Annotated in this window: 60 protein-coding genes (1 of these 60 running past the window's edge); 21 read left to right on the top strand and 39 right to left on the bottom strand. The window is 31.3% G+C overall.

The genetic code is table 11. The features are described from left to right. The 6 genes from B2989_RS14040 to B2989_RS14015 form a co-directional block, all read right to left on the bottom strand. Positions 1–4,034: the 5' portion of a T9SS type B sorting domain-containing protein gene (locus tag B2989_RS14040; protein WP_292949677.1), read on the bottom strand. The gene continues 784 nt to the left of window position 1, outside the view; 4,034 of the gene's 4,818 nt are visible here — the first part of the coding sequence; the start codon lies at positions 4,032–4,034; its stop codon lies off the left edge, out of view. Positions 4,035–4,158: 124 nt separating this feature from the next. After that, the gene (locus B2989_RS14035; protein ID WP_292949674.1) at positions 4,159–5,997 is read right to left on the bottom strand and encodes a gliding motility-associated C-terminal domain-containing protein; all 1,839 of its coding nucleotides are present in this window, start codon (positions 5,995–5,997) and stop codon (positions 4,159–4,161) included. Between the two features lie 33 nt (positions 5,998–6,030). Next, positions 6,031–8,391 (bottom strand): T9SS type B sorting domain-containing protein, encoded by a 2,361-nt coding sequence (locus tag B2989_RS14030; protein ID WP_292949671.1) that lies wholly within the window; start codon positions 8,389–8,391, stop codon positions 6,031–6,033. A gap of 3 nt (positions 8,392–8,394) precedes the next feature. Then, on the bottom strand, positions 8,395–11,736 hold the full coding sequence (locus B2989_RS14025) for a T9SS type B sorting domain-containing protein (protein WP_292949668.1): 3,342 nt from the start codon (positions 11,734–11,736) through the stop codon (positions 8,395–8,397). A gap of 82 nt (positions 11,737–11,818) precedes the next feature. Then, positions 11,819–12,643 (bottom strand): ABC transporter permease, encoded by an 825-nt coding sequence (locus B2989_RS14020; RefSeq protein ID WP_292949665.1) that lies wholly within the window; start codon positions 12,641–12,643, stop codon positions 11,819–11,821. A 19-nt stretch (positions 12,644–12,662) separates the two neighbouring features. Then, the gene (locus B2989_RS14015) at positions 12,663–13,571 is read right to left on the bottom strand and encodes an ABC transporter ATP-binding protein (RefSeq protein ID WP_292949662.1); all 909 of its coding nucleotides are present in this window, start codon (positions 13,569–13,571) and stop codon (positions 12,663–12,665) included. 98 nt (positions 13,572–13,669) lie between these two features. Between B2989_RS14015 and B2989_RS14010 the strand changes: the two genes are divergently transcribed. Continuing rightward, on the top strand, positions 13,670–14,728 hold the full coding sequence (locus B2989_RS14010) for a hypothetical protein (RefSeq protein ID WP_292949659.1): 1,059 nt from the start codon (positions 13,670–13,672) through the stop codon (positions 14,726–14,728). Here B2989_RS14010 and B2989_RS14005 read toward each other — a convergent pair. From B2989_RS14005 to B2989_RS13985, 5 genes are read right to left on the bottom strand one after another with little or no spacing between them, the layout of a single operon-like run. After that, a complete protein-coding gene (locus tag B2989_RS14005) occupies positions 14,725–15,243 on the bottom strand; it encodes an IS1096 element passenger TnpR family protein (protein WP_145002413.1) in 519 nt (172 codons plus the stop codon). The genes B2989_RS14010 and B2989_RS14005 overlap by 4 nt on opposite strands. 39 nt (positions 15,244–15,282) lie before the next feature. Beyond that, on the bottom strand, positions 15,283–16,299 hold the full coding sequence (locus B2989_RS14000) for a COX15/CtaA family protein (RefSeq protein ID WP_292949653.1): 1,017 nt from the start codon (positions 16,297–16,299) through the stop codon (positions 15,283–15,285). Positions 16,300–16,322: 23 nt separating this feature from the next. Then, complete coding sequence (locus B2989_RS13995) at positions 16,323–16,775, bottom strand: GNAT family N-acetyltransferase (RefSeq protein WP_348661780.1); 453 nt, start codon at positions 16,773–16,775, stop codon at positions 16,323–16,325. A 5-nt stretch (positions 16,776–16,780) separates the two neighbouring features. Beyond that, on the bottom strand, positions 16,781–18,196 hold the full coding sequence (locus B2989_RS13990; protein WP_292949651.1) for a CCA tRNA nucleotidyltransferase: 1,416 nt from the start codon (positions 18,194–18,196) through the stop codon (positions 16,781–16,783). Positions 18,197–18,203: 7 nt separating this feature from the next. Continuing rightward, positions 18,204–18,776 (bottom strand): L-threonylcarbamoyladenylate synthase, encoded by a 573-nt coding sequence (locus B2989_RS13985; protein ID WP_292949648.1) that lies wholly within the window; start codon positions 18,774–18,776, stop codon positions 18,204–18,206. Positions 18,777–18,807: 31 nt separating this feature from the next. Here B2989_RS13985 and B2989_RS13980 point away from each other — a divergent pair, with 31 nt between their 5' ends. Next, entirely contained in the window at positions 18,808–19,689 is an 882-nt protein-coding gene (locus tag B2989_RS13980) for a polysaccharide pyruvyl transferase family protein (protein WP_292949645.1), read from the top strand. Positions 19,690–19,731: 42 nt separating this feature from the next. Next, complete coding sequence (locus tag B2989_RS13975) at positions 19,732–20,913, top strand: glycosyltransferase (protein WP_292949642.1); 1,182 nt, start codon at positions 19,732–19,734, stop codon at positions 20,911–20,913. Here B2989_RS13975 and B2989_RS13970 read toward each other — a convergent pair. After that, positions 20,903–21,841 (bottom strand): glycosyltransferase family 2 protein, encoded by a 939-nt coding sequence (locus B2989_RS13970; protein WP_292949639.1) that lies wholly within the window; start codon positions 21,839–21,841, stop codon positions 20,903–20,905. The two genes, B2989_RS13975 and B2989_RS13970, sit on opposite strands and share 11 nt — an antisense overlap. 44 nt (positions 21,842–21,885) lie before the next feature. Between B2989_RS13970 and B2989_RS13965 the strand changes: the two genes are divergently transcribed. Both B2989_RS13965 and B2989_RS13960 read left to right on the top strand, forming a co-directional pair. Beyond that, positions 21,886–22,785: a hypothetical protein gene (locus B2989_RS13965; protein ID WP_292949636.1), complete on the top strand. Its 900-nt coding sequence runs from the start codon at positions 21,886–21,888 to the stop codon at positions 22,783–22,785. A 1-nt stretch (position 22,786) separates the two neighbouring features. Continuing rightward, a complete protein-coding gene (locus B2989_RS13960) occupies positions 22,787–23,584 on the top strand; it encodes a glycosyltransferase family 2 protein (RefSeq protein WP_292949633.1) in 798 nt (265 codons plus the stop codon). Here B2989_RS13960 and B2989_RS13955 read toward each other — a convergent pair. Further along, positions 23,581–24,327, bottom strand: a complete 747-nt coding sequence (locus B2989_RS13955) for a glycosyltransferase family 2 protein (protein WP_292949629.1) — start codon at positions 24,325–24,327, stop codon at positions 23,581–23,583. The two genes, B2989_RS13960 and B2989_RS13955, sit on opposite strands and share 4 nt — an antisense overlap. A gap of 80 nt (positions 24,328–24,407) precedes the next feature. Here B2989_RS13955 and B2989_RS13950 point away from each other — a divergent pair, with 80 nt between their 5' ends. Continuing rightward, positions 24,408–25,127, top strand: coding sequence for a polysaccharide deacetylase family protein (locus B2989_RS13950; protein WP_292949626.1), 720 nt, complete (start codon positions 24,408–24,410; stop codon positions 25,125–25,127). Here the strand turns inward: B2989_RS13950 and B2989_RS13945 are convergent. Together B2989_RS13945 and B2989_RS13940 are read right to left on the bottom strand one after the other, a co-directional pair. Further along, complete coding sequence (locus tag B2989_RS13945) at positions 25,124–25,345, bottom strand: hypothetical protein (RefSeq protein WP_145002395.1); 222 nt, start codon at positions 25,343–25,345, stop codon at positions 25,124–25,126. The genes B2989_RS13950 and B2989_RS13945 overlap by 4 nt on opposite strands. Beyond that, positions 25,345–26,082, bottom strand: a complete 738-nt coding sequence (locus tag B2989_RS13940) for a glycosyltransferase family 2 protein (protein ID WP_292949621.1) — start codon at positions 26,080–26,082, stop codon at positions 25,345–25,347. Before B2989_RS13940 ends, B2989_RS13945 begins: the two co-directional genes overlap by 1 nt. A gap of 44 nt (positions 26,083–26,126) precedes the next feature. Between B2989_RS13940 and B2989_RS13935 the strand changes: the two genes are divergently transcribed. Further along, a complete protein-coding gene (locus tag B2989_RS13935; protein ID WP_292949618.1) occupies positions 26,127–26,948 on the top strand; it encodes a glycosyltransferase family 2 protein in 822 nt (273 codons plus the stop codon). Here the strand turns inward: B2989_RS13935 and B2989_RS13930 are convergent. Together B2989_RS13930 and B2989_RS13925 are read right to left on the bottom strand one after the other, a co-directional pair. Continuing rightward, complete coding sequence (locus tag B2989_RS13930) at positions 26,945–28,024, bottom strand: glycosyltransferase family 9 protein (protein WP_292949615.1); 1,080 nt, start codon at positions 28,022–28,024, stop codon at positions 26,945–26,947. The genes B2989_RS13935 and B2989_RS13930 overlap by 4 nt on opposite strands. A 115-nt stretch (positions 28,025–28,139) precedes the next feature. Further along, entirely contained in the window at positions 28,140–28,403 is a 264-nt protein-coding gene (locus B2989_RS13925; protein ID WP_292949612.1) for a hypothetical protein, read from the bottom strand. Between B2989_RS13925 and B2989_RS13920 the strand changes: the two genes are divergently transcribed. Further along, entirely contained in the window at positions 28,288–28,887 is a 600-nt protein-coding gene (locus tag B2989_RS13920; protein ID WP_349676218.1) for a lipopolysaccharide kinase InaA family protein, read from the top strand. The genes B2989_RS13925 and B2989_RS13920 overlap by 116 nt on opposite strands. Before the next feature lie 75 nt (positions 28,888–28,962). Here B2989_RS13920 and B2989_RS13915 read toward each other — a convergent pair whose 3' ends face one another. Then, positions 28,963–29,778: a 2,3,4,5-tetrahydropyridine-2,6-dicarboxylate N-succinyltransferase gene (locus B2989_RS13915; RefSeq protein ID WP_292949609.1), complete on the bottom strand. Its 816-nt coding sequence runs from the start codon at positions 29,776–29,778 to the stop codon at positions 28,963–28,965. A gap of 102 nt (positions 29,779–29,880) precedes the next feature. Here B2989_RS13915 and ruvX point away from each other — a divergent pair, with 102 nt between their 5' ends. From ruvX to mazG, 4 genes are all read left to right on the top strand, one after another. Further along, positions 29,881–30,291 (top strand): Holliday junction resolvase RuvX, encoded by a 411-nt coding sequence (gene ruvX, locus B2989_RS13910; protein ID WP_292949606.1) that lies wholly within the window; start codon positions 29,881–29,883, stop codon positions 30,289–30,291. A gap of 9 nt (positions 30,292–30,300) precedes the next feature. Next, entirely contained in the window at positions 30,301–30,894 is a 594-nt protein-coding gene (gene def, locus B2989_RS13905) for a peptide deformylase (RefSeq protein WP_292949603.1), read from the top strand. 105 nt (positions 30,895–30,999) lie between these two features. Further along, a complete protein-coding gene (locus tag B2989_RS13900) occupies positions 31,000–31,422 on the top strand; it encodes a DUF5606 domain-containing protein (RefSeq protein WP_292949600.1) in 423 nt (140 codons plus the stop codon). A 108-nt stretch (positions 31,423–31,530) separates the two neighbouring features. Then, entirely contained in the window at positions 31,531–32,304 is a 774-nt protein-coding gene (gene mazG / locus B2989_RS13895; protein ID WP_292949597.1) for a nucleoside triphosphate pyrophosphohydrolase, read from the top strand. Positions 32,305–33,012: 708 nt separating this feature from the next. Here the strand turns inward: mazG and B2989_RS13890 are convergent. The 3 genes from B2989_RS13890 to B2989_RS13880 are packed head-to-tail and all read right to left on the bottom strand — an operon-like array spanning position 33,013 to position 35,795. After that, positions 33,013–34,200, bottom strand: coding sequence for a peptidylprolyl isomerase (locus tag B2989_RS13890; RefSeq protein WP_292949594.1), 1,188 nt, complete (start codon positions 34,198–34,200; stop codon positions 33,013–33,015). Between the two features lie 40 nt (positions 34,201–34,240). Next, complete coding sequence (gene gldI / locus B2989_RS13885; protein WP_292949590.1) at positions 34,241–34,786, bottom strand: gliding motility-associated peptidyl-prolyl isomerase GldI; 546 nt, start codon at positions 34,784–34,786, stop codon at positions 34,241–34,243. After that, complete coding sequence (locus B2989_RS13880; RefSeq protein ID WP_292949587.1) at positions 34,776–35,795, bottom strand: DHH family phosphoesterase; 1,020 nt, start codon at positions 35,793–35,795, stop codon at positions 34,776–34,778. The genes gldI and B2989_RS13880 overlap by 11 nt, the downstream gene beginning before the upstream one ends. A gap of 142 nt (positions 35,796–35,937) precedes the next feature. Between B2989_RS13880 and B2989_RS13875 the strand changes: the two genes are divergently transcribed. Continuing rightward, positions 35,938–36,357 (top strand): nucleoside-diphosphate kinase, encoded by a 420-nt coding sequence (locus tag B2989_RS13875; RefSeq protein ID WP_028281614.1) that lies wholly within the window; start codon positions 35,938–35,940, stop codon positions 36,355–36,357. Positions 36,358–36,512: 155 nt separating this feature from the next. Here the strand turns inward: B2989_RS13875 and B2989_RS13870 are convergent, their stop codons facing one another. From B2989_RS13870 to recF, 5 genes are all read right to left on the bottom strand, one after another. Further along, positions 36,513–36,704 (bottom strand): cold-shock protein, encoded by a 192-nt coding sequence (locus B2989_RS13870; protein ID WP_028281615.1) that lies wholly within the window; start codon positions 36,702–36,704, stop codon positions 36,513–36,515. 168 nt (positions 36,705–36,872) lie between these two features. After that, positions 36,873–37,064, bottom strand: a complete 192-nt coding sequence (locus tag B2989_RS13865) for a cold-shock protein (RefSeq protein WP_028281616.1) — start codon at positions 37,062–37,064, stop codon at positions 36,873–36,875. A 110-nt stretch (positions 37,065–37,174) separates the two neighbouring features. Next, on the bottom strand, positions 37,175–37,471 hold the full coding sequence (locus B2989_RS13860; RefSeq protein WP_292949577.1) for a DUF721 domain-containing protein: 297 nt from the start codon (positions 37,469–37,471) through the stop codon (positions 37,175–37,177). Next, a complete protein-coding gene (locus B2989_RS13855; protein ID WP_292949574.1) occupies positions 37,471–37,905 on the bottom strand; it encodes a lipocalin family protein in 435 nt (144 codons plus the stop codon). The genes B2989_RS13860 and B2989_RS13855 overlap by 1 nt, the downstream gene beginning before the upstream one ends. Next, positions 37,886–38,965 (bottom strand): DNA replication/repair protein RecF, encoded by a 1,080-nt coding sequence (gene recF, locus B2989_RS13850; protein WP_292949571.1) that lies wholly within the window; start codon positions 38,963–38,965, stop codon positions 37,886–37,888. The genes B2989_RS13855 and recF overlap by 20 nt, the downstream gene beginning before the upstream one ends. Before the next feature lie 133 nt (positions 38,966–39,098). On the opposite strand from recF, the gene B2989_RS13845 reads away from it, so the two are divergent. The 8 genes from B2989_RS13845 to B2989_RS13810 all read left to right on the top strand — a co-directional run bounded on the left by B2989_RS13845 (position 39,099) and on the right by B2989_RS13810 (position 45,537). Beyond that, positions 39,099–39,869, top strand: coding sequence for a tetratricopeptide repeat protein (locus B2989_RS13845; protein ID WP_145006699.1), 771 nt, complete (start codon positions 39,099–39,101; stop codon positions 39,867–39,869). Between the two features lie 8 nt (positions 39,870–39,877). Next, positions 39,878–40,357 carry a 6,7-dimethyl-8-ribityllumazine synthase gene (gene ribH, locus B2989_RS13840; RefSeq protein WP_145002365.1) on the top strand — a complete coding sequence of 160 codons (480 nt, stop codon included), beginning with the start codon at positions 39,878–39,880 and terminating at the stop codon, positions 40,355–40,357. A 91-nt stretch (positions 40,358–40,448) separates the two neighbouring features. Further along, the gene (locus tag B2989_RS13835) at positions 40,449–40,667 is read left to right on the top strand and encodes a hypothetical protein (protein ID WP_028281622.1); all 219 of its coding nucleotides are present in this window, start codon (positions 40,449–40,451) and stop codon (positions 40,665–40,667) included. A 9-nt stretch (positions 40,668–40,676) separates the two neighbouring features. Continuing rightward, positions 40,677–40,958: a riboflavin synthase subunit beta gene (locus B2989_RS13830; protein WP_145002363.1), complete on the top strand. Its 282-nt coding sequence runs from the start codon at positions 40,677–40,679 to the stop codon at positions 40,956–40,958. 4 nt (positions 40,959–40,962) lie between these two features. Further along, positions 40,963–42,813: a DNA mismatch repair endonuclease MutL gene (gene mutL / locus B2989_RS13825; RefSeq protein WP_292949564.1), complete on the top strand. Its 1,851-nt coding sequence runs from the start codon at positions 40,963–40,965 to the stop codon at positions 42,811–42,813. A gap of 3 nt (positions 42,814–42,816) precedes the next feature. After that, on the top strand, positions 42,817–43,644 hold the full coding sequence (locus B2989_RS13820) for a rhomboid family intramembrane serine protease (protein ID WP_292949561.1): 828 nt from the start codon (positions 42,817–42,819) through the stop codon (positions 43,642–43,644). A gap of 2 nt (positions 43,645–43,646) precedes the next feature. After that, complete coding sequence (locus B2989_RS13815; protein ID WP_292949558.1) at positions 43,647–44,504, top strand: rhomboid family intramembrane serine protease; 858 nt, start codon at positions 43,647–43,649, stop codon at positions 44,502–44,504. Positions 44,505–44,520: 16 nt separating this feature from the next. After that, positions 44,521–45,537 (top strand): endonuclease/exonuclease/phosphatase family protein, encoded by a 1,017-nt coding sequence (locus tag B2989_RS13810; protein WP_292949555.1) that lies wholly within the window; start codon positions 44,521–44,523, stop codon positions 45,535–45,537. Between the two features lie 38 nt (positions 45,538–45,575). Here B2989_RS13810 and B2989_RS13805 read toward each other — a convergent pair whose 3' ends face one another. The 13 genes from B2989_RS13805 to udk form a co-directional block, all read right to left on the bottom strand. Beyond that, the gene (locus B2989_RS13805) at positions 45,576–45,887 is read right to left on the bottom strand and encodes a DUF6122 family protein (protein WP_292949552.1); all 312 of its coding nucleotides are present in this window, start codon (positions 45,885–45,887) and stop codon (positions 45,576–45,578) included. Beyond that, the gene (locus B2989_RS13800; protein ID WP_292949549.1) at positions 45,888–46,505 is read right to left on the bottom strand and encodes a WbqC family protein; all 618 of its coding nucleotides are present in this window, start codon (positions 46,503–46,505) and stop codon (positions 45,888–45,890) included. It lies immediately after the preceding gene. Positions 46,506–46,531: 26 nt separating this feature from the next. After that, positions 46,532–48,223, bottom strand: coding sequence for a signal peptidase I (lepB, locus tag B2989_RS13795; RefSeq protein WP_292949546.1), 1,692 nt, complete (start codon positions 48,221–48,223; stop codon positions 46,532–46,534). A 75-nt stretch (positions 48,224–48,298) separates the two neighbouring features. Beyond that, entirely contained in the window at positions 48,299–49,003 is a 705-nt protein-coding gene (dapB, locus tag B2989_RS13790) for a 4-hydroxy-tetrahydrodipicolinate reductase (protein ID WP_292949543.1), read from the bottom strand. A gap of 14 nt (positions 49,004–49,017) precedes the next feature. Then, positions 49,018–49,659: a DUF5683 domain-containing protein gene (locus B2989_RS13785; RefSeq protein WP_292949540.1), complete on the bottom strand. Its 642-nt coding sequence runs from the start codon at positions 49,657–49,659 to the stop codon at positions 49,018–49,020. Then, positions 49,649–50,557 carry a ParB/RepB/Spo0J family partition protein gene (locus B2989_RS13780; RefSeq protein WP_145002343.1) on the bottom strand — a complete coding sequence of 303 codons (909 nt, stop codon included), beginning with the start codon at positions 50,555–50,557 and terminating at the stop codon, positions 49,649–49,651. Before B2989_RS13780 ends, B2989_RS13785 begins: the two co-directional genes overlap by 11 nt. Before the next feature lie 3 nt (positions 50,558–50,560). After that, positions 50,561–51,325, bottom strand: a complete 765-nt coding sequence (locus B2989_RS13775; protein ID WP_145002341.1) for a ParA family protein — start codon at positions 51,323–51,325, stop codon at positions 50,561–50,563. Between the two features lie 292 nt (positions 51,326–51,617). Beyond that, positions 51,618–52,208, bottom strand: coding sequence for a hypothetical protein (locus B2989_RS13770; RefSeq protein WP_292949533.1), 591 nt, complete (start codon positions 52,206–52,208; stop codon positions 51,618–51,620). 6 nt (positions 52,209–52,214) lie between these two features. Further along, on the bottom strand, positions 52,215–54,338 hold the full coding sequence (gene scpA / locus B2989_RS13765; protein ID WP_292949530.1) for a methylmalonyl-CoA mutase: 2,124 nt from the start codon (positions 54,336–54,338) through the stop codon (positions 52,215–52,217). Positions 54,339–54,397: 59 nt separating this feature from the next. Beyond that, entirely contained in the window at positions 54,398–55,081 is a 684-nt protein-coding gene (locus tag B2989_RS13760) for a hypothetical protein (RefSeq protein WP_292949527.1), read from the bottom strand. Positions 55,082–55,095: 14 nt separating this feature from the next. Beyond that, positions 55,096–56,418, bottom strand: a complete 1,323-nt coding sequence (locus B2989_RS13755; protein ID WP_292949524.1) for a methylmalonyl-CoA mutase subunit beta — start codon at positions 56,416–56,418, stop codon at positions 55,096–55,098. Then, on the bottom strand, positions 56,411–56,710 hold the full coding sequence (locus tag B2989_RS13750) for an FtsB family cell division protein (RefSeq protein WP_292949522.1): 300 nt from the start codon (positions 56,708–56,710) through the stop codon (positions 56,411–56,413). The genes B2989_RS13755 and B2989_RS13750 overlap by 8 nt, the downstream gene beginning before the upstream one ends. Before the next feature lie 8 nt (positions 56,711–56,718). Next, complete coding sequence (gene udk, locus B2989_RS13745) at positions 56,719–57,327, bottom strand: uridine kinase (RefSeq protein WP_145002328.1); 609 nt, start codon at positions 57,325–57,327, stop codon at positions 56,719–56,721. Between the last annotated feature and the right edge of the window lie 344 nt (positions 57,328–57,671).

Raw genomic sequence — 57,671 nt, 5'->3', positions numbered from 1 at the left:
TCTACAAGTAAATCTGTTAATGCATTTGTATTATTAATAGCATCGTTTTGTGTTGTAAAATAAGATACACTAAAGTCACTAGGACTTTGTCCAGCTAATGCAAAAGGTGTTTGTTGACTTAAATCAAAGATGGAGAATGTGTCAAAATCATCATCGCAATTTTGTAAATCTAACAATGTACCTAAATTAGGTGTTGGGTTTACTGCCAAAACAAAAGGTTGAATAGTAAAACAAGTACTGCCTGTGTAATTAGCACGAGCAAATAAAGTATTATTTGCCACACTATAAACGTAATTTGTGTTTAATGGATTTTGTTCTGCTTGAGCATCTGCTTGAGTAGCGTAAAAAGTAATTTGAATGTCTAATGATGTGTCAATCAATGCATTTAGTGCATTGTTTAAATTATATGTAAAAGTAGCATCTTCGCAAATATCTAAAACTACGTTTGGAGTAATAGTAGGAGGCACGTCTACAATTAAATCTAAAGGTATTTGTGCATAACAATTAGATACAGTATTAGATATTTTAATAAACACAGTCTGTGGATTAGATGTGTTGGTAAAATTAGAAGGATCACTAATTTGATTTGTTCCAAGCTCTAGATCTGAAACAGATGTAAAATATTCAATTACAATATTGTCTTGTCTAATAGATAAAACCTCTACTTCTGATTGTGTTAAATCAAAACTAGTAAAGCCATCTAAATCATCATCACATTGTTGTAACGCACTAGCTACATTAGTTTGTGGTACAGCAATAACGTTAAATTCAAAACTAGTAATACCTTTACAGTAAGTACCATTATCTACAGTAACAAAAATTTGCTGTGGATTAACGGTTGTTGTAAAGTTATTAGGTAAAGGATTAGATTGTGTTTCGGCATCAGCCATATTAAGGTGATAAGTGATGCTTAAAGTTTCAGGAGAACCTGCACTGATTTGTGTTGAAATTTCTGAAAGATTAAAGGTTTCAAAACCATCATTACTAACATCGTCACAAACAAATACATCTGTAGGATTGTTGTAGATTGGGTTAGAACCCACTTCTATTTGAAAAGATGAGGTACCATAACAATCTGTATTGGTATAATTTTGAACACGAACATATATGGTTTGAGGGTTTGATGTGTTTTCAAAAACGGTTGTTTTGTCTATAGCATTGCTGTTGCTATCTGCATCAGCTTGCGATAAAAAATAAAGAACTTCCTTACCAATTTGTCCATTTAATATTTCTGTGTCTTTATCAATAAAAATAAATTCTCCAATTTGATTACCATCAGTCTCACAATTAATTAATGTTGTTATTGGATTAAAAACAGGTAATGTATTTACATAAATAGTGATAACCTCAATAGAAAAACAACCAGTAATACTATTTTCTATTCTTGCAAAAACCATTTGCGTATTAGCGTTATAGTTTTGGTAATCTGCTATGGCATCTGTATTACTTTGTGCATTGACTTGAGAGTTATGAAATGTGATTGTTCTGTCTGATGTGTCAGTTACCATTTGATTAATAGTAGTTGATAAATCAATTATTGAAAAACCATCTTGATCGTCATCACAAACCAATATGTTATCAGGAGTTGTTGTGGTTGGAGCAGGTAATACATTAATTGTTAGGCTTGATGTAGCACTGCAACTATTCTCGTTTTGTACACGTACATAAACCGTTAATGGATTAACTGTATTGTAATAAAACGCAGGTAAAGGATTGGAGTTAGACTGACTGTCTGCTTGAGTTTCAAAGTAAGAAACCGTTCCACCTGCAATATCTGTTGCAACGTAATCATCAAACGTATGTAAATCTATACTAGTAAAACCATCGTCATCTGTGTCACAATAATCTTGAGAGGTTAGTGTTTGAATATCAAAACCATCGTTGATTATTAATTGTATAGTTGCGTTGTGTGTACATGTTAAGTTATTTAATACAATGTATAATGTTTTTGGCGACGCATTTACGACATATTGTACATTTTGATTAATTGGGTTTATGTTAGCCAATTGATCTGCTTCAGTTTCGTAAAAGTCAATAGTAACATCTTCTAATCCATTAATTATGGCTTCAGCTACTTGTAATAAATCAAAATCTACAATACCATCGTTTGAAGCATCATCGCATTCAAAATAATCTGTTATTTCTGTACCTGTTTCTAATAAAAAAGTGTGAATCTCTAATGGTACTACAGATGCGCAACCAGTTGTGTTATCTTCTACTCTGATAAAAACAGTTTGCTGAAAATCTGTAGTATTAGGGAAGTTGGTCGGATTAGCAATAGGATTTGTACCACTATTAGCGTCATCCAATGTTTCGTGATATGTTACAGTTACATTAGTTAAGCCTTGTAGGACATCATCAATATTTTGAGTTAAATCAAAGGTGTCAAAGCCATCTCCATCAGAATCACAAGCGTCTAACATTTGCGTGTCTGGATTTATTGCAGGATTAACATTGACTTGTATGTCTAAAGTTGTGGTTGTATTGCATCCCGTAGTTATATCTATGATACTAACATATAATGTTTCAGTATTAGTAGCAGGAGTATAAGGCGAAGCTATTGGGTTTAATCCGCTTTCGGCATCAGCCAAATTATAGTGGTAATTAACATTATAATTACTGTTACCATTTGATATTTCGTCATCTTTATCTGTAAGTGGCACAGAAGCACCTCCTGCAGAACATACAGTTAAAGGTGTTGGGTTGGTTATAGTTAAGTAAGGATTAATTATAAGATTAAACGTACCAATATACACACATCCTGAAGCATCATCTTGAACGCGGTAAAATACAGATTGTGTTGATGTTGTACTTAAATAATTTACTATTGCATTTGTGTTATTTTCTGCTTCGGTTTGATTAAGATGAAACGTTGTAGTATACGATGTACTTGGTAAAGCAGCTTCAGCTTCAGATATTTTAATAGATAAATCGAAGTTTTCTTCTCCATCGTTAGATACATCGTCGCATACAATTATGTCTGCTAATATATCTGCAAGTTGTATGCTATTAAGTGTAACGTTTACTGAATCTTCAAACGTGCAAAAATCAGCATTTAAAGGTACAGTAATTTCTACTGTATAATTACCGTCAGTATTTACTAATAATGTACTTCCGGTTTCTCCTGTGATAACAGTGTCATTAAATAACCAAGTGTAAGTTGCTAAAGGATTGTCTGTATTGGCATCCAATGTTACTGTAGCATCACATGTTGTTATATCATCTCCAAGATTTACACTATCTGTAAAACTATTTCCTTCTATAAAAACAGCTGTATCAAAGTTTCGGTCTGTTTGATCTGCTATAATTAATTTTATATTGTATTGTACATTAGGTAATATGCTTGCAGAAGCAGTTAAAACAGTTGTACGACCATTAAAATTTGTATCTCCAATGTTATAACCTTCAAAATAGGCATTGTTTTCTGCAGGACAAAAACCTACGATTTCGTCATGAATTGTATTTGTATTTACAGCAGTAGACGTTCCAGGAACTACTGCAATGTTTTGATAAGGATTACCACTTCCTGCCTCGCGAATTAAAAAAGCAAAACCATCCGAGTATAAACAAGGATATTCAGCAAAATACTCTTCTGAAGCTAAAATGTAATTAAACTGAACATTGCTTGATGTAGAAATAAAATCGAATTGTATAGACGTTGCGTTTAAGGTATTGTCTATGCCTAAAGCAGCTTCTAAATCAGGATCTGTACCCCAAGCAACAGTCCCTTCATTTAAAGGGTTAGTATTTTGTGTGTTTCCTGCTGAAGTAGCGCTACCTGTGGATAGCATTATTCCGTTTTCAAAAGGAAAACCTGAACTTGCATTTTCAAAATAACCAAAACTGGAAAATCCATTAACATTTCCGTTAATGGTAGATGTAATATTTGTTACTTCAACACAACCTTGTACTAAATTATTTTCTACAAGTTGCTGGGCTGTAAATGAGTCGTCTACTGTAATTTGTTGTGCATGAGTAGACAAGCAAAACAAGATAAATGTAGCAATGATTGGGGTTTGTAGGTTAAGTTTCATTGACAATAAGGGAATTTAAATCACGACGAATAACATATTTCATCGTTATACTGTGCAATGATACATTAATTATCGATTAAACGCAATAATTATCGATTAAAAGTTTAAATTAATTGTTTGTTCCTTAATAGTTTACGTAAACCCAACCTGTTTTTGTTTTATATTTTGGATCATTTAAATGAAGTACATAAAAGTAGGTACCTACAGGTACTATTTTACCTTGGTTATTTAGACCTTGGTTTATTTGACCATGCCACTTTAAATTATCATCACCTTTAAATATTAAAGTGCCATAACGATTGTAGATTAATAATTCGTGATTTTCAAAAATGGTATATAAACCTTGTATATTAAAATGGTCGTTATTAGTATCTTGGTTTGGAGAAAAGCCTTGAGGAATATATGGAGGACAATGTTCTGTAAATAAATCAAATTTAAATATGTCAAAACAAATATCTGTCATAGCTGTAATATATATGGTTTGAGGTGTGTGGTTTGAAAAATAATTACTGGGATTTATGATATTGGTATTACTAGAAATAGCTTCTAAGGTTTCAAAAAATGAAAAATCTTGATAAATGGTTGTGTCTATTTGGTTTAATGTCTTAGTTAAATCATAATGCGACTTATTATAACCTTCATCACATGCTAATAATGGATTTAATTGTATGGTTTGTGGTAAGGGTATTAGCTGTATTACTTCAAAGTTATCATTATTAACTTCATTAGTTTCTGTTACAATACCATTATAGGTGCCATCATTATCCACTACAATTTCTAAAATAAAGTTATCAGGAAAAGTATCTGGAACCTGGAAACTGATTTGATTGGTTTCCTCTCCACCAATTAAAATTGTATTGATGGTTTGATTTTGTGCTACCAGAATACCATCTATAAAAAAAGCAATAGGTGTATTTGCAGGCAAACTGTCTGTACTATTATAATTAAATACAGAGTAGTTTACAGTTAATATTCTATCGCTGCAAGTAACCTGGTAATTATTTAATTGGATAGTAGCGTCTGGTAATTGACTATTTAAAACCGTAATAATATTATTGATTATTATTAAATCGGCTCTAAAAGTTCCAACAGAATCTAAACCTCCTGTTGTTAAGTTAATTGTAACCTCTGTGTCTCCTATAGCGATGTTATTTTCTATATTGTAAACATCTAAATCTGCATTATAAAAATCAGTAGCATTAGTAAAAGTATTGGTGCCATTAAATGCATTGTTTGCTAAATTAAGAGGAGGATTGGATAATACATTACCATTAATAGATAGGGATTCGCCATAGTTTAAGGCATTATCACCTTCCCAAGCTAAAAAACCAATTTTGGCATTGTCATTATCAAGGACATTTACATTTTCTAAAACGATAGTTTTGTTTTGTACGTCTCCATTAATAATTTCTAATCCTAAAAATAGATTTACTTGATTTAAAGGAAGTGTACTGTCTTCAAAAATAACATAAAGACTCCATCCTGCATAATTGGTCCTATTATTACAATATCCAGCAGTTGAGGTTAGTACTTCTGAAATATCTAAATCTGCAAATAAGTAGTCACCATTACCATGTGTAATTACCAAATTGGTAACATCTGCATAGCTAGCAAAGTAAGTAAGCAACCCATCAGATCCAGCATTATAAGTAACATTATATGTGTCTTCTGCAATTATTGTTTGGCTATTTAATGAGACTTCAGTATCTCCTGGTCCAGAGCCTGACCAAAACAAATAAGCAGATATTATGTTACTGTCCATAGGCAAGTTGAGACTTGCTTGAGACGAAGGTAAAATACTACAAAAGGATTGCGATAAATTATTTTCGGCTTGATTTAAAGTGTTTCCAATTGCTATATAATCATAACGACCATTAAACTGCTGAAACAGCGTTATATCTTGCGCAATAGTAAATTGCGTTGATAGGGTTAATAGTATTAAAGCAATAATTGTACGATACATCTAATAGCGTTTCATGCTTAAATGTACGAATAACTAGCGTTTTAATGTAAAATGATTTTTATAAATTAAACCATTACTTAAGGTTACTACAAACCAATAATCGTTAGTTGGCATTGGATAGCCATTAAAACTGCCATCCCAACCAATGCTAGAAGGCTTAAATTGATTTAACAATTTGCCATATCTATCAAAAATTTGAACTAGTGCGTTTTTTTTAGAATTGTCACTTAAACCTTCGACTTGCCAATAATCATTTTTACCATCATTATTTGGTGTAAAATAATCTGGAAATTTTATTAACCAAATTGGTGCTTCGGCAACACCACAAAGGTTTTTATCTCTAATATAAACTATGTGGTTACCTGCAGTTGTGTTTTCAAAATTGTTTTCGTTTTGATAAGGACCATTGATATTATCCAAAGCATATTCATAATCACCCAAACCTGAAACAATAACCGTTATTGTTGTGTTATTTGTAATAATTTCTTCTATATAAGGAATACTTGAAGCTGTAACTGTTACCAATCGGTCTGCATAACAGCCTTCAGGATTAGTGGTTGTTATGCTGCTTAAAAGTGTGATTCTTACAATATATTCACCAGGTTGAAATGCATCAATTTGTGGTGTGGTTTCTAAACTTGATAACCACAAAAATGAATATTGATTGTGTGGTAAATCTAAATATCCGACATCAATAGTAACAAAATCTGAGACTGAATTTTTACACAAAAAAACATCTTCATCAGCTACAATTGGAGTAGAAACTGTTACTAAATCTAACGTACTTATAGAAAAACAATCACTAAACGTTCCATTTGATAGTGTTATGTAGATTGTTTGGTTAGTACTTGTTGCGTCGTAATTACTAAAATTTAATATATTATTTTCTGTCTGTTGCGCATCTTCTAAAGTTTCAAAATATGCAATATTATAATCTGGACTCAAGTAAGATGATGGTATTGCATTTTGTAGATTAAATAGATTGTCCGTTTCGCAGCTATATAAAGGGTCTAAAGTTAAAACAGGTGGTTTATCAGTAATGGTTAAGGATCTGTAAAGGGTTTGGTTTTGACCATCTACAATAAAATTTATAGTAATATTAAAGGTACCATAACTTGAAAAAACATGTGTTGGATTTAGTAATGTTGAGGTGTTATTAATGCCAGAAGCAGGATCTCCAAAATCCCATTGTATGGCGTCTATGCTTGTACTAAACTCGGTATAAAACTCTGTGACATCACCAAAACATGTATTATTAAATATGTTTGTAGCGTAAAAATAAGATTGAATAAAAGGTGGTAATCCCAATTGACATATCTTGTCATTTAAATTTACAAATCCTGACAATACATTACAATCCACACCAATAGTATTAGGATCTGTAATTACAGCCATAGACGTTCGGTCAAACTCAGCAACATAAATTTTTCCATCCAACGCTTGTTGTAAGGCACCAAAAGACCCAGTTCTTTGTCCAACGATAATATCAGATGCTATTATGCTTGACGCAGAATTTAAGCCTAAATTGTATTGATGGATAAAGGAAAGGTTTGTATCATAATTTAACTCGCTAACATAAAGTAATTGGCTATCTGGTGAAAACTCGCAACCATAAAACCCTGGATTATTTGTACTTAAATTAGGAATATAAACAGGATTTGTCAGTTGTCCAGTTAGCGCATTAAAATCAAAGACTTCTACTTGACTAACATAACTTACAACCGAAGCTACTTTTTCTCTATTAGGAGAGGCTTTTAAATATCCTATGGTTTGATTAATATCTCCTCCATAATATGTTCCAATACCAGATACAACAGGTGTTGTTGAGACACCTAAATCTGAAACCAGATAACTAACAAACTCGTTACTTTCCCATCTGTGGCTAATAACCCAAATGTCTTCACCATTAGACGCTTCGACAGCTGTAAGTTTTTCTGTAATAGGCGATTCTAGTAAGATGTTTTTATTAGCTGTTACTGCACCTAAACCACCAGATAAAGACAAATCAACTTCAGAAAACCTTAAGCCATTAGATCCAGCTCTGTCGTCGACCGTAAAAATATAATAGATGGTGTCACTATTAGGTTTTGGGATAATTATAGCAGACTGTGTGCTAGAGTCATTTCCTAGCAAATCCAATCCATTAGTCATTATGTCATGGTTTTTGTTCCATACGGTTGATCCATCAGTGTAGATAATCAAGTTTCCGCTATTGTCAGACATACTAGCACAACCTTCGGTAGTATTTAACTGAGAAGCACCTAAAGGTAAAGGATATCCAGAATTAAAATTAAGGCCAGCATTTTCTCCAAATGTCCAGTTTGCTGTTTCATTTTGTGAAAAACAAATAGTAATACAGAGCATTACGGTTGTATATAATATTTGTTTGTTCATATTTTATCTTTTTAAAGTAAAATGACTTTTATAAAGTCTACCATCTTGTAGTTTTACTGTAAACCAATAATCATTTGTTGGGACAGGCAGTCCGTTAAACGTACCATCCCATCCTTTACTTGTAGGTGTAAACTCTGTTAACAATTGACCATATCTATTAAAAATTTGAATTAACGAGTTTGGTTGAAACTGAGACGACACACCATACACTTGCCAATAATCATTTTTTCCATCGTTATTTGGTGTAAAAAACAACGGAAATCCAACTACAGAAAATAATTGATTTACAGTACCGCAATTGTTTTTTGTATCCTTGACATTTACGGTATAAATACCTGGTTTTACGTTATTAAAGATATTACTTTCTTGATAACCAGATGATAAATTTTCTGCGTTTATTATTTCATAAAGGTAATTACCTTCTCCTGACGCTAAAATTGTTATAATATTATTGTTTAAAGTGCCATCAATTACTTCAATATTATCAATAGTAGCTATGTTAGATGCTTCTACAATAATAGTTTTAGTTTTAGAACAGCCATCAGCTGTAGTAGCAGTTACAGTATAAGTTCCAATTGTATTTATGTCTATTGTAGCAGTTGTTTCGCCAGTGGACCAATCATAATAATAGTTATTATTTGTTGGTGTTGATGCACTTAATTGTATTGTTTCAGGAAATTCATTTAAACAATATAAGATGGTTTGATCATCGGATAGTTGAGGTAATGGTTTAACTGTCAAAAATACTTGGTTTATACCGTAACAGGCATTATTGTTTTCTGCTCTAGCATAAATTGTTTGATTATAAGGCGTCGTGTTATTGTATGTAGATGGTAATGCATTTGTTTCTAATAATGCATCATCATAGGTTTCGTAAAAATTTATGGTTATTCCAGTAGGTAGAAGCGTTAGCATGTCTGCCGAAAAATCATTCAAATTAAAGGTGTTTATGCCATCTTCAGATCCTAATTCGTCACACACTATTGGTGGATTATAATCCGAAATTTGTGTTACGCTAACTTCTAAAACAACTTCAGAAATTGCTTTGCAACTTGAAGTAGTATTAGTGACAACAGCATAAATTGTTTGCGGATTGGAAGCATTATTATAGGCTTCAGCATTTAAAGGATTAGTTTCTGTTTCCGCGTTGGTCATACTGCTATAAAAAGTGGTACTTGTATTAGTTGCGTTATTTGTAATATCAGGAATGGCTTGATTTAAGTTGAAAGTTGTAAAACCATCCGGAACACCATCCTCATCACATTGAAACAAGATTTGGTTATTAGCTTCTGGTACAGGGTTAATATTAATAACAAAACTTGACGTAGCATAACAGTCGGTATTATTACTGTTTTCTAATCTAACATATATTGTTTCATTAAAAGGTGTTGTGTTATAATAATTTGTTGGTAATGGATTAGTATTATCATCTGCATCTAACTGCGTGTTATGATAAGAAATATCATAAACAGCAGGACTTAAGGAGTTGTAAACTTGAGCATTATAAGTGGATAAATCTACAGTTGATTGTCCATTTGAGTCATCTCCATCAGTAATATCATCGCAAACAGCCAAATCTACTAGTGTAGCTATGGTAGGCGTATTATAGACTTCTAAATTAAAACTAGTTGTGTCAAAACAATTAGGGTTATTAATATTGTAAACCCTAGCAAAAATGGTTTCAATAGGATTAGAGTTAGTGTATGGACTATCTAATTGGTTTTCGTCTAAATCTGCATCCATTTGAGATAAATAATAGTGCACACTATATTGCATTGGATCTTGACCATTTAATATACTGGCATCCTGCAATTGTAAATCAAATGTTGAGGTTGCATCATTATTATCGTCGCAAATAATTAAGTCGCTTGGTTGTGTTGCTACAGGTATATCGTAATAACTTACTATGGCTTGACCTTCTTTAATCTCGCAGTCACTAGTGCTTGGATCTATGACGACTTCATAATTACCTGCTTCATCAATAAATAACTCATATGGTATAGTTGGAGTTGGGATAGCGACTTCATCTTTAGTCCAAGTATAAATTGCTCCTGGAATAGCTTCGGCAACTAAAGTATACGTATCTCCAGTACATAAAGGTAATATGACGGTGTTTTGGTCATCTGTTGGAATAATGTCTATTTTTTCTGAAAAGTAAGAGGTTATAAAAGGAGGAAGTCCTTGTCTAGAGGAACGACCCATCAAATCAATTACAGCATGTTGATAGTCTGCTGATTGACCAAGATTGTTAGGGTTGTTAATAACGCTTAAAAACGGAGTCCCTTGGTTGTATGTCGCACTTAATGATCGGTAAATTCTACCATTAGGTCCAAGTTGTAAAGCGCTTCTGTACATTACTCTTTGGTCTAATACTTCTTCTGTTGCACTAATATTAGTGGCAGTTAAATCATATTGTAATAAAGCACCATATTGTGCACTTGGATTATCAAAATTAGAACCACTAGTTTCGTAATAAGTGGTGACGTATAATATTTGATTGTTGGGAGAAAACTCGACACCATAAGGGTTTTGTGGTTTTCCGCTAGGCGAAATATTAGTTGCTATAGTAATTGAGTTACTAATAATACCAGTTGCAGGATCAAAGTCCAGTAAGCGTAGTCCATCACTAATATTAGCCATAGCAATTTTTGTTCCGTCAGGAGAAAATTTTAAATACCCTCGTCTTTGGTTTACAGTATATGGTAATGTGGAAATTACAGGTGTGGTATTAATACCTGTTGCGCTGACTTCAAAAGCATAAAAGGTGTTATTGTTAGTATCTGTAGCACTTGAATTTGATAAAGCATCATTACTACCAAAAGCTACAACCCAAATATTTTGTGATTCGCAATCTTTTAAAACAGCACTTAGTTTTTCGCTAGCTTTATGTAATAAAAATTGATTTTTAGCAGTAACATCACCAAAGCCACTATTTAGTGAAATATCAACAATGGAGTAATTAAACCCATTGTCAGGAGTCCCTTCAAAAGTAGTGTCTTGGGTAAAAATATAGTAAATATTTGGGTCACCAGGTTTAGGGACTATTATAGCAGATTGTGTACTGGATTGATTACCAAATAAACCAGTTCCATTAGGCATAATATTATGCTGTCTGTCATAAACATTTTCTCCGTTTGTATAAAATAATAAATTACCTGTACTATCAGATATACTTGTGCAACCTTCCTCAGTAGATAATTGTCCATCTGTTAAAGCACTAACTTCATTGGTTGAAGTGTCAAATGTAATACCTGCATTGTTTCCAAAATACCAGTTGGCAGCTTCGTTTTGAGCAGATAACGTACATGCACATAGTACAGTAAAAATTAATAATATCTTTTTCATTTCTTTTTTCTAGCTAATGCTAGTAAAGATATTATAATTTTATTTTAAATATAAATGTCTGATGTTAAAAAGGTTTTATCAATTATAGGTCTCTTTTTTGCAATAGTTTATATGAGCAGTAAATAAAAATTGTAGTCCAAACCGCAACAATACCTATCTCTTGCCAATGTACTGCAAAGTCATAGACTAGGTCTACTTTTTCTGGAGACTTCATGGCTACAATACGTCTAAAAGGTTCGTCAATTAATTTCCACATGGATTTTAATGGAAAGTAGTTGTGTATTTTAGTTGCTATATCATCATCATAGTTTTTTAATATAATACCATATATTATCCATTCTACAATAAATAGTATAAACAAGAAGGCTAGTGCAAAAGCAGATCTTTTTATTAACACTGCAGCAAACAGACACAAGCTAAAAAAGCCAATTAGTTTGACAAAATAGGCTAGTAAAAAAATACTTTCGCTAAACATATAGTACGCTTCACTATCGCTATTATAATACAATCCAATTGCTAAGGTTAGTATACCAACAAGTAGTGTGGATATTAATGAAAAAAATAGCAGTGCGTAAAACTTAGACAGGATAAATTCTTTTTTACTTAGACCATCAATTAAATTTTGTTTTATGGTTTTGTTACTATATTCATTACCTATCATGCTTACTACAACTATAGCAAAAAACAGCTTAAATAGTGCAGCAAAAAAGGTGGTGATATGCCAGATATACGGAAAATCAAAAATTCCAACACTACCTAAATCTATGGTAAAAAGCCCAAAGAAATTAATTTTGAACGAGGATAGTAATATGATAAAAAAGGGTAATATAAATGAAAAGAAAATTAAGATTTTGCTAATCCTATTTTCTAAAAGTTTTTGTAATTCTATTTGTAAAAGTCGTAACATGATTGGTTGTTTTGATTGATTAGTTTTGGTCCTCTAAATTGTCAGTAAGTTGAAGGAATTGTTCTTCTAAACTTTCTTTTCTAAGTACTAAGTGTGACAAGGCTATTCCGTTATCAATTAATTCTTTATTAAAAGCCGATGCTGACATTGGTGCATCTAAAAAGGCAGTAATTAGATCATCTGTTACTTTGGTGTTTTTTATATTTGGATGGCTATTTAAATAGGTTACAAGGTGTTCTGGATTATCACATTTTAGTTCAAAAAAGCCTTCGCTAGATATCATTTGGTCTACAGGTCCTTCGTATAATTTATGACCTTTTCTAAGTACAACTACATGAGAGCAAACTTTTTCTACTTCATCTAATAAATGTGATGCTAATAATATGGTTGTGCCTTGACTTGCAATATCTTTTATAATAGCTCTAATTTGATGTATTCCTTGAGGGTCTAATCCGTTTGTGGGTTCGTCTAAAATTAATATTTCAGGATCGTTTAATAGGGCAGATGCTATAGCTAGACGCTGTTTCATCCCTAACGAGAAGGTTTTAAACTTACTTTCTTTTCTGTCCAAAAGACCAACTAGTTCAAGTTTTTCGTCAATTTTGTCTTCACTAATCTCCTTAATTTTACAAACTAACTTTAAGTTTTTGTAAGCAGACATGTATGGATAAAAGTTAGGACGCTCAATAATAGCACCTACTTTTTTTAAAGCATTATGCGTGGATGTTTGTCCGTCAAACCAACTAAAGCTTCCGCTGGTTTTATTTACAACATTTAGGGTAATGCCTAAAGTAGTTGATTTACCACTACCATTAGGTCCTAAAATGCCATAGACATTTCCTTTTTTAATGGTAAAGGATAAATTGTTTACAGCAGTTAAATTGCCATATTTTTTAGTTAGATTACTAATGGTTAAAATTGTTTCCAAGAGGTGTGGTTTTTTGATTGGTTTAAAAGTAAGACGATTGATTGGTAAAAATGTTACAATTTAAAAATTAGTTATAAATTTGAATGACAGAAAAACTTATGAAGGATTTAAAAATTTCGAAGAAAAAACCATCCTACCCAATTAATGATAGATTGAGTAGTTATTTGTCTGATTATAACCGAAACTCTAAAATTACAATACTGTATGATGACCTTTTACGTTTTCAAGGTTCTGTAACCGTTTATGATAAAGATGATAAAGATACGTTGTGGATACGTGTTTACTTTAGTGAATTTGATAGAGTAGAAATTGATTTAAGCCTGAAAAAAGTATACAGTAGATTACATTCTGATGGTAACGAAACTAGTAATGCCTTTTTAAATATTGATGCTATTGATTATTGTACTTTTGGAAACTCTAAACCTTTTAGAATAAAAATCCGAAATGTTTTAAATGACAACTACACCTATTTTTATGTCAAAAAAGCAGATGCTTCTCGTATCTATGGTCTAGAATTAGAGCATATGTTATCTCCATATCAATTAAATTTTATGGTACATGGTAATACTTTAATCGAAGAACATATTGCAGGAATCCCTGGAGATGTATTTATTGAAACTATGTTGGATGACTGTTCTGAATCTGAAAAATCCCAGATAGCAAAAGAGTTTGTTAAGTTTAACGAGCGTTGTATGATCAGGCTACTTGGTGATATGCGCTCTTACAATTACGTAGTTGTGCCAACCCATGACTTTGATCATGTGGTGTTTAAAATTAGAGCCATAGATTTTGACCAACAATGTTATGAAGGTAAGTTTAAGGTATACAGACCTCAGTTTTTTAAAGAAAATCTGCGCTTGGTAGAGTTGGTCGTTAGTAAGTTTAAAAAGGAGTCTATCGATCAATATAAAATTGAAGAACGCAGTATCGTGGCTAAGCGTATGATTAGTTATAACAATCGTTTGGAGCGATTGCTAGATTGTATGACACATGATGTTATATCTAATGAAGAAAACATAGCGCTATTAAAAACCAAAATCCATGAATATACCATGGATTTAGAGTTTAAAAAAAGTGAAAATATGGGTGGGATTTTAAGAAATGCTCTGGAGTTTGTAAAACGTAACTATGAAGACGTTAATACAAAAGATTTTTAATTCCAGTTTTCTTCAAAGTCCAAATTATCGTAATCATCGATGTTAAAATCGTCATCAAATTCGTCATAATCATCATCATTGCTTTCTGCTTCAAATATTTTGTCAGGAGCTTCAGTAGGCACTTGACCTTGTACATACATTAGGTTTGGATAATCAACACCTTCTGCAACTTCAACAATTTCAGCTAATTCAACAAAAAAGGTCCACATATTCATAAAGTCATAGACGTAAATCAATTTAGTTTGTGCCTCATGTACAGTGTCAGATAGATTAGTTTCATTCATTAATCTAACATCATTTATTCCGTCACTCATGTCAAAAAGGCTAATTTCCTCACCTTGATTCCATTCGTCGTCACTTAAGTAAAACGAAGCGACTTCATTACCATCAAAGCCAAAACATTGCGTAATTACATTATGTAGGTCTTCTAAAGTATCGCTTTCGCGAATTTCAAAATCTCTAAAAATATCTTCTTCTGTATCGTTGTCTAGTATTACTCTAAATCTGTAAATCATAATAATAAAATAAGGGTGTAAAGATACTGCTTTTAGGTGTTATTTACTAAAGCGATGTAACGTAAATGTCATTGCGCTAAGTAATAAAAAGGCACCTACTTGATGTGCAACACCTAACCAAACCGGAACTTGTAATATTAAAGTAAAAACACCTAATATAAATTGAAAAAATACTAGGTACAATAATAGGTTTAAGGCTTTGCGTTGGTAGTTGGTTTCGATATGTTTTTTTCCTTTAAAATAAATTAATAAAATAAACACAACAACAATATAAGCTAAAGTCCTATGTACAAATTGCACGCCACTTTTACCTTCTGTTAAGTTAGCAAATAAACTATCTCGCTCAATATATACGCTTTCATGGATAAATTTTCCTTCACTCATCATTGGCCAATGGTTATGTACCCAACCTGCATCTAATCCAGCAACAAAAGCACCATAAATAATTTGTATTAAAAGGACTAACATCCCTAGTTTTACTAACCTGTTAAATCCTGTATTTACAATTTTATTAAACGGAAACATTAAGTCTAATGCAACCCAAAAAGTAGCCGAAAAGGTTATAAATGCTGTAGTTAAGTGCATAGCTAATCTATAATGGCTAACATCAGGTCTATCCACTAAGCCACTTTTAACCATGTACCATCCTAAAAAACCTTGTAATGCGCCTAAGCACATTAAACCAATGGATTTTTTAATGGTAGGTTTGGTAAGTTGCTTGGTAATTAAAAAGTATAAAAACGGTAAGAAAAACACTAAACCAATAAAACGTCCAATAACACGATGGATCCATTCCCAAAAATAAATATCCTTAAACTCCTCTATGGTAAAGTGTGTATTTAATTTTTGATATTCAGGATATTGTTTGTATAAATCAAAAGCCTCCTGCCATTCGACATCATTCATTGGCGGAATGGTACCTGAAATAAGTTTGTAATTTGAAATGGATAATCCAGAATGCGTTAGTCGTGTAATACCACCAACAATAACCATAATAAAAATTAATACACATCCTGTTAACAACCAATAGATGACTTTTTTGTTATCTTTTTTCATTGCCTTTTTCTTTTTTTTTTTTTTTACAATTCTTTTTTAAAACATAAGCTTTCGCTTACACCTTGATATTGTCCGTAATTTTCGGTGATTTGATAATTACATTTTTTGTATAAATTAATCGCTTCTATTTGTCTAATTCCTGTTTCTAAAATACTAAATGTAAAACCTGATGTTTTAGCCCATTGCTCTAATGCTTGCAGTATTTGTGATGCAACTCCTTGTCCTCTGGCTGCTTCTGTGGTAAACATGCGTTTTATTTCGACTGTATTTTTACTAAATTTTTTAAAGGTACCACAGCCAATAGCAGTATTGTCTTTATAAGCAATTATAACGTTGTTAATGTTTTGCAATCCATTATATTGATTGTAAAACGCGTGATCATCACCATCTGTAATTTTTAAAAAATCGTCTAATTGTTTGACAAGACTTTTAAAGTCGGTATTATCAGAATTGGTTTTACGTAATTCTAACATCATCCAAATTAATTAATGGTTAGTCCTAGTTGTTTTCCTTTTTCCAACATTAGATTAAAAGCTGCTTCATGTTGGTTAGGAATATCACCTTCCAGAATTGCTTCTTTAATGGCTTCTTTAATTATACCAATTTCTTTTGAAGGCTTTAAATTAAAAGTCTTCATGATTTCCTCACCTGAAACTGGCGGTTGAAAGTTTCGGACATGATCCTTTTCTTCAACTTCAATAATTTTTTCTCTAACAATCTTAAAATTGTTATGATATTTTTGAAAGCGCTTAGGATTTTTTGTGGTGATATCAGCCTCGCAAAGTGTCATTAAATCATCTACAAAATCTCCTGCATCAAAGACTAAACGTCTTACTGCCGAGTCTGTTACTATATCTTGTGCTAAGACTATAGGTCTGGAACTCATAAACACCATTTTTTGGACAAATTTCATTTTGTCATTTAGTGGCATTTTTAAACGTTTAAATAAATGGTATACCATTTTTGAACCTTCAAACTCATGACCATGAAAAGTCCAACCTACTTTTTTGCTAAAGCGTTTGGTTGGTGCTTTACCAATGTCGTGTAGTAATGCTGCCCAACGTAGCCAAACGTCATCTGTGTTTTTAGCAATGTTGTCAACCACTTCTAACGAGTGGTAAAAGTTGTCTTTATGGGTTTGACCTTCGACCTCGTCTATACCTTTTAGATTGGTAAGTTCTGGTAAAATGTGATATAACAGTTTTGTTTTTTCTAGAAGTAAAAATCCTTTAGATGGGACAGGACTTTCTAATATTTTATTAAGTTCTACAATTATACGCTCTTTGGTAATTATATCAAGGCGTTTATTGTTTCTTGTAATTGCATTTAAAGATTCGTCTTCAATTATAAAATCTAATTGGGTTGCAAATCTAATGGCACGCATCATACGTAATGGATCGTCACTGTAGGTAATGTCAGGATTTAGTGGTGTTTTTATAATCTTGTTTTCTAAATCTTGAATCCCGTTAAAAGGGTCCAATAAATCTCCAAAGTTAGTTTGTGACAAACTTAAAGCTAAAGCATTTATTGTAAAATCACGACGATTTTGGTCGTCCTGTAACGTTCCATTTTCTACAACTGGATTACGACTATCTTCATTGTAGGATTCTTTTCTAGCACCAACAAACTCTATTTCGACATCCTTGTAGCGCAACATAGCTGTGCCATAAGTTTTAAAAACTTGCACTTTAGGCTTGTTAGGTAATAGTTGTGCAACAGCTCTGGCTAATTCAATTCCGCTACCAACTGCAACAATATCAATATCTTTTGCATTTCCTCTTTGTAACAGGTAGTCTCTAACAAAACCACCAATAACATAGCTGTCTAAATTTAAGTTTTTAGAGGCTTCAGAAATAATTTTGAATATCGGATTTTGTAAGGCGTCTTTATAATTCATTGTAAATTTACTCACGAATAATTTTCACCTCTCCTTTATTAGATAATTTGATAATGGTAGAGGGTTTTGCGTTTTTATTTTCGCTTTGCAAATTTACGACATAATCCACACCTTTTAAAATAGCATCGCTAATTTCTTCAAAGGATTTTGGTGTTGGTTGGCCTGATATATTTGCTGAGGTAGAAACTAATGGTCTTCCTAAATATTTTATTACTTTTTCACAAAATTTGTGATTAACAATACGTATGGCTAAGGTGTTATCTTCTGCTATTAAGTTTTCTGCAACTCCTGCTGGAGCGTCATAAATAACTGTGGTTGGTTGATCAGCAATATCCAAAATAGTATACGCCATATTTGGGACATTGTCAACATGTCTTTCTAGCATACTATAGTTATTAACTAAACAGATTAGTGCTTTACTGTCTTGGCGTTGTTTTAGTTTGTAAATTTTTTGTACTGCGTTGGCATTAGTTGCATCACAACCAATACCCCAAACAGTATCAGTTGGATATAATATAATGCCACCTTGTTTTAAGATGGTAACAACTTTTTCTATTTCTGAAGACATATTAGCACTCATTTTTATTATATATTTGAATAAACAAAAATAGATGAATTTAATTTATTATAAATCAGAGAAAGGTAATTTTGGAGATGATTTAAATGTTTGGCTTTGGCCAAAAGTATTTAAACAAGATTTGTTTCATGATAATAATGATGTAGCATTTTTTGGTATTGGTTCCATTTTAATTGAAAACTCTGATTTTATAAATAAAGCAGAAACATATAATAAAAAGGTCATTTTTGGGACAGGAGTAAGGTCTATTAATGAGGCTTTTGATTTTGATAATTCGTGGGATGTTAGGTTTGTTCGTGGACCTTATAGTTCCGTTAAACTTACAGGGAAAGCAGATAATTATATAGCTGATGGCGCATACTTTTTAGCGTTGTTACCCGAATATTCAAATTATTTAAAATTACCTAAAAAACATGATATAGGTTTTGTGCCTTATTTTAAGTCTATAGATAAGGTAAATTGGCAGAAAATATGTGACACATTGGGTTGGAAGTTAATACTACCTACAAATGGTGATGTGGAACAATTTATGAAAGAAATTTCAAGTTGTAATTCTATTATTAGCGAAGCCATGCATGGTTGTATTCTGGCAGATGCACTAAGAGTCCCTTGGAAAAGACTTCGTTTTAATGCTCATTTATTTGAAGGAGAAAAGGTCTCTGAATTTAAATGGAATGATTGGTTATTGTCAATAGGGATTAAAAAAAATGTTTTTATTGAAGCACCAATGCCCAAACGACAAAAATTAAATAAGATTTTTAAATCGGCTTATAAAAAAGAAACGGAAAACTATTTATTAAATAAATTAAAATTACATGATGTAGTAGATTTTAACTTGTCGTCTGAAAAAACAATGGAAGACATGAAGATTAAAATGGAAAAAGAAGTGGATAATTTTATAAATGAATACTTGTAGTAAATGCTTAAAAAGCTTAAAAATCAGTTTAAATTATTTCTATTGAAAACGAAACTCAAGAAAAATAAAGTTTTTTTTAATGAAAATGATTTTAAATTCTCCGATAAAAACGTACTAATTATAGATGAAATTATTCCTGAATTTAATAAAGATTCTGGGTCAAGACGCTTAACTGAAATTATAAAACTATTACTAAATAATAAGGTATCAGTATTTTTAGTAGCAGATTTAAAACAATATAAATACAAGAGTGATTATATTCAAAAATTTAAAGATTTAGGTGTTAATGTATATCAACCAAGTATAGATAGTAAGGGTGATTTAGTTACAATTGAAGGCTTTATTAAACGGATGGCACCAAAAATGGATGTAGCTTGGTTACACAGACCATTAATTTTTGATAAATATCAAGCTTTAGTTAAAAAAGCAAATCCAAAGGTTAAGTTAGTGTTTGATATGGTAGATTTTCATTATATCAGATTATTAAGAGAATATGAACTTAATAAAGATGAAGCATTAAAGACTGAAGCCGAAAAATTTCTTAAAATAGAATTACAAAATTGTAAAAATGCAGATGTTGTTATTGCGATTTCAACGACAGATAAAGTATTACTTAAACAACATTTTAATACAGACGAAAAAGTAGTTTTAATTAGTAACATTCATCAATATATAGATAAGTCTGAAGATTTTAATTCCTTTGAAAACAGAAAAGACTTACTCTTTGTAGGTAGCTTTAGGCATGATCCTAATAGTGATGCGGTAAAATATTTAAAACAAGATGTTATGCCAATTGTTTGGCAAACACTTCCAGAGGTTACGGTTAATATTATAGGCAGTTATATTACAGACGATATTAAAGACTTAGCTTCAAGCAACTTTAAACTGTTGGGTTTTGTAGACGATTTAAATGTAGTAATCAATAACTCAAAACTATTTGTTGCTCCTTTACGTTTTGGAGCTGGTATAAAAGGTAAAATTGGTCAAAGTTTAGAGCATAGTTTACCCTTAGTTACAACAGATGTTGGAGCAGAGGGTTTTGATTTTGGAAACCAAAAACAGATAATGATTGCCAATAATACTGAAGCAATAGCTCAAAAAGTGGTCGATTTATATACTAACAAAGAGCTTTGGGATGAAGCATCTAATAGTTGTAAAACTATTTTAGAACCGTTTTCATTAAAAGTTACTGAAAATCAATTACTGCAAATAATTAACCTTTAGCTCGCATAGAAAACCTTAAAGAGTCACCACCTTTAAGCGCTATTTTAAACGGTATTAAATGCTTTTTAGGTTTAAAAATACTTTTAATTCCGTATTTTAAAATTAAGATAATTCTTAAAAACTGATAGTACAACGTACTGTAGTTTTTCTTTATTACATAAAGGTAAGAGACCGTAAATTCGCGTTTTAAAGCAACATTTCCAGAGCTTTTTCCCATGTAATGGATAAATGTAGATTTAGGATAATATTGCGTAATGTAACCTTGTTTTTTTAAACGTAGGCAAATATCCATTTCTTCATAAAATAAAAATATTTTAGGATCAAATCCACCACATTTTTTATATGCTTCCGTTTTAAAAAACATAAAAGCACCAGAAACTAAATCAACCGTAAAAGGTTCTGATAAGTCAGAGTTGTATAAATTACTATAATACTTGACAGGTTTTTTTTGATCAAACAAATGGTATTTTAGATCAATAAATTGTCTAAAACTGTATTTAAATGGATGTCCATCTTCATTTACTTGTTTTAAACCAATACAGCCTACTTTAGGTTGAGATTGACTGTATTGTAATAACTGTAAAAGCGAGTTTTCAGTCAACTCAGCATCATTATTTACAAATGCTAAATGGTTACCACTAGCATGTTGGTAACCCAAATCATTTCCGCCTCCAAAGCCTAAATTTTCTTTGCTTTTAATTAAAGTGAAATCAGCAATTTTTAAGTGTGATTCTAACGTTTTAACATCCTCTGTTTTAGATTGGTTATCAACAACAATAATCTCAAAACTAAGGTCTTTAGTAAATTTGTAAATAGAGTCAATACAATTAATGGTATAACCAGAAGAATTAAAGTTTACAATAATTATAGAGACATCCATGTAGTTGATTTTTGGGTAAAAATAAATAAAACCAATAGATTGACTCACTTAAGTTTTAATATTTATTAGTTTTGTTTAACTAAATATTTATAATGAAAAATATTGTTGTTGGTTTTTTAATGTCTTATGACTACGAGAAATTAAAATTGTCTATTCCTCCAGTTTATGAACAAGCGGATAAAATATATCTAGCTTTAGACCATAAACAACGTACCTGGAAAGGTGAAACTTTTGATGTTGATCCTGCTTTTTTTGAATGGCTTTCAAATTTTGATAAGCACAATAAAATTGAAATTTATAAAGACAATTTTTTTGTGCCTGAGCTAAATGCAATCCAAAACGATACCAGAGAACGTCACTTGTTATCCATTAAAATGGGAATTGGTAATTGGTTAGTGCAAGTTGATAGTGACGAGATTTTTATTGACTTCTCTCAGTTTGTTAAAACATTACGTCAACACGATCATTTTTTAGATAATCCTAAGAAAAACCCAGTTCAGATCGCTGGTTTTTTAATTAATATTTATAAGTATTTAGAAGACGGAATGCTATACGTTGATGAGCCTACAAAAGTAATGTTGGCGACTAATTACCCAAATTATAAATATGCCAGAAATAGTAAAGAGCGTGTAATATATACCAATAATGTATTGCTACACGAGTGTTTATCTAGAGACGAAGCGTCTTTAAAATTTAAACTTGATAATTGGGGACATTCTCACGAGCTTAACGATCAGTTTTTTCCAAAATGGCAAAAAGCAGATAAAAACAATTACAAAGAATTAAAAAATCTGTTTTATTTAGATCCAGAAATCTGGAAAAGTTTAGGCTATTTTCCAACACATAATTTAAATGAAATTAAAAATTTAGTAGAAAAAGACGAAACTTTAGCACCAACAAAGTCTTTTTTACTGAAGAAAAATTTTGGGCAATGGTTTAAATTTTTAAAGATTTTTAATAAAAGTAAAATTGAATTCGAATCTTATTTTTAGTATGAAGCATTTAAAAACAACCTTATTAATAGCTACTTATAATTGGCCAGAAGCATTAGATTTAGTTTTACAAAGCGCATTAAACCAAAGTCAGTTGCCTGATGAAGTTATTATTGCAGATGATGGGTCAACCAATGATACTAAAGCTTTAATTGATAGTTTTAAGACAAAATTTGAAATTCCTTTGATTCATATTTGGCAAAAAGACGAAGGATTTAAAAAAGCCCATATTTTAAATAAAGCAATAGCAAAAGCATCAGGAGATTATATAATCCAGGTAGATGGAGACTGTATCATGCATCCGCATTTTATTAAGGATCATTTACAATTTGTTCAAGACAACACCTATTTATTTGGATCTAGAGTTAATATCCAAAAAGATTATTTAGACACTTTGTTTAAGACTAAACAAACCTCTTTTTCAGCTTTTTCTAAAGGCATAAAAAAACGTACTCGTGCTTTACATATTCCAATGTTAAGTAAATTGTATAAACCAAATGCTGAGTTTTCAAGTAAATTTAGAGGTTGTAATACGTCTTATTTTAAAAAAGACTTTATCGCTGTTAATGGTTATAATGAAGATATAACTGGTTGGGGAAGAGAAGATTCTGAGTTAGTCTTAAGAATGCACAATAATGGTTTACAAGCTAGACGCTTACGTTATAGAGGTATTGTGTTTCATATATATCACAACGAAAAATCTAGAGATAGATTTGAGATTAATGATACTATTGAGCAAAAAACTATTGACCAAAGTATTAAATGGGCTAAAAACGGAGTAGATAAGTATTTACCTTAATCTATATTACGATACATGGTCCATAATTGGATATAGCGTTTAAACACTGAAAACGCATGGACATAACAAATAATAAACCCTTCTTTACCATCTAAAAATCCAAACCTTAAAAAGTATTGGTGCATAAACCTGTACCAAGGTCTAAATAAAAAATGATACAAATTTGGACGTACATTCTTTTTAAATAAAGCTTCTGCTTGTAGTTTACTGTATTGCGTTAATTTTTGATTATAATTATCAAAATCTTTATACGTTTGGTGCTTAACATGGTGTCTTAATTTACCAATGGTAGCAGTAGTTTGTATAGCTTCATGTACTAATTTACCATTATACTTGCAATGATTTTTGTTAAATAAACGGACAGCAATATCTGTTTGAAAACCACTATATTTAATACGTTTTCCCATAAAATGGTAATCACGCTTTACGCGGAAAGCTTTAGCTGTTGGATTAGACCTAACGGTAGCGACAAGCTCTGTAGCTAAGGCTTCAGACACTTCTTCATCTAAATCAAAAAAGGTTACCCAATCGTGTTTTGCTAAACTAATTGCATAATTTTTTTGAGAAGAAAAATCGTCAAAAACGCGCTTGACAAACGTGACTTTTGGATGTTGTGCTAATGTTTCGGTTTGGTCAGTACTAAAGGAGTCTACGATAATAATTTCATCTGCAAAAGACATACTATTAATATAGCGTTCTATATTATGTGCTTCGTTATATGTTATTGCTAGAGCAGTTATCATGCAAGAGAAAATCAGATTTTTGCCAAATATAACCATTAGGCTTTATATATTTGTGTGCAGAGTATTCAAATTAAAACAACGTGCCAAAATTACCCATTTTAATGTATCATAGTGTAACCACTCAATCAAATGAGAGTAAAGGGTTGACTATTGATGTCAAAATGTTAGAAACACAATTACTATATCTAAAGGCTAAGGGTTATACAACCTTACATTTTAAAGATTTACAGCAATTTAACTCTGCTAAAGATTTTCCAGAAAAAGCAGTAATAATCACGTTTGATGATGTGTATGTTAATCAATTAGAATTAGCCTATCCATTGTTTTTAAAACATAATTTAAAGGCTTGTTTTTACATTCCGTTTAAGTATGTTAATGGTGTTAATACTTGGGACGAAGGTGAGGAGCCAATTATGTCTGTCCAACAATTACAAAGTTTAAATAGTGATATTATAGAATTAGGTTTGCATAGTTTTGCGCACCAACGCTATGATTTGTTATCTATTGACGCTATCCAAAAGGATTTTGATTTGTGTAAAGATTTTATAGTCAATAACAATCTTGAAATTAATAATACCTTAGCCTATCCTTACGGGAAATATCCTAAAACAGGCGAGGAGCAGCATGCTTTTTTTAAATGTTTGAAAGATAACAATATTGCTTATGGCTTACGAATAGGAAATAGAGTCAATAAGTTTCCGTTTAAAAACCATTACGAAATTCAGCGTTTGGATATTAAAGGAGATGACAGTATTAAGGTGTTTCAGCGAAAGCTAAAAAAAGGTAAAAACTGGTTTTAGATTAAGTTAAAAAAGGGAAGCGATATACTTCCAAAAATTATTAATATTAAACCTCCAACCTTAAAAGTTGTTTGATATTTAGTGTACCAATGGTGTTGTGTTTGAGGCTTGTTTTTAAATAATTTTATAATTTTAAATCCAATAAAAACAAAAGAAGTTCCAATTGCTATTTGTGTTAATGCTATTATTAAGTATATAAATTTTAGTTGTTCTAACATTATTTAATTCCTTTTTGAAGTAACATTAACTTGACATATCTAGAAAATACACCATAAGCATTAACGCTTGCAACGGTCAATCCAGGAATACCATCCATAAATCCACGCCTTAAAATATAACTACTAAAAAAACGATAAAAGGGTTTAAACGCTAAATGAAAATAAGTCGCTTTTTTTCCTTTTTTAAGCATTTGCTCTGCTTGAAACCACGCATAGTTATCTTTTTTGCTTATGTAATGTAGTAATCCTTTATAGGTAAAATGAAGCACAGGATTTTTTAACTGTCCAATGGTACCATCAATAATCAGTTTTTCGTGCACCAGACCTTCAAATTTGCAATTATTACGTTTTACTAAGCGTGTCACATTATCACTGTGATGGTATAAAAACCTATTCATGTAATAATGCGGAAAATTAAGCTTGTATCCAGCATGTTTATTACTGCTTATAGCTTCAAAAATTTCTTGTTGTAAGGCATAAGGTATACGCTCGTCAGCATCTACAAATAAAATCCAGTCACCTTTTGCAAATTGTAACGCGTGATTTTTTTGGTTAGAAAAATTGTCAAATGCACGCAAATAGACCTCGCAACCCATTTGTTTTGCTATTTGTACAGTATTATCAGTACTGTTGGAGTCCACAACAATAACTTGAGAAGCAAAGTCCACAGATTGGATCGCTTGCGCAATGTAAGCTTCCTCGTTATAAGTTGGTATAATTACTGTAATAGCATCCATATAAAAACCAAAATTACTAAAATAATTTTATCTTTGTAGCTATAATGAAAATAGATACTTCAATAATAATTAGCACTTATAATTCTCCGGAATGGTTAGCAAAAGTACTGTATGGTTATAATAACCAAACGTACCGTAATTTTGAAATCGTAATCGCAGATGATGGTTCTAAACAAGAGACCATAGATTTAATTAAATCTATACAGCAAGACGTCTTTTATCCTATTATCCACGTGTGGCATGAGGATAATGGTTTCCAGAAATCTGAAATTTTAAACAAATCTATCACACAATGTACATCGGATTACATTATCATGTCTGATGGTGATTGTATACCACGTCAAGATTTTGTTGAAGTGCACGTTAAAGAGCGAGAGATTGGTTACTTTTTATCTGGTGGTTACTTTATGTTACCAATGGATATCTCTAAAGCTATTACTAAAGAAGATATTTATAAAGCCAATTGTTTTAATCTAAAATGGCTTAAAAAGAATGGCTTAAAAGCATCCTTTAAAAATAATAAGTTAACTGCTAAAGGCTTAAAATCTAAGATTTTAAATGCTTTAACACCAACAAATGCTAGCTGGAATGGACATAATGCTTCTGGTTGGAAAAAAGATATTGTTGCAGTCAATGGTTTGGATGAGCGTATGCAATATGGTGGTCAGGACCGAGAGCTTGGTGAGCGTTTAATGAATTTAGGTATAAAAAGTAAACAAATAAGATACTCAGCAATTTGTATTCATTTAGATCATAAACGTGGTTATAAAAATGAAGCTTCAATAGCCAAAAACAGAGCGATTAGAGACGTCACTAAAAATGAGAAAAAGGCTTGGACAGATTTTGGAATTGTAAAAAAGGCTTAGTTTTTAAAAGCTTTTAAGTGTAAATCTAAAAACGGAGTCAATTTTTTTAAGATCATTTCAGGTGTTAACATTTGATATAGTTCGTGCGGATTTTCTTCAATTTTACGTCTTTGTTCTACACTAAACTCGTCAAATAAATTTGGTTTTTCTTCTAATAAATGTATAGATGTGTGTTTTTTACCATCTTCAAAACTAGCCCAATGTTCTTTTAAAACATAAGGCGAAAAAATTGTAAAAGTTGGTTTGTTTAATGCTTTGGATATGTGTACAATACCACCTTCGTTACCTACAAGTAGTAGGCATTTATTCATTAAAGTTATAAAACCTCTAATGCTATCTTCATAAATATCAATAATAATATTGGATTTATTTTGACATTGGTCGTAAATATTTAAAGCATCTTCTTTTTGATGTGGTGCATAATTAAATAATACATTAACATCATAAGTTGTTGTAATATGATTTATTAAGCTAACAATATATTGATATGGCATGGATTTTTGAGGTGTACTACCTAAAATACCTAGCATAATTGCTGGCTTATTATATTTTTTTAACTTGTTGTATTGTTGCTCTTTATCGGTTAAAACTATGTGAGGTTCATAATCGATTTTATTTTCAGGTAATGGAAAAAAGCAGTTAAACATATTTATCCTGTCTTCAATAGCTTTACCACTTATATGTTTTTTTTCATCTAATAAAGCGACAGTGTGTGTGTAAAAATTAAACCAAGGGTTTTTACCTCTTTTCTGAAAGCCTATTCGCATGCTAGCTCCAGAAAAATAACAAATAATCCGACTTTGTAATTTAGAGTAAGGGTCAAAAATAATATCATAGTTATTTTTTTTAACTCGTCTAATCAAGCGTTGCATAAATTTAAATTGCTTCAATTCTTTTTCATTTACTGCTATAATGTTATCAATGTTTGGATTGTTTTCAATAACACCAGTTGTAAAGTCATACACCAAATAATCAATTTGACTATCAGGAAAAACAGTTTTCATGTTTTGGGCAATTACTGATGCGATAAGCACATCACCAATGCGTTTATTTTGTATGACAAGAATTTTCTTCATTTAAAAATCACGTATTTTTTACGCTGTAGTGCAAAATATAATTTTATCGGCTTTTATTAAAATTTACTTTAATATATCTTTGAACAATCTCAAAATAGATTACTATCATACACTGTCATCCAAAATATAAGCATTTAGAGTCCCAATTAATTGCACTTATCCAAGAATTTGAAACCTCTGGAGAATCCGTAACTATTGGGCAACGCAACATTATAAAGTCTTTTGAGGTAGAAGGATTAAAATTAAATGTAAAGTCCTTTAAAATACCCAACACCTTTAATAGTTTTGTATATAAATATATACGTCCTACTAAGGCTAAACGGTCTTTTGAGTATGCTAATAGATTAATAGATTGCGGTGTATCAACGCCTTTTCCCATTGCCTACATAGAAAACACATCTATTTTTGGATTAAAATCTAGTTATTACATTAGTAAGCATATTGATTATGATTTTGAGTTTAGAGCGTTAATCCATAATCCTCAATTTCCGGAACGTGTTAAAATTTTGCAGCAATTTGCAGCATTTACCTTTAAATTACATGAAAATAATATTGATTTTTTAGACCATTCACCAGGTAATACTTTAATAACTAAAAATGCTAATCATTATAATTTCTATTTAATTGATTTAAATAGGATGCGTTTTAAACCAATGAGTTTTGATAATCGTATGCATAATTTTAGACGTTTATGGTTGTCTAAAACTATGATTAAGATTTTGGCTGAAGCTTATTCCAAATTGTATAACAAGTCGTATCAAGATACCTATGATTTAATGCTTAAGCATAGTCGAGCATTTCAACTAAAAATTAATAGTAAAAAATTAAGACGTAGCGGAAGGAAAATGCAGTTTAAGAAATAAATTTTAAATACAAAAAAGCCTCTAAATTTTAAATTTAGAGGCTTTTTACATTTTATAAACGGTTACTTTCAATTTTTACACAGCAACATCATACTCTCTTAAAGCATCGTTTAAAGAGGTCTTCTTATTTGTACTTTCTTTACGTTTTCCAATAATTAAAGCACATGGTACTTGATATTCTCCAGCAGCAAAGGTTTTAGTATAACTACCAGGAATCACTACTGATCTTGCAGGTACACGACCTTTCATTTCAATAGGTGTATCTCCTGTAACATCTATAATTTTAGTACTCATAGTTAATACTACATTTGCACCTAAAACAGCTTCTTTTTCTACATGTACACCTTCTACAACTATACAACGTGATCCAATAAAAGCACCATCTTCAATAATAACAGGAGACGCTTGTAAAGGTTCTAAAACACCACCAATACCTACACCACCAGATAAGTGTACGTTTTTACCAATTTGAGCACAACTACCTACAGTAGCCCAAGTGTCAACCATAGTTCCTTCATCTACATAGGCACCAATATTTACATAACTAGGCATTAAAATTGTACCTGCAGATATGTAAGCACCATGACGTGCAACAGCATTTGGTACCACTCTAATTCCTTTTTCTTTATAACCTCTTTTTAGTGGAATTTTATCATGATACTCAAAAATACCAGCTTCTAAAGTTTCCATTTTTTGAATAGGGAAATATAAAACAACCGCTTTTTTAACCCATTCGTTAACCTGCCAACCATCGGTTGTAGGTTCTGCTACTCGTAATTTTCCTAAATCTAAAAGGTTAACCACTTCTCTAATAGCTGCAATGGTTTTTTCGTCTGTCAATAACTCTCGGTTATCCCAAGCAGTATCTATTGTTTTTTGTAATTCTGTCATGTCAATTTTAATTTAAGACAAATATAATTCGTAAAAATTAAAATATGGCACAATATTTAAGGTGTTAAGAGTATAAAACTATAAATTTGCACAAAATTTAATATGGCTCGCATTTTAGCAATTGATTACGGAAAAATTAGAACAGGATTAGCAGTGACTGATGAGATGCAGATTATTGCTTCTGGATTGACTACTGTAAATACTAAAGAGCTTATTACTTTTTTAAAAGACTATCTAAGTAAGGAGCAAGTCGAATTATTTTTAGTCGGAGAACCAAAACAAATGGATAATACGCCAAGTGAGAGTGAGGCGTTAATTATTCCGTTTTTGGTTAAATTGGAAAATGTATTTCCTAAGATTCCGATAAAACGTGTAGACGAGCGTTTTACATCTAAAATGGCGACGCAAACATTAATAGATAGCGGATTAAAGAAAAAACAAAGACAAAATAAAGCGCTTTTAGACGAGGTTAGTGCAACCATAATCTTACAAAGCTATCTTTATAATCAATAAAAAATTAGTATGATATTACCAATTGTTGCCTATGGCGATCCCGTTTTAAAGAAAAAAGCGACAGACATTACAAAGGATTATCCAAAATTAAAAGAGCTAATTGCAAACATGTACGAGACCATGTATGGATCGTTTGGTGTAGGTTTAGCAGCTCCTCAAATTGGGTTGTCAATCCGTATGTTTATTGTAGATGCGACTCCGTTTGCAGATGATGAAGAAGTAATGAGTAAAGCGGAAAGCGACTTTTTAAAAAGCTTTAAACATACTTTTATTAACCCAGTTATTTTAGAAGAATCTGGTGACGAATGGGCTTTTAATGAAGGGTGTTTAAGTATTCCTGATGTTAGGGAAGATGTCTTTAGACAACCAAATATTAAAATTGAATATTTTGATGAAGACTTTAACAAGCAAACAATGGAATTAGATGGTTTGGCTGCTAGAGTGTTTCAGCATGAATATGATCATATCGAAGGGATTTTGTTTACAGACCATTTATCTGCTTTAAAAAAGCGTTTGATAAAAGGAAAATTAACTAACATCTCTAAAGGAAAAATTAATGTGGATTATCGCATGAAATTTCCATTAATGAAAAAGAAACGTTAAACGTTTGGAAAACCCAAACTAACATAAGATATTTGCCATCCAATTTTTTTACACTATGCAGTGTCAAAGTGGAAGATAAAAGGATAATTAAAAACAAGAAACTATATGGCTTTAGATAAAGTATTAGCAATTGCAGGAAAACCTGGATTATATAAATTAGTAACTCAAACAAGAGGTGGCTTTATAGCCGAATCTTTAATTGATAATAGACGTATGTCTGTTGGAATACAACAAAACGTTAGTATTTTAAGTGAGATTGCAATTTATACTTTAACAGAAGAAGTGCCATTAAAAGACGTCTTAAGTAAAATTAAAGACAAAGAAAAAGGAGCACAAACGAGTATTAGTCACAAGGATTCTAAAGATAAACTGGAAGAGTACTTTTTTGAAGTATTACCAGATTATGACGAGGATAGAGTGTACCCAAGTGATATTAAAAAGGTAGTACAATGGTATAATATGTTACAAAAAAATAACATGTTAGACTTTGATACTGCAAAGGCTGAAGCGTCTGACGAAGAAGAATAAATTGACTTTATTTATAGATATTAAAAATCCAGCTTTTGCTGGATTTTTTTGTTTATGATTTTTTAAGATGAAACAAATCAACGTACTTTTACAAAAACCTTATTTTATATGAATTCTAGAGCAGACCAATTAAAAGCATTTGACCGTTTATTGACTATTATGGACGAGTTACGCGCGCAATGTCCTTGGGATAAAAAACAAACCATGGAAACCTTACGTCATTTAACTATTGAAGAAACGTATGAGTTAGGCGATGCTATTTTAGAAGACGATTTAGAAGAAGTTAAAAAGGAAATTGGTGATTTAATGCTGCACATGGTTTTTTATGCCAAAATTGGAAGTGAGAAAAAGGCATTTGACATTGCAGATGTTTGTAATGGTATCTGCGAAAAACTAATCCATAGGCATCCACATATTTATGGCGATGTGACTGTAAAAGACGAAGCTGAAGTCAAACGTAATTGGGAAAATCTAAAATTAAAAGAAGGCAGAACAAGTGTTTTAGAAGGCGTACCTAATAGTTTGCCAGCGTTAGTAAAAGCAAGCAGAATACAAGAAAAAGTAGCAGGCGTAGGTTTTGATTGGGAGCAACCAGAACAAGTATGGGAAAAAGTAGAGGAGGAGCTTAACGAATTTAAAGTTGAGGTAGAGAAAGGTGATGCTGATGCAATGGAAGACGAATTTGGAGATGTATTGTTCTCTATGGTAAATTACGCTAGGTTTTTAAATATAAACCCAGAAAACGCCTTAGAACGCACGAATAAAAAGTTTAAAAAACGCTTTGAGTATTTAGAACAAAAAGCAAAAGCGCTAAATAAAGATTTAAAAGACATGACTTTGGGTGAAATGGATGTTTTTTGGGAGGAGGCCAAAAAACAGTAATTAGAAAATCTGCGATTTTCAAATACTAAGTTTTTTTGGGAGGAGGCCAAAAAACAGTAATTAGAAAATCTGCGATTTTCAAATACTAAGTTTTTTTGGGAGGAGACCAAAAAACAGTAATTGGAAAATCTGTGATTTTCAAATACTAAGTTTTTTTGGGAGGAGGCCAAAAAACAGTAATTGGAACATCTGTGATTTTCACATACTCAGTTTTTTTGATTTAAAATTATAAGAGATTAAGTTTCGTTTTTTTCTGGAATTGCTAAAAAATATTTTAAAATCCTGCTATTGTAGGATTTTTTTATTCAATAAATATTGAAAACATAAATAGCTCGTAATGCTTGCTATTATTTAATTGTGTGCTAAAAACTATGCGTTATAACATGTTGTTTTTTCTAATATTTTAATTTTTATTCTATTTAAAAAGTCCAAAACTAGAAATGTGTCGTATATACTTATAAATGACATAATCTTTTCAAGATAATATAGTTGATTAATAGCATACATCACTTTGATGTCATTAAAGGAAAATTATTTCTTACAAGCGAAGAGAAGTAATTGGTTAGTTTAGTTAGGAGCCACAATCCTACTTCTTTTTAGGAGTAGGATTTGGTTTTTTATAAAGGTTTTGTCTCTATTATAAAATTGTTTATAACAAAAAAAAGCACTCATAAAGAGTGCTTTTTTTTTCTGTAAAACAGAAGTAATTTATTTGATTGATACAATTTCTAAATCAAAAATAAGGTTTGCATTTGGTGGTACTGGACCACGACCTGAAGCACCATATCCTAAATAACCTGGTACAAATATTCTAGCTTTATCTCCAACATTCATATTTAGCATAGCTTCTCTAAAACCAGGGACTAAAGTTGCAGACTCGTTATAAGGCATTGCAAAAGGTTGGTATGCACCTTGTTTTGCAGCGTCTTCATTGTATTGGTCATATTTTTTAGCATCAGATTCTATTGTAGAAAAGAAGAAACGCCCATCTTCAAATAATCCAGTACAATCAATTAATACTTGGTCTGACGGTTTTGGTGTAACACCATTTGGATTTGCTTCAACAATCATAACTAATCCAGTAGGGAATTCTTTTACTTCACCTGGTCTATCAGCATTAGTTTTTTTAAAGTTATTAGCAGCTTCTTTAGCTTTTTCTTTCAAAATCTCTTGAGCTTTTACTTCTAAATCTTTTAATTTTTGAGGTAAAAGAGGCTCTTGTTCTGTAAAAACTTTAGCAGCATCAAATGCTTTAGCATCTTTACCTTTACGGATAATGTTTAATTTTTGAATAACTACATCTTCTAATGGTTTGTTGCTTCCTGGTGCGACTTTAACGTTAGAGATCGTATCTTGTACTTCAATACCTTTAACTAATTCTCCAAAAACAGAGTGACAACTTACTCTTGGTGCACCACAGTTTTTTAAACTTCCGTCTGCGTAAAAAGCATCTAAGTTTTGCTTAGGTATTTCAGTAATAAAAAACTGACTTCCATTAGTATCTAATCCACCAGAATTAGCCATAGATAGTATTCCTGCTTTGTCATGACTTAAGTCTGTGTCAAATTCGCTAAAAAATTTATATCCTGCACTTCCAGTTCCAGTTCCTGTTGGGTCACCACCTTGAATCATAAATTTATCCATAACTCTATGAAAAGTAACACCATTATAAAAAGGTTTACCTTTTAAAGAGTCATCAAGTTTTGGATGTGTACCTTCTGCTAAGCCAACAAAATTAGCCACGACTACTGGTACTTTGTCGTAAAATAACTTGGCAACCATAGTACCTTTATTTGTAACAAATTCGGCATATAATCCGTCTTCCAAATCAGGATATTTTTCTTGGCAAGATGTGTTAGACATACTAACCAAAAGAGCAATCAATAATAGTTTCATTGTTTTAATTAATTTGTTCATTTTAATATTGGGTTTGTTTCTATTCTTTTTTTGTTATTGAATTAACGGTTACTTTACAAACTAATGGAATGTTAGTACCTATTTTATTTTCGTCTCCATAATAGCCATAAGCCTTGTGTGACGGAAACAAAAAGGTTACCGTTTCTCCTGCTTGCATAAGTTTTAGACCTTCACGTAAACCTGTAAAAAGTTCTTGTTGGTCCATTGCGTAACTTTGAGTTTTTAATTCTGCTTGAGTATAAATGGTTTTTCCGTCTAAATCTTTTACGTCGTAATTAAAGTTTACAATGTCTGCAAAATCAGGTTTTACAATACTGTCAGTTTCAATTTTAGTATTGTAGTAGTACCAAAATCCGTTGCCTGAGGTTTTGTAATTATTTTCTGGTTGACTAGCTATCAGTGTTTCAATTGCTTTAATTTCTTTTTTATTTAACGCTTTGTTTCTAGCAACAGATTGGTCAATAAAAGAGCCAGAGTTAACCGACTTTGGTTTTCTAGCTTCCGGTGTTTTACAACTTAAAACAGTAGTTAAGATTAGTAATAGTATGGCTAAATTACGCTTCATGTAGTGCTGTTTTGTATTGTGGTAATATACTAATAAATTTTTCTGTGGTTTGCTCTAAGTTTACATCACTTTTTCCTCCAGCAGCATTTGTGTGTCCACCACCTTGAAAGTGGGATCTAGACATTTCATTCACCGAGAAATCGCCTTTAGACCTTAAAGAAATTTTAATGATACCTTGTTGTAAATCCTCGATAAATATAGCAGCAAGTACAACATTGTTTAAAGATAAAGCATAGTTTACAAAACCTTCTGTATCTCCTTTTTTGTAATCAAATTGTTGTAATTCTTTTTGAGATAACGTAATGTAAGCAGCTCTAGATTCTGGTACAACTTTTAAATTACTTAAAGCACAACCTAATAATTGCAAACGGTTATAGCTGTTAGTATCGTATACTTGATTGTGTATCATGGTGTTGTCTGCACCTTTGTCTATTAAATTAGCTATTATTCTATGCGTTGCGCTTGTAGTAGATCTAAACCTAAACGATCCTGTATCTGTCATAATACCTACGTAAATTGCAGTAGCTATATTGCTATCTATTATAGGTGTGTCCTCTAGCATGTCAATAAAATTATACACCATCTCGCAAGTCGAGCTCATGCTAACATCACTGTACATATATTTTGCAAAATCATCAGGTTGTTGATGATGGTCAATCATTATTTTTAATGCACTACTGTCTGTAAGTACATGTTCCATATCTCCAGTTCTATGAAAAGTATTAAAATCTAAAGCAAAAATAATATCTGCTTCATTTAGTGTTTGTTCGCTTTCTTCTTTTTGACTATCATATTTTAAAATCAAATCCTGACCAGGAATCCATTTTAAAAAATCAGGATAATCGTTTGGTACAATAACCGTAGCTAAGTGATTAGTTTTTGTTAAATAATGAAATAAGGCTAGGCTAGAGCCAATAGCGTCTCCATCAGGATTTTTATGGCTTACAATTACAATTTTTTTAGGTGTTTCTAATAACTGATTAATTGCTGTAATGTCTTGTTTTGTCATAGCCCACGAAGATACAATTTTTTAATATTCGAATATATTGTTTTTCTTAATAAATGGCGTACTTTTGCACAAAATTAACAAGCACTTTTAACTATAAAAGGATTGTTGTTTTAAATAAATTAGATAACATTAAAATAAAAAAATGGCAACTAACAGAACATTTACAATGCTTAAGCCTGACTCTGTTGAAAAAGGGTACATTGGCGCAATCTTAGAAAAAATTAACGCTTCAGGTTTTAGAATCGTTGCAATGAAATTAACACATATGACTAAGCAAGATGCTGAAGCATTTTACGCTGTACATAGTGAAAGACCTTTTTATGGTGAGTTAGTTGAGTACATGACACGTGGACCAATTGTAGCTGCTATTTTAGAAAAAGATAACGCTGTTGAAGATTTTAGAACTTTAATTGGTGCAACTAATCCTGCTGATGCAGCAGAGGGAACGATCCGTAAATTATATGCAGCGTCTATTGGCGAAAATGCAGTACACGGAAGTGACAGTGATGAAAACGCAGCTATTGAAGGTGCTTTCCATTTTGCTGGACGTGAAATGTTTTAAGTTTTAAAACTATATAAATTATAAAAATCCAGCTTTTAGCTGGATTTTTTTTGTTTTTATAATTAAAGACTGTAAAGTGTTTTGGGTTTTAAAACAAAAAAAAAGCCTCTCTAAATAAATAGAGAGGCTTTAATCTTAAAGATATATGGTAGTTGTTAAATTACTTTAACGTTAACTGCGTTTAATCCTTTTTTACCTTCTTGTAAGTCGAATTCAACTTCGTCACCTTCGCGAACTTCGTCGATTAATCCTGAAATGTGTACAAAATGGTCTTTGTTTACACCTTCTTCTGTTATGAATCCAAAACCTTTAGCGTCATTGAAGAATTTTACTGTGCCTTTACTCATTGTAATAAAATTTAATATTAATTATTTTAATTATTGCAAAGATGGTACCAATAATTTTAATAATGCACTTTTATTTTATTTATTTTCAATTATTTAGCATTTTTAACTAAAAAAGCCTTTCCGTGTGGAAAGGCTTTTTTTGTAATGATTTAAATAGAAAATATATAATTATACTACTTTTACATTTACTGCGTTCATACCTTTTCTTCCTTCTTGTAAGTCGAATTCTACAACATCACCTTCACGAACTTCGTCGATAAGTCCAGAGATGTGTACGAAATGGTCTTTGTCTGATCCTTCTTCAGTTATAAAACCGAATCCTTTAGAATCATTGAAAAATTTTACTGTGCCTTGAGCCATTGTAATAAAAAAAATTTGTTAATAATGTCTCAAAGATATAATATTTAATAATACTATAAAGTAAATTTTAATTTATTTTAAAAAATATATTTCGCTGGTATTATTTTTAATTATCTCAATATCAGTTTTTTAATTATTTCTTTACCTAGTTCTTCGTTTAATAACTTAATTATTTTTTGGTTACCATAACTAAGCTCTTCTCTAAGTGCGCTAGAGCTTAGTTGTACATAAAGTATGTCTTTTTTAAGCTCGATTGCTGTGGTATAATTAGTAATACCATTACCCATTAATTTTGCCCAAGCGTCTTTTACATTAACTTTATCCAGTCCTTTTTCCAGGTTATTTTCTGTAACAAAATCTTTTAATGCGTCAGAGATATTAAGTAAGTTGTTGTTTCGTTTTGCCATTAGTCTACGGTTATAGGTGTGTAGCGTTTATATAAATACAAATCTTTATTTTGATTCATAATCTGTAATTTGTCTTTGCTAGCGTGTAAAATAGTTTCTTTCCAGTTAGCAAATGGTGTTTTATAATACAGGTTAAGACTGTCGTTTTCTACTTTAAAAATAAAATGTTCAACATCTTTAGAGGTTTGGTAAGTCCCATTAAAGTTTGGTTTTAGTTTCTTTCTAAACCCAACAGAGTCTTTGTTTATAGTTATATAATCTATTGTTTCGTTTATATTATACACTTTTTTTGTACCATTACTTAAGGTTACTTCGTTTATTTCCCAATAACCTGAAAGGTGTTGCTTTAAATCTTCAGGATTTTTAGAGCATCCCACTAGTACTATTAATAATAGGTAATACGTCTTTTTCATGTTATAATTTAAATATTTCATACGATTGATGTACTTGTTTAACAGCGTTTTCAGTACGTTCGGCATGTGTGTCACTAATAAAAATTTGTCCAAAATTTTCATCATTAACTAATTTAATAATTTGTGCTACACGTGTTTCGTCTAATTTATCAAAAATATCATCTAATAATAAAATAGGATTATCACCACTAATAGCTTTTATGCTATCAAATTGTGCTAATTTAAGCGCAATTAAAAATGATTTTTGTTGTCCTTGACTTCCAAACTTCTTAATTGGATATTCGCCTAAATTAAATTCTAAATCATCCTTATGTACACCAACACTAGTATATTGTAATGCCTTGTCTTTGTTAATTGTTTTTTTTAATAATTGTTCTAAGCTGTCCTCAAATAAGTCACTTTTATAATTTAAACTTACGTCCTCGTTATTATTACTTATGGCTTTGTATCTAGCCTTAAATAAAGGTATAAATGACTCTAAAAACTGTTTTCTTTTTTCAAAAACAAGGGTTCCATATTGTTGTAGTTGTTGGTTGTAAACATCTACAGTGTCATTATTATAAGTGTGATTTGCAGCAAAATATTTAAGCAATGAGTTGCGTTGAGATAAAATTTTGTTGTAATTAATTAAATTACTTAGGTAGTTTTTATCGCTTTGGCTAATAACGCTATCAATAAATTTTCGTCTAGTATCACTACCTTCAATAATTAAATCTCTGTCAGCAGGACTTATTATCACTAAAGGTAAAAAACCAATGTGATCACTAAACTTGTCGTATGCTTTACTGTTTCTTTTTATAATTTTTTTTTGTCCTTTTTTCAGACTTACTACAATGTTTTCTGTTTTTTCGTCTTTGTCATATTCACCATTTATAACAAAAAACTCTTCGTCATATTTAATATTCTGTGATGCTACAGGATTAAAGTAGCTTTTACCAAAGGATAAATGGTAGATTGCATCCAATACATTGGTTTTTCCAACACCATTATTACCAACAAGGCAGTTAATAGTATGGTTAAACTCGAATGATTTAGAGTCGAAATTTTTATAGTTTAAAAGCGCTAAAGATTTTAAAATCATGTAGTTGTTGCTAGGATATAGGGTTTTAAATAGGGTAGCCTAATAAGGATGTGCAAATTATTGAAAATTATCAAATAATAACCTTTTATTTCTGAAGAAAAATTATATTTTTGTGCGCATTAATAAAACTAATATGGCGACTTACAAGAAAAGAGGATACAAACCAAATACTAAAGTAGAAAAGGAAATAGAGGTTGAAGAAAGCTCAACAACTGCTGAAGTTTTTAATACATTAGACGAATCTGCAAACAAAGCAGAGGAGTTTGTTGAAAAAAATCAGAAAAACATTTTTATAATAATTGGTGTTGTAGCTGCATTAGCTTTAGGTTATTTAGTTTATCAACAATTTATAGTTAAGCCTAAGCAAGGTGAAGCAATGAATGAAATGTACCAAGCACAAAAATTCTTTAATGAAGCTGTTACAAATGGTGTAGCACAAGATTCTTTATACAATCTAGCACTTAAAGGAGGTGAAGGTAAATTAGGTATGGTAGATATTGCAGACCAATATAGTGGTACTGCTGCAGGAAACTTAGCTAATTATTATGCTGGTATGGCTTATTTAAATATTAAAAACTACGAACAAGCAATTGTTTATTTAGATAAGTTTGAAAGTGAAGATGAAGCATTAGCACCTATGGCTAAAGGCGCAATAGGAGATGCTTTTGTACAATTAACAGATAATGAAAACGCTTTAGATTATTATACACAAGCTGCTAACTTACGTCAAAACGAATTTACAGCTCCAACATACCTATACAAAGCAGGAATTACTGCTTTAGACTTAGGTAAAGCATCTAAAGCATTAGACTTTTTTAATAAAATTAAAGACAACTATCCAAACTCGCCAGAAGCTACTCAAGCAGAAGTGTTTATTGGAAAAGCGCAAGCAATGTCTAACTAAATAAGCTTATGGCAACAACAAATTTATCAGCATACGATAAAGCATCAATCCCAAACGGAAAGCAATTTCGGTTTGGGATTGTTGTTTCAGAATGGAATGACAATATCACACAAGGGTTGTTAGAAGGTGCTAAAAGCACACTTTTAGAACATGATGTGCAACCAGAAAATATTTTGGTTTGGGATGTGCCAGGAAGTTACGAGTTAATTTACGGTTCTAAAAAAATGATAGCACAAAACGTTGATGCTGTCATTGCAATTGGAAGTGTAATCCAAGGCGAAACTAAACATTTTGATTTTGTTTGTGATGCAGTAGCCCAAGGTATTAAAGACCTTAATGTTACTACAGAGACGCCTGTTATTTTTTGTGTGTTGACAGATAATACATTACAACAAGCTATTGATCGTTCTGGTGGTAAACATGGTAATAAAGGTGTAGAGGCAGCAGTTGCAGCTTTAAAGATGGCAACACTACGTAAAAACGCCTAAAATTCTGTTAACATTTTTTAGCATTCTTAAACAGCCTTTCTGTAGTATTTTCAGTATTTTTGGATATTAATCACATTAAAACTGTAAAGGCTTGTTTAGTCAAAAGAAAAATAAAAAATTTAACTACCAATCCCGTTTTTCTAAAGAAGAAAACTCAGCTGTAAAGCTAAAAGAGAGTTTAAATACTAGCTGGAATGGTTCAAGAAAATCTAAGACTAACTCTAAAAAAAGTAATACGTTATTTTTTTTAGTTGGAGTTTTACTTTTTTTGGCTGCTTTAATGTACTATTTAGAAACTAAAATTAAGTAATCTTTTACTATGGGATTTCTCTCTAAACGAAAAAATAAAAAATTTGATTATACACCTCGTTTTTACAAAGGTGAGGGTAGTCCATTTGAAATAAAACATAAGTTTGACGAGCATAGGACTACAGTAGGAGACAATCCTAATTTAAAGCAAAAATTTAATAATGCTATCGAAGATTTAAAAAACAATACAGATAAAACTGCCAATAGAAGGATTGTTTTAATTGTAGCTGTTTTAGTGTTTTTATTTTTATTAATTATAGGTTTCGATTTATCTATTTTCTTCCCTAATTAGACTTATGGCAGATATTATTCAACTATTACCAGACCATGTTGCTAATCAGATTGCAGCAGGAGAGGTTGTGCAACGTCCAGCGTCTGTTGTTAAAGAGTTGTTGGAAAACGCTATCGATGCAGATGCAACAGTTATTAAGTTAATAGTTAAGGATGCAGGAAAAACGTTAATCCAAGTTATCGACAATGGTAAAGGGATGAGTACCACTGACGCTAGATTAAGTTTTGAGCGTCATGCGACATCAAAAATTAAATCTGCTGAGGATTTATTCCAATTACATACTAAAGGATTTAGAGGTGAGGCATTGGCAAGTATTGCTGCAATTGCGCATGTCGAGCTTAAAACGAAGCAAGACAATGAAGATCTTGGATCCACTATAATTATTGAAGGTAGTGAAGTTAAGTCTCAAGAAGTTGTTGTGACACCAAAAGGGACATCATTATCCGTAAAACATTTATTTTTTAATATTCCTGCAAGACGTAACTTTTTAAAGTCTAATACAGTAGAATTACGACATATTATAGACGAGTTTCATCGTGTGGCATTAGCACATCCATCTATTAGCTTTTCTATGTTTAGCAATGGAAGTGAGACTTTTAATTTGCCAGAAAGCAATTACAGACAGCGTATTGTAAATATTTTTGGAACTAAAACTAATGAGAAATTAGTACCTGTAGAAGAAGCAACTGAGGTGTTAACCATTTCTGGATTTGTTGGTAAACCAGAGTTTGCTAAAAAATCTAGAAACGAACAGTTTTTCTTTGTCAATAACCGTTTTATTAAAAGTGCGTATTTAAATCATGCTATTAACTCTGCTTTTGAAGGCTTACTTAAAGATGGTGCACAGCCTAGTTATTATTTAAATTTAACAGTTAATCCGCAAACAATAGATATAAATATTCATCCAACTAAAACCGAAATTAAGTTTGATGACGAACATACATTATACGCTATATTAAGATCTGCAGTAAAACATAGTTTAGGGCAGTTTAATATTGCTCCAGTTTTAGATTTTGACAGAGATGCCAATTTGGACACACCATACAGTTACCAACAAAAAGGAATGCCAAGTGTGGAGGTGGATCGTACATTTAATCCTTTTAAAGAGGAGACACCTAAAGTTAAAAATGTCTCTAACTACAAAAAAGAACCTGTTGCCACTGCAAGTTGGGACAGTTTATATGTTGGTTTAGAGTCTAAAGGCACAAAAACAAATACAGAGTTTAGTGAAGTGCATTTTGAAAGCGAACCAAATACCGAGAGCTTTTTTAAAAATGAAAATGAAGTAGAAACAAAGCAATCCACTTATCAATTAAATAATAAATTTATAATAAGTACCATCAAATCTGGAATGTTAGTTATAGATCAACATCGTGCACATCAACGTGTGTTGTATGAAGATTATCTAAGACATATTACAATTAAAGAAGGTGTAAGCCAACAACTATTATTTCCGTTAGACCTACACTTTTCTAAGCAAGAAATAGCATTAATAAATCAATTAAAAGAGGACTTGGAGTCTACAGGTTTTGTTTTTCAATCTATTAAAGATGAAACAGTAGAGATAACAGGTGTACCAGTTAATGTGCCAGAAAGCGAAGTATCCATAATCTTAGAGCAATTAATTAGCGATGTAGAAAATGAAGTGCCAGATAGTAACTTTTCGGCAACAGATTTATTAGCAAAATCTATGGCTAAAAGCTTAGCGATTAAAACAGGACAATCATTAACCAATACAGAGCAAGAACATTTGGTAAATCGTTTGTTTGCCTGCAAGGAACCTAATGTGTCACCTACTAACAGAACCACTTTTATTACGATGTCTGTGGATGAGTTAGAGAAAAAATTTATGTAACGTATGATGAGAATAACAGATACTGTAAAACATTTAATAATCATAAACGTACTTATGTTTGTAGGTACAATGACTGTTGGAGATGGTCGTTTGTTTTATGATTTATTTGCAATGCATTTTCCTGCAAGTGATGCTTTTAAGCCTTGGCAAGTAGTAACGCACATGTTTATGCATGGTGGATTTACACATCTATTATTTAATATGTTTGCATTATGGATGTTTGGAGGTCCAGTTGAGCAACGGTTAGGTCGAAATAAATTTTTGTTTATTTACTTTTCTGCTGGTTTAGGAGCTGTATTGTTCCAATTAGCAGGTTATTATTGGGATTATCTTCCTGCTTTAAAAAGTTTAATGGAGTCTGGTTTAAGTAAAACCGCTATTAATGATATTATTAATTTTAATATTTTAGATGGTAACCAATACACAGGACAACTTTTACAAGAACAACTAACCGTGTATTTAGCAGATAATAATATTAGCGCAAGTGTAATTAATCAGGCGTCTTATCAGGCATTATTTGAGACTAATGTATTAATCCACAATAGTACAATGGTTGGAGCATCAGGCTGTATTATGGGTGTTTTAGCAGCTTTTGGTATGATGAATCCAAACGCAGAGTTAATGATGATTTTCTTACCTATACCTATTAAAGCTAAATATTTTATTCCAGGAATTATACTATTGGATGTAATATCAGCGTTTACTGGTCAATCCTTTTTTAGCCCAAGCAATACAGCATATTTGGCTCACGTTGGTGGTGCAATTATAGGGTTTATAATTATGTGGTATTGGCGTAAAACACAATTTAATAAAAACCGTTGGGATAGATAAAAATGAATCAAATAGAGCAACTTAAATATAAATATGCAAGACTTAATGTCTTAGAAAAAATTATAGCACTAAATGTTATTATTTTTCTATTTGCTGCTTTGTTTAGAAAGGTTATACCTAGTTTTTTTTCATGGATATATTTGCCTAGTAACTTTTGGGCTTTTTTAAGTAAACCATGGACTATAGTTAGTTATGGTTTTTTACATTTTGATTTTTTACACCTATTATTTAACATGTTATGGCTTTATTTTTTAGGACGTATGATGTTAAATCTGTTTAGTCCTAAAATGGCTTTAAATATCTATTTTATGGGTATTATAACAGGAGGATTAGTCTTTTTATTAGGCTATAATATTTTTCCTAATATATTTACTGCTAATGCTTATGTTTTAGGTGCTTCAGCAGGTGTTAGAGCATTACTTATTTTTATCTGTGCTTATATGCCCAACAAGGATATAAGGTTTTTTACGTTTAATCTTAAATTATGGTGGATTGGAGCAGTACTTATAGGTCTTGACATTTTAGGTATTGTAAACGGAAATAATCAAGGTGGTAGTTTAGCGCATCTTGGAGGTGCTATTTTAGGTTATGTATATGCTAAACAATTAGTCAAAGGTCAAGATATTGGAACTGGATTTGGACGTTTTATGGATTGGTTTAGTATGTTATTTAAAGCTAAACAAAAAGTAAAAATGAAAACGGTTCATAAAAAAAGTAAAGTAGCAGGTTATAAAAAAGAAGAGTTTAATCAATTTAATAACCAGAAAAAAATTGATACTATTTTAGACAAAATAAGTAAAAGTGGATATGATAGTTTGTCTAAAGAAGAAAAAGAATATCTATTTAAAGCAGGAAAGTAGTCACTAATTAGTGTATATGAAAAACTTAAGATTTTTCGAAAAAGTTGTCTTTATCATCAATTCCATTGTGGCTTTTTTGTTACTACTCTCTTATGTTTTACCTAACATTCCTCCAAAAACCTTTGCAATACTTTCAGTTTTAAGTTTAGGCGTTCCTTTATTAATCTTGCTTAACGTTTTATTTTTTGTGTATTGGTTGTTTAAAATCAAAAAGCAACTGTTATTATCACTTGTAGTTATCTCTATTGGTTATTTTTTATTTGGATCCTTATATAAATTTTCTAATTGGGAAGAAGACGATGCTGAAAGTTTGTCAATAATGAATTATAACGTCCGTTTATTTAATCTTTATGATTGGATACCAGAAAAGGATATAGATTTAAAGTTAGTCCAATTTGTTAAGGAGCAAAGTCCGCAAATTTTATGTATTCAAGAGTATCATCCTCAGGATAATATTGATTTTTCGTTTTATAAATATAATTATCAAAAACTAGAAGGTAAAAAAACTAAATTAGGTCAAGCTATTTTTTCTCAATATCCAATTATTAATTCGGGTTCTGTTAATTTTCCTAATACAGCCAATAATGCCATATTTGCTGATATAGTTAAAGGTAAAGATACTTTCAGAGTGTATAATTTACATCTTCAATCGCTAAGGATTGATCCTAGAGTTCAAAGCTTAACGACCGAAAATTCTGAAAAATTATTAAACGGAATCGGAAAGACTTTCAAGCTTCAACAAACGCAAACCGAATTGTTTTTAGAGCACAAGAAAAAAAGTCCTTATAAAGTCATTATTTCTGGAGACTTTAACAATTCTGCTTTTTCATATGTTTACAATGCTATAAAGGATGATATGAAAGACACCTTTAAGCAACAGGGTAATGGTTTTGGACGTTCTTATAATTTTAAATTTTTTCCGTTAAGGATAGACTTTATATTAGTAGATAAATCATGGACAGTCAATAGTTTTAAGACCTTTGATGTGGAGTTTTCGGACCATTATCCAATAATGACTAAAGTTAGTTTTTAACTATTGTAACTATTAAACTAAGGCATGATTAAGTATGACTAAGTCATCATCATGCAATCCGTAAAGTCGGCAATAATATGTATAACCAATCCTAATCCTATAATCCTTGTTTTTTTAGGTATTAGTAATGCCATATAAAAAATAATCGCATAGTAGGAGTGTAGTGGATGGAAATTAATACTACATCTATTAGGCGCAAAAATAGGAGTAGCTAATAAATGGTCTAAGTCAATTAGCATGCCAAGTAGCATGATCCCTAAAGCGTACTTCCATTGTTTTTTAAAAAATAGTAAAGCAACGATTACAGGTACTATAAAATGAATGCCATAATGTATAATGTCTTTATACATTTAAGGTTGTATTTGGCTTTCTAAATAGGGTAGTGCGTTTGTACCTTCATTAAATAACAAGTCTAAAATACTTAAATTATTAATGTAGCCATGCTTTTCTGTAAACACTTGGTTGTAAGTTTCAAAAACATTAGGCTGTTCTTGCCTAGCATTTGTTAAAAAGCGTAAATCGGTAAGTGTTTTTGGTTCTTTTTCAAATGTTGTTGTAAATTTTGGTGTAATATCCAATTGTAAACACTCAGTAATAATCTCAAAACATTTTAAATTATGATCAAATATAAATTCTGACTTTAATTTAAAAAGTGGTTGTAATTCATCTGCATAAAACTCAAAAAAAGGTGACGTACGATAAGCAGACTCTAAACTTTTCCAGTGTAATAACTGCCATTTTTCGCGATCACTTATTTTTACATCCTTGTATAACTGACGTGCTTTATGACTATGAATAACAGGAACGCTTAGTTGTAGCTTTCCATTTGCTGCGTATATATAGGTTCTGTTTCTGTAAGACTGTTTTTGATAGTTATCATTAATTTCAAACGTTACACTATTAGCATTTGCTATAGCAGTAAACTGAGCAACGCTTGGAAAATAGGTAGGATGAAGTAAAATGTCCATTAATTAGTACAATCTATTAGTATTGACTACGCTTTTTTACGTTTTCTGTATTTATTAAATCCATAGACTAAACCTAATAATACTAAAAACGGAATGAAATATGAGGTCAATTTTCCATTACCACCAACAGTAGTAAATAATCTATTCCAGCGTATTTTGTTAATACCTTTGGCGTTAGAGTCCCAGCTCATCCAAACTAATACAGGTTTTCCAACGACATGGTCAAACGGTACAAATCCCCACATTCTGGCATCTTGTGAGTTGTGTCTATTATCTCCCATCATCCAATAATAATCTTCAGTAAAAGTATAAGAGTCTACAACCTTGTCATTAATTAATATTTGGTTACCGTTTACTTTAAGTGTATTTCCTTCATAGGCTGTAATAGCACGTTTGTAAAGTGGTAAATTGTCTAAAGTAAGTGCAATAGTTTTTCCTGCTTCAGGAATATATAATGGGCCAAAAAAGTCACGATTCCATGTATAACCTGGTGATTTAGGAAAAATGTTTTCGGTTGTACTATTTGATAGATCTTTAGTTACCGTTAAAACATCTGGATCGCTAGTCATTATATTAGCTAAATCCTCTGTTAAGTTAACATAAAGTGCTTTTTCAGCAATTTCTAATTTTAATAAATCGAATGATTTTTGATCTAAATTTGATAAAAACCTAACCTCAGTAGAGTCTTGTTTAAGGACTTCTGTTCCAATCTTTTTAACTTTTAAGTAATTTTGAAACTCTGGTTTGTTCCAGTTATCAGTAGGTGTTTTAAATACGTAACGTTCATAATTTTCTGTGATACCATATTTTTGGTAAATGGACTCAGCAGAAACATCGTTAAGAATAACTTTATAAAAAAACTGTAATTTAGCTCTGTCTGGTAATTCGTTTTTCTTACCATTTATGTGTACATAACCATCTTTAATTGATAATGTATCACCTGGTAATCCAACACAACGTTTTACGTAATTAGTCTTTTTATCTACTGGTTTATATCTAATACCACCATTTTCATTATTAATATCAACTAGAGTATCTACAGGCCAATTAAAAACTACAATATCGTTACGTTTTATAGATTGAAATGCAGGAAATCTAAATTTAGGTAGTTGTGGGAATTTAAAATATGAAGGTGTTGATGTTCCAGGAATAGCGTCATGAATCATTGGTAAAGCAACAGTTGTTTCTGGCGTACGTGCACCATAGTGTACTTTACTAACAAATAAGAAATCACCAACTAATAATGTTTTTTCTAAAGAGGACGTAGGAATAACAAAAGGTTGTATAAAATAAGTATGCACAATAGTAGCAGCTACAACCGCAAATAATATAGAACTTACCCAGTCACCTAACTCTGTTCTTGGTTGTAAACTTCGGTCTTTAACGTGATTTAGGTCTTTGGCAGCATAGTTTAAATAAAAGCTATAAAAACCTAATGTAAATATGGCTAAAAAAGTATCTAGTGCAGTGTTTTTTTTAAAACTTCTAGCAATTTCTACCCAAACTACCGGAAACAAAATTAAGTTAACAATAGGTAAAAACAGTAAAATGGTCCACCACCAAGGTCTATTTATAATTTTCATTAAAATAACAGCATTATACACAGGTATAAAGGCTTCCCAAGCTTGTCTTCCTGCCTTAATGTATAGTTTCCAAGTAGCTAAACCATGTAAAATTTGTATGACAAAGAAAAATATAATCCACTGTGTTACGTCCATATTATTTTTATTAAGGTAGTTGTCTAAAAGACTTTGATTAGTTGTTAGTTACAAATGTTGTTAAAAATAATAAAGTTACTCAATATTTAACACATCTTTCATAGTAAATACGCCAGTTTTATCAATAATCCACTCAGCAGCAATCACTGCACCAAGAGCAAAACCTTGCCTATTATGTGCTTCGTGCTCAATTTTTATGGTATCTATTGGGCTATTATAACTTATCGTGTGCGTTCCTGGTACATCTGTAATACGTTTTGCCTGTATTGCAATACTCTGTTGGTCTTTAGCTTTTTCTAAATCCCATCTCGTGTAAGCCTTATTATTTTGTATAATACCTTCGGCTAAAGTAATAGCAGTTCCACTTGGAGCATCTAGTTTTTGTGTGTGGTGTATTTCTTCAATATCAACTTTATAATCTTCTAATTTAGCCATCATTTTAGCTAAGTATTGATTAAGTTCAAAAAAGATGTTAACGCCTAAACTAAAATTAGAAGCATAAATAAAAGCTCCTTTTTGTTTTTCGCAAAGCGAAACTATAGCGTTATATTTTTCTAACCATCCTGTGGTACCAGATATTACAGGTACATTATGGTTTATACAATTACTAATGTTATTATAAGCAGCAGATGGGACACTAAAGTCAATAGCAACATCTGCAGTCGTAATATCGTAATCTTTATCTTGAGACGTTTTGATTACTATGGTGTGCCCACGTTGTAAAGCAATAGCTTCTATTGCTTTTCCCATCCTACCATAGCCTAGTAAAGCGATTTTCATGAAATAGTATTTAATTAAAATTGAAAATTTAAAGATAGACCAACGCGTCCAACGTTATCAAATTCTTCAATTTTATAATGCGGTCTTAAACTTAAGTCATTACTAATGTTATATTGAAGCAAGTGCGCGTCAACATTGGCATCTATAATATTTAAAGCGTATAGTCCAAAGGTAACTAGTAAGGATAGCTCTTTGTTTCTTCTATAATTTTTTTGTGCTTCACGCAAACCATCATCGGTTAACCTGTTCTGGAACTCGTCATCACTAAAACCAGCCAATCTTCTTTTATAAGCATCTCTTACACGATTATATTGCTTGTTATTGTCAATATAAAAATAGACACCTGTCCCAATAGCAGCGTACACAATAGGGATTTTCCAGTACTTACCATTGTAAGCCTGACCTAAACCAGGTAATATTGCAGAGTAAAAAGCAGCTTTAGATGGAGCTAATGGGTCATACGCTTTAACTTGTTTTAAAACAGTTGAGTCGATTATGACAGCTTTTTCTTTTTTATTTTTCTTCCTTGTTTTTAATACTTTGGTATCAGGTACGCTTTCTATTTCTACTTTCGTAGAATCAGAGCCTTCTTGCGCAAAAGATAGTGCACAAATGAAACAACATATAATAACAAGTATGTGTGACTTATTTATCACCTTCTACTAACTTTTTAATACGATTAAAATCCTCTTCTGAATGAAACGGAATGGTTATTTTCCCTTTTCCATTACTAGCTACTTTAACGTCTATTTTGTGTCCAAAGTATTCAGAAAAAGCAACGACACCTTTTTTAACATATTTTGGTAATTCTTCTGCTTCTTTTTTAACAGGCGTCTTAACCTCGTTAGTCGTATTGTAGTTTCGTACTAAAGTTTCAGTATCTCTTACAGATAATTTATTGCTTAGTATTTTTTCGTAAATTTCTAACTGTATATTTTGGTCTTCTATGTTTATAATAGCACGACCATGACCCATTGATAAAAATCCATCTCTCATACCAGTTTGGATAATTGGATCTAATTTTAATAAACGTAAATAGTTAGCAATAGTACTACGTTTTTTACCAACACGTTCGCTCATTTGCTCTTGTGTTAGTTGGATTTCGTCAATTAAACGTTGGTAACTTAAAGCAATTTCTATTGGATCTAAATCTTGACGTTGTATGTTTTCAACCAATGCCATTTCTAGGCTTTCTTGGTCATTTGCTATTCTAATATAGGCAGGTACTGTTTCTAATCCTATTAATTTTGAAGCACGAAAACGACGCTCTCCAGAGACTAATTGGTAACTTTCAAATCCTAATTTTCTAACAGTAATGGGTTGTATAATACCCAACTCTTTAATAGAAGATGCTAATTCGCGTAAAGCTTCTTCGTTAAAGTTAGTTCTAGGCTGAAATGGATTCATTTCAATAAAGTCTAAATCTAGCTCGACTATATTACCTATTACTTTGTCTGCGTTTTTATCTTTTGCAGATTGTATATCGTTTTCGGGATCTTTTAATAATGCTGAAAGTCCACGTCCTAAAGCCTGTTTTTTGGTTGCCTTCGCCATAAATTAGGAGTTTTTTGTAATAATTTCTTTAGCTAAACTTAAATAGTTACTTGCACCTTTACTAGAAGCATCATAATTTATAATGCTTTCTCCATAACTAGGTGCTTCACTTAGTTTTACGTTACGTTGTATGATGGTTTTAAAAACCATATCGTTAAAATGCTTTTGTACTTCTTCCACCACTTGATTGGATAAACGTAAACGCGAATCGTACATGGTTAGTAATAATCCTTCAATATCTAATTCTGGATTATGTATTTTTTGAACACTTTTAACCGTATTTAATAACTTACCTAAACCTTCTAATGCAAAATACTCGCATTGGATAGGAATAATTACAGCATCTGAAGCAGTTAAAGCGTTAAGGGTTAATAGACCTAATGATGGTGCACAATCTATAAGTATATAGTCATAATCATCTTTTATATCCTGTAATGCTTTTTTTAGCATGTATTCTCTTTGGTCCTTATCCACTAATTCAATCTCAATAGCAACTAGGTCAATATGAGCAGGGATTATATCAAGATTAGGTGTATCAGTCTTGACAATAGCTTCTCTTGCTGTATTTGTATGTTCTAATAATTGATAGGTACCAATGTCTACATTTTCAACATTAATCCCTAAACCAGATGATGCATTTGCTTGTGGATCTGCATCAATTAATAGTACTTTTTTTTCTAGAACACCTAACGATGCAGCTAAGTTAACAGAGGTTGTTGTTTTACCAACACCACCTTTTTGATTGGCAATTGCTATTATTTTACCCATTAATTTGAATTGGTTTTAATTGAAATTTAGCTTTTAACTAAAGCTAAAAGTCCAGCGTAAAAATACAATTATTTATGAGGAAATGAAATGTTAGTTGTTAACACTTAATCAAACTTTAGTGCTAGCAGTTGTAACTATTAGATAATTTGTTGATTTATAAAATTTAAAACAAAGATTTAGAATAAGTTAGGGCTTTTAACTACTTTGTTTTTTTAATAGTTATCTGATTTTTGATATCATTTTATTTTAAACAGAAATAGCTAAGAATAAGCTCATTTTTTATAAGCAACTGTTAGTCAGTGCTTAAAAAATCTTTAATTTTAGTATAATAATCTTCACCATAATATTTTAAGAATTTCCCGTTTGGTTTTATGATAATAAATGCAGAACACATTTCACGCTCAGTAAAAATATTATTTGAGAAGAAACCAGAATCCATGATGAAATTATTTTTCATAGCTACACGATCCATTAAATAAGCATCTTTAGTAAATACAAAAAAGTCTGATAAACCTTGACCTCTTGAAACTTTAGAAGACATTTTTAAATTAAATTTTAAGCTTGTTAAATAATTTGACCCATTTTCACGCATAGAAATACAGTTGTCAGCTTGTTGTCTAAAATGGATTAAAACAGCGTCTTGTGGTGAAATTTTATAAGGCAATTCTTGCTCTATTTTTTTACGGATGACTTCATATTCTTTACTTTCAATTTGCCCATAATACTCTTTAATATGACGTCTGTACTCATTATTAAAAGTTGTATTTATGTTTTTAGTTGAAACAATAGAAGCATCTGCGCTACCAGTATCATTACTACTTCCGCAAGACACTAGTACTACAAACGTAATTATAGTTATGTATATTTTTTTTAAAAGTCCCATGTGATTCTAATCTATTAAAATCTCTAAAATTTTAATCGCAGCTTCGCTAATTTTAGTTCCAGGTCCAAAAACAGCAACAGCACCAGCATCAAATAAATATTGGTAATCTTGTTTAGGTATAACACCTCCTACAATTACCATAATATCTTCGCGACCATACTTTTTAAGTTCTTCAATAACCTGAGGCACTAATGTTTTGTGTCCAGCAGCTAATGATGACACACCAAGTATGTGTACGTCATTTTCTACTGCCTGTTTTGCTGCTTCATGTGGTGTTTGAAATAATGGTCCAATATCCACATCAAAACCAACATCTGCATAACCTGTAGCTACAACTTTTGCACCACGATCATGTCCATCTTGTCCCATTTTGGCAATCATAATACGAGGTCTACGACCATCTTGCTCTGCAAATTGATCTGCCAATGCTTTTGCTTTTGCAAAAGATTTATCGTCTTTAATTTCTTTGCTATACACGCCTGAAAAAGATTTAATTTGTGCTTTATAACGTCCAAAAACAGCTTCTAATGCATCACTTATTTCGCCTAAAGTAGCGCGTTCTCTAGCTGCTATTACAGCTAAAGCTAATAAATTTTCTTGACCTGTTTTAGCAGCTTCGGTTAAATTTGCTAGCGCTATATTAACTTGGTCTGTATTTCTTTCAGCTTTAATTTTTTCTAAACCTTCTATTTGCTGTAGACGTACAGTCTGATTATCAACTTCTAAGGTTGTAATAGCATCCTCTTGGTCTAAAACATATTTATTAACACCAACAATTATATCTTGACCAGAGTCAATACGTGCTTGTTTACGTGCAGCAGCTTCTTCAATACGAAGTTTAGGTATTCCTGCTTCAATCGCTTTTGTCATACCTCCAAGTGCTTCGACTTCTTCAATTAAAGACCATGCTTTTTCTGAAATATCATGAGTTAGTTTTTCTACATAAAAACTTCCAGCCCAAGGATCTACTGTTTTTGTAATATTAGTTTCTTCTTGTAAAAATATTTGAGTGTTACGTGCAATACGTGCCGAAAAATCTGTTGGTAAAGCTATAGCTTCATCTAAAGCATTTGTGTGTAAACTTTGTGTACCACCAAATGCAGCTGCAGCTGCTTCAATAGTTGTACGCGCCACATTATTAAATGGATCTTGCTCTGTTAAGCTCCAACCACTTGTTTGACAGTGTGTACGTAAGGCTAAACTTTTTTCGTTTTTAGGATTAAATTGACTTACCATTTTTGCCCAAAGCATTCGTGCAGCGCGCATTTTGGCAATTTCCATAAAATGATTCATACCAATTGCCCAGAAAAAGGATAGTCTAGGCGCAAAAGTGTCAATATCCATTCCTGCATCTAGTCCTTTTTTTATATATTCTAGACCATCTGCTAATGTATAAGCCAGTTCGATATCACAAGTTGCACCAGCTTCTTGCATATGGTATCCCGAAATACTTATACTATTAAATTTAGGCATATTTTTGCTAGTGTATTCAAAAATATCCGATATAATTTTCATTGAAGGCGTAGGAGGATAGATGTAAGTATTACGTACCATAAACTCCTTTAAAATATCATTTTGTATGGTTCCAGCTAATAACTCTGGTTTAACACCTTGCTCTTCTGCAGCTACAATGTAAAACGCCATTATTGGTAATACTGCACCATTCATGGTCATAGATACAGACATTTTATCTAACGGAATTTGGTCAAATAAAACTTTCATGTCCTCAACAGAGTCTATTGCAACTCCTGCTTTACCAACGTCACCAACTACACGTTCGTGATCGGAATCGTACCCTCTGTGTGTGGCTAAATCAAATGCAACGGATAGTCCTTTTTGACCTGCTTCTAGATTACGTCTATAGAAGGCATTACTCTCTTCAGCAGTACTAAAACCTGCATATTGGCGTATGGTCCATGGTCTTCTGACATACATTGTGCTATATGGTCCACGAAGGTTTGGAGCTAACCCAGCAACAAAATCTAAATGACTAACCTCTTTTAAATCATCTTTGGTGTATTCTGATTTTACAGGTATGTCTTCAGCAGTTAAAAAAGGCGTGTTAGTTAAAGGCTTAGCACTTTTACTATCTGTTTTTAGCGTTATATGTTGAAGGTCTTTTCTGGACATTGTCTGATTATGTTTGTTGTGTTTAATAAGCTGCCATATAAATTTAAAACGTAATCGTTTTAATTATGGTTGTGACCTGTGTGATCTTCTTCCTTTTGTTGTTTTACAGGTGCATTGACAGGTCTTTTATTAAAATCTATTGGTTGATCTTTAGGTTGATTAAGAGATAAGTCTAAAGTTGTAAAATCTATTGTATTAAATTTTGAATAAAATAAGTCTAATGCTATAAAAGTCGCTAGGTTTGAGTCTCTAGAATAAGACGTATTGCTTCGTAATGGTGGAGCAAATATCTCAGAATTCATGCTATTTGTACTTTTTAAAGCATTTAAAGTTTGTTGTAATCCTTTGTCTTTTATACTGTCTATTATACAAGTTATAGCTGTACTATTATAATTTAAATGGTTACCATCCCATAATTCTTGTTTAGATTTTAATACATCATATACCGCTTTGGTATGTGGAGTAACGGTTTGCTCTAAAGCGGTTCTGTTTGAAATATAATTACTTATATATGCTCTGTAAGCTCTAAGTTTATTTTTTGTTTTAGGATCGTATTTATTTACTATGTCCTGTTCAAAAGCATACAATGCCTCACTTAATAAGTCGTCATATCCAGAGTTGCAATTTACTGCTTTAGGTAGGTCTGCGTATTTAAATTCAGCTAATTTTACTTCAGCTTTTTTACAACTTACATTAAAAGTTATAATCAATACTAAGGCTATTTTAAAAATACGTGTGTTCATAATTAAGTAAAAATTTATTCGGTTTTTAATCTGTTTTGTTCTAAAGTTTCAGCAAGTCTTTTTTCTATTATAGGAATAATCAGAGTTTTTCTTGGGTTAGTTTTTAAAAACGGAAATAACTCTAATTCATCTTTCATTTTATCGTCTTTATTAGGATGTTTATTAGTTCCTAATAATGTGATTTTACCATTATCAAACAAGTCTTGTTCTTTGGTTGCACTTTCTTTAATTTTTTTCTGAATAATGCCTTCTTTTAACTGAGCAATAAAACCACCATTAGCTTCAATATCTTTAAATAAGGTTAAAGCTTTTTCTGCTAACTGTGTTGTTAATGTTTCAATATAATAACTACCATCTGATGCATTATTTACAGCGTCAAAATAGCTTTCGTTTTTTAAAATTAAAAGTTGATTACGTGCTATACGCTCTCCAAACTCGTTGTCTTTATGGTAAATGGCATCGTAAGGTAAATTAAATACTGTGTTTGCACCACCAAGTATAGCACTCATGCACTCTGTAGTAGTACGTAACATATTGGTGTTGTAATCGTAAATTGTTTTATTACGTTTGGTAGGAATAGCATTAATAATTAATTGAGCTTGGCAATTGTACTCTGCTGCTAAGGTATTATATAGCGAACGTAAGGCTCTAAGTTTTGCTATTTCAAAAAAATAGTTAGTACCAATAGCTGTATTAAAATACACTTTTTTTAACTCCGTACTATTGTAGGTTTTATCGTTAAAGTATTCGTTTAGGTGCGCTAGTCCGTAAGCTAATTGTTGTATAATTGAAGCACCAGCATTTTGATAAGTCGTGGTGTTAACTGTAATTTGATTTGATAAAACAAGCGCATTGTTAGTGGTTTCAAACCAATTTCCTGTAGCTGCCAAATGACCAACAGGGTCAACAATAACTTGTATGTTAGAAGCTATTGTGTTTAGGTTACTGATATATTCTGAATCTGAAAATAGTAATTCTAATTGTATTTTAGTAGCGTTTAAATCTATATTCTCAAGTGTTTTTAAAGCAGAAGTTTCTTTATTTGGAATTATAAATTTAATGGTTTCGGCACCTCTTTCAATAGCATCTATGGCTTTACTATTAGACGCTTTTTCATTTTGAACAAAAATAATTTGACCAACTGACCATTGTTGTGGTTGCAGTTTTAAAGTATCCAACATTTCGTCTTGATGATAAAAAGGACGTACATCAATACCTTCAGTCGTTTTCCAAATTAGTGTATCGTTGTAATCAGCACCTTTTAAGTCTACTTGGATTTTTTGTTTCCAAGCTTTAGATGATACTTTTTCAAATGCAGAAAAAAGGGATTTAGTCATTGTTTTTAATTTTTAAACTGTCTTCATACTCGATGATATAAATATCTTCGTTTTCTTTTTTCATGTAATATTTTTCTCTTGCAAAAGTCTCTAAACCATCTTCTGTACTTAGTTTTTTTATAGCTTTTTTATCTTTTGCAATTTCTTTTTTATAGTAATCTTTCTCGTCTTCCAGCTTGTTGTATTCTTGGTTGACTTCGTGATGACTTATTAATGAGTTGGTGTCAAAAAAAATCATCCATACACCAAAACTGATAAGGATAATTATGTATATGTTTTTGTACCACTTCATTGTATTTGTTATTGTAGTTTTTCGTTAATAATGGTCTTAACAATGTCCACTGCTACAGTATTATACTTATTGTTAGGTATTATTATGTCAGCATATTCCATCATTGGTTGTATAAACTGTTGATGCATTGGTTTTAGTGTGTTTTGGTATCTTGCTAAAACCTCGTCTATATCTCTTCCTCGTTCAGTGATATCTCGTTTTAATCTTCTTATTAATCGTTCGTCGCTGTCTGCATGAACAAATATTTTAATATCAAACATTTCTCTTAACTCAGGATGTGTTAGTATCAAAATACCTTCCACTATCATAACTTTTCTTGGTTTTGTTTTGATGGTGTCTCCTGTTCTGTTGTGTTTTACAAATGAATACACAGGTTGTTCTATGATTTGTCCATCTTTTAAATCTTTTAGATGTTGCTCTAGCAAATCAAAATCTATAGATCTTGGATGGTCAAAGTTGATTTTGATTCGTTCGTCATAAGACAAGTGGCTTGTATCTTTATAATACGAATCTTGAGAAATTATCCCAACTTCGCCTTCAGGCAACTGATTTAAAATTTGATTAACAACTGTTGTTTTTCCACAACCAGTACCTCCTGCAATTCCAATTATAAGCATATTCTATTATTAAATCTTTGGTGACAAATTTAATAATTCTAAGTTATCTAATTGGTATTTTTATAACGTATTAATTTGGTAAATTGTTATTGTGTGCGTCTTGCTGTAATTTTTTAATAAACTTTAGCTTTTGATTAAAAAATAAAGTGAAATATTTTATGATTTTAGAATAAATTCTTGAGATTAAGTCATTGATTTTTAATATGTTTAGATGTTGTAGTCCTGTGTATTTAGAATTTTAATGATTTTTCTGGTTTTAGTTTAAAGAAAAGATGTATATTTGCACCTCCAAAAAGGAAAACCTTTGAGGAAATGATAATCAATTCGGGGTGTAGCGTAGCCCG

This window comes from Olleya sp. UBA1516 (assembly GCF_002323495.1).
GTDB lineage: Bacteria > Bacteroidota > Bacteroidia > Flavobacteriales > Flavobacteriaceae > Olleya.
Note: the sequence above shows the minus strand (reverse complement) of the source record. Positions and strands in the feature narration are given on the sequence as shown.

Excerpts from the sequence above, each read along its gene's own strand:
- B2989_RS13770 (WP_292949533.1), bottom strand. The coding sequence starts at position 52,208 with ATGGGACTTTTAAAAAAAATATACATAACTATAATTACGTTTGTAGTA.
- B2989_RS13925 (WP_292949612.1), bottom strand. The coding sequence starts at position 28,403 with ATGGGAAAAGGCGTTGATACACCGCAATCTATTAATCTATTAGCATAC.
- B2989_RS13750 (WP_292949522.1), bottom strand. The coding sequence starts at position 56,710 with ATGAAGTGGTACAAAAACATATACATAATTATCCTTATCAGTTTTGGT.
- B2989_RS13965 (WP_292949636.1), top strand. The coding sequence starts at position 21,886 with ATGAAAAATATTGTTGTTGGTTTTTTAATGTCTTATGACTACGAGAAA.
- B2989_RS13990 (WP_292949651.1), bottom strand. The coding sequence starts at position 18,196 with ATGAATTATAAAGACGCCTTACAAAATCCGATATTCAAAATTATTTCT.
- B2989_RS13985 (WP_292949648.1), bottom strand. The coding sequence starts at position 18,776 with ATGAGTGCTAATATGTCTTCAGAAATAGAAAAAGTTGTTACCATCTTA.
- B2989_RS13945 (WP_145002395.1), bottom strand. The coding sequence starts at position 25,345 with ATGTTAGAACAACTAAAATTTATATACTTAATAATAGCATTAACACAA.
- B2989_RS13870 (WP_028281615.1), bottom strand. The coding sequence starts at position 36,704 with ATGAGTAAAGGCACAGTAAAATTCTTCAATGACGCTAAAGGTTTTGGA.
- B2989_RS13955 (WP_292949629.1), bottom strand. The coding sequence starts at position 24,327 with ATGATAACTGCTCTAGCAATAACATATAACGAAGCACATAATATAGAA.
- B2989_RS14020 (WP_292949665.1), bottom strand. The coding sequence starts at position 12,643 with ATGTTACGACTTTTACAAATAGAATTACAAAAACTTTTAGAAAATAGG.
- B2989_RS13800 (WP_292949549.1), bottom strand. The coding sequence starts at position 46,505 with ATGGACATTTTACTTCATCCTACCTATTTTCCAAGCGTTGCTCAGTTT.
- B2989_RS14000 (WP_292949653.1), bottom strand. The coding sequence starts at position 16,299 with ATGAAAAAAGATAACAAAAAAGTCATCTATTGGTTGTTAACAGGATGT.
- B2989_RS13980 (WP_292949645.1), top strand. The coding sequence starts at position 18,808 with ATGAATTTAATTTATTATAAATCAGAGAAAGGTAATTTTGGAGATGAT.
- udk (WP_145002328.1), bottom strand. The coding sequence starts at position 57,327 with ATGCTTATAATTGGAATTGCAGGAGGTACTGGTTGTGGAAAAACAACA.
- B2989_RS13780 (WP_145002343.1), bottom strand. The coding sequence starts at position 50,557 with ATGGCGAAGGCAACCAAAAAACAGGCTTTAGGACGTGGACTTTCAGCA.
- B2989_RS13810 (WP_292949555.1), top strand. The coding sequence starts at position 44,521 with ATGAAAAACTTAAGATTTTTCGAAAAAGTTGTCTTTATCATCAATTCC.
- lepB (WP_292949546.1), bottom strand. The coding sequence starts at position 48,223 with ATGGACGTAACACAGTGGATTATATTTTTCTTTGTCATACAAATTTTA.
- B2989_RS13775 (WP_145002341.1), bottom strand. The coding sequence starts at position 51,325 with ATGGGTAAAATAATAGCAATTGCCAATCAAAAAGGTGGTGTTGGTAAA.
- dapB (WP_292949543.1), bottom strand. The coding sequence starts at position 49,003 with ATGAAAATCGCTTTACTAGGCTATGGTAGGATGGGAAAAGCAATAGAA.
- B2989_RS14025 (WP_292949668.1), bottom strand. The coding sequence starts at position 11,736 with ATGAAAAAGATATTATTAATTTTTACTGTACTATGTGCATGTACGTTA.
- B2989_RS13880 (WP_292949587.1), bottom strand. The coding sequence starts at position 35,795 with ATGACAAAACAAGACATTACAGCAATTAATCAGTTATTAGAAACACCT.
- B2989_RS13995 (WP_348661780.1), bottom strand. The coding sequence starts at position 16,775 with ATGATGTTAGAATTACGTAAAACCAATTCTGATAATACCGACTTTAAA.
- B2989_RS13860 (WP_292949577.1), bottom strand. The coding sequence starts at position 37,471 with ATGGCAAAACGAAACAACAACTTACTTAATATCTCTGACGCATTAAAA.
- B2989_RS13815 (WP_292949558.1), top strand. The coding sequence starts at position 43,647 with ATGAATCAAATAGAGCAACTTAAATATAAATATGCAAGACTTAATGTC.
- B2989_RS13960 (WP_292949633.1), top strand. The coding sequence starts at position 22,787 with ATGAAGCATTTAAAAACAACCTTATTAATAGCTACTTATAATTGGCCA.
- B2989_RS13935 (WP_292949618.1), top strand. The coding sequence starts at position 26,127 with ATGAAAATAGATACTTCAATAATAATTAGCACTTATAATTCTCCGGAA.
- B2989_RS13820 (WP_292949561.1), top strand. The coding sequence starts at position 42,817 with ATGATGAGAATAACAGATACTGTAAAACATTTAATAATCATAAACGTA.
- B2989_RS13845 (WP_145006699.1), top strand. The coding sequence starts at position 39,099 with ATGGCGACTTACAAGAAAAGAGGATACAAACCAAATACTAAAGTAGAA.
- B2989_RS14005 (WP_145002413.1), bottom strand. The coding sequence starts at position 15,243 with ATGATTTACAGATTTAGAGTAATACTAGACAACGATACAGAAGAAGAT.
- B2989_RS13915 (WP_292949609.1), bottom strand. The coding sequence starts at position 29,778 with ATGACAGAATTACAAAAAACAATAGATACTGCTTGGGATAACCGAGAG.
- B2989_RS13855 (WP_292949574.1), bottom strand. The coding sequence starts at position 37,905 with ATGAAATATTTAAATTATAACATGAAAAAGACGTATTACCTATTATTA.
- B2989_RS13875 (WP_028281614.1), top strand. The coding sequence starts at position 35,938 with ATGGCAACTAACAGAACATTTACAATGCTTAAGCCTGACTCTGTTGAA.
- B2989_RS14010 (WP_292949659.1), top strand. The coding sequence starts at position 13,670 with ATGAAGGATTTAAAAATTTCGAAGAAAAAACCATCCTACCCAATTAAT.
- B2989_RS13830 (WP_145002363.1), top strand. The coding sequence starts at position 40,677 with ATGGGATTTCTCTCTAAACGAAAAAATAAAAAATTTGATTATACACCT.
- mutL (WP_292949564.1), top strand. The coding sequence starts at position 40,963 with ATGGCAGATATTATTCAACTATTACCAGACCATGTTGCTAATCAGATT.
- recF (WP_292949571.1), bottom strand. The coding sequence starts at position 38,965 with ATGATTTTAAAATCTTTAGCGCTTTTAAACTATAAAAATTTCGACTCT.
- B2989_RS14035 (WP_292949674.1), bottom strand. The coding sequence starts at position 5,997 with ATGTATCGTACAATTATTGCTTTAATACTATTAACCCTATCAACGCAA.
- mazG (WP_292949597.1), top strand. The coding sequence starts at position 31,531 with ATGAATTCTAGAGCAGACCAATTAAAAGCATTTGACCGTTTATTGACT.
- B2989_RS13940 (WP_292949621.1), bottom strand. The coding sequence starts at position 26,082 with ATGGATGCTATTACAGTAATTATACCAACTTATAACGAGGAAGCTTAC.
- scpA (WP_292949530.1), bottom strand. The coding sequence starts at position 54,338 with ATGTCCAGAAAAGACCTTCAACATATAACGCTAAAAACAGATAGTAAA.
- B2989_RS13760 (WP_292949527.1), bottom strand. The coding sequence starts at position 55,081 with ATGAACACACGTATTTTTAAAATAGCCTTAGTATTGATTATAACTTTT.
- B2989_RS13930 (WP_292949615.1), bottom strand. The coding sequence starts at position 28,024 with ATGAAGAAAATTCTTGTCATACAAAATAAACGCATTGGTGATGTGCTT.
- ribH (WP_145002365.1), top strand. The coding sequence starts at position 39,878 with ATGGCAACAACAAATTTATCAGCATACGATAAAGCATCAATCCCAAAC.
- B2989_RS13900 (WP_292949600.1), top strand. The coding sequence starts at position 31,000 with ATGGCTTTAGATAAAGTATTAGCAATTGCAGGAAAACCTGGATTATAT.
- B2989_RS13755 (WP_292949524.1), bottom strand. The coding sequence starts at position 56,418 with ATGACTAAATCCCTTTTTTCTGCATTTGAAAAAGTATCATCTAAAGCT.
- gldI (WP_292949590.1), bottom strand. The coding sequence starts at position 34,786 with ATGAAGCGTAATTTAGCCATACTATTACTAATCTTAACTACTGTTTTA.
- def (WP_292949603.1), top strand. The coding sequence starts at position 30,301 with ATGATATTACCAATTGTTGCCTATGGCGATCCCGTTTTAAAGAAAAAA.
- B2989_RS13805 (WP_292949552.1), bottom strand. The coding sequence starts at position 45,887 with ATGTATAAAGACATTATACATTATGGCATTCATTTTATAGTACCTGTA.
- B2989_RS13865 (WP_028281616.1), bottom strand. The coding sequence starts at position 37,064 with ATGGCTCAAGGCACAGTAAAATTTTTCAATGATTCTAAAGGATTCGGT.
- B2989_RS14030 (WP_292949671.1), bottom strand. The coding sequence starts at position 8,391 with ATGAACAAACAAATATTATATACAACCGTAATGCTCTGTATTACTATT.
- ruvX (WP_292949606.1), top strand. The coding sequence starts at position 29,881 with ATGGCTCGCATTTTAGCAATTGATTACGGAAAAATTAGAACAGGATTA.
- B2989_RS13890 (WP_292949594.1), bottom strand. The coding sequence starts at position 34,200 with ATGAAACTATTATTGATTGCTCTTTTGGTTAGTATGTCTAACACATCT.